Origin of the sequence: Oerskovia flava (assembly GCF_026163685.1) — a bacterium.
In the GTDB taxonomy this organism is placed as follows: domain Bacteria; phylum Actinomycetota; class Actinomycetes; order Actinomycetales; family Cellulomonadaceae; genus Oerskovia_A; species Oerskovia_A flava.
In genome coordinates this window covers 330,599-387,137 of the sequence record NZ_JAOXSR010000002.1, presented here as the reverse complement: position 1 = coordinate 387,137, position 56,539 = coordinate 330,599, and the positions used below count along the sequence as shown (strand labels likewise).

General features: G+C 69.9%; 56 protein-coding genes and 4 tRNA genes (1 of these 60 only partly in view). 35 read left to right on the top strand and 25 right to left on the bottom strand.

Going from position 1 to position 56,539, the window contains the following annotated elements; all coding sequences use genetic code 11:
* Positions 1 to 546, bottom strand: the 5' portion of a protein-coding gene (treY, locus tag OHL10_RS06480; protein WP_265521353.1) for a malto-oligosyltrehalose synthase. The gene continues 1,986 nt to the left of window position 1, outside the view; only the first 546 of its 2,532 coding nucleotides appear in the window; it begins with the start codon at positions 544 to 546; its stop codon lies beyond the left edge, outside the window.
* Entirely contained in the window at positions 543 to 2,678 is a 2,136-nt protein-coding gene (gene glgX, locus OHL10_RS06475) for a glycogen debranching protein GlgX (protein ID WP_265521352.1), read from the bottom strand. The genes treY and glgX overlap by 4 nt, the downstream gene beginning before the upstream one ends.
* A 184-nt stretch (positions 2,679 to 2,862) precedes the next feature.
* On the opposite strand from glgX, the gene OHL10_RS06470 reads away from it, so the two are divergent.
* Entirely contained in the window at positions 2,863 to 3,096 is a 234-nt protein-coding gene (locus OHL10_RS06470) for a hypothetical protein (protein ID WP_265521351.1), read from the top strand.
* A gap of 42 nt (positions 3,097 to 3,138) precedes the next feature.
* On the opposite strand, the gene OHL10_RS06465 is transcribed toward OHL10_RS06470, so the two are convergent.
* From OHL10_RS06465 to OHL10_RS06455, 3 genes are all read right to left on the bottom strand, one after another.
* Complete coding sequence (locus OHL10_RS06465; RefSeq protein WP_425498968.1) at positions 3,139 to 3,447, bottom strand: hypothetical protein; 309 nt, start codon at positions 3,445 to 3,447, stop codon at positions 3,139 to 3,141.
* A gap of 9 nt (positions 3,448 to 3,456) precedes the next feature.
* Positions 3,457 to 3,792, bottom strand: a complete 336-nt coding sequence (locus OHL10_RS06460) for a DUF2277 domain-containing protein (protein WP_265521350.1) — start codon at positions 3,790 to 3,792, stop codon at positions 3,457 to 3,459.
* Positions 3,793 to 3,854: 62 nt separating this feature from the next.
* A complete protein-coding gene (locus OHL10_RS06455; protein WP_265521349.1) occupies positions 3,855 to 4,652 on the bottom strand; it encodes a MerR family transcriptional regulator in 798 nt (265 codons plus the stop codon).
* 78 nt (positions 4,653 to 4,730) lie between these two features.
* On the opposite strand from OHL10_RS06455, the gene OHL10_RS06450 reads away from it, so the two are divergent.
* Positions 4,731 to 5,084, top strand: a complete 354-nt coding sequence (locus tag OHL10_RS06450) for a nuclear transport factor 2 family protein (protein WP_265521348.1) — start codon at positions 4,731 to 4,733, stop codon at positions 5,082 to 5,084.
* Positions 5,085 to 5,174: 90 nt separating this feature from the next.
* Entirely contained in the window at positions 5,175 to 5,921 is a 747-nt protein-coding gene (locus tag OHL10_RS06445) for an alpha/beta fold hydrolase (protein WP_265521347.1), read from the top strand.
* 74 nt (positions 5,922 to 5,995) lie between these two features.
* Here OHL10_RS06445 and OHL10_RS06440 read toward each other — a convergent pair.
* The 3 genes from OHL10_RS06440 to OHL10_RS06430 all read right to left on the bottom strand — a co-directional run bounded on the left by OHL10_RS06440 (position 5,996) and on the right by OHL10_RS06430 (position 6,272).
* Positions 5,996 to 6,070, bottom strand: a tRNA-Val gene (locus OHL10_RS06440).
* A 14-nt stretch (positions 6,071 to 6,084) separates the two neighbouring features.
* A tRNA-Cys gene (locus tag OHL10_RS06435) sits at positions 6,085 to 6,155 on the bottom strand.
* Positions 6,156 to 6,200: 45 nt separating this feature from the next.
* Positions 6,201 to 6,272 (bottom strand) — tRNA-Gly (locus OHL10_RS06430).
* Between the two features lie 225 nt (positions 6,273 to 6,497).
* Between OHL10_RS06430 and OHL10_RS06425 the strand changes: the two genes are divergently transcribed.
* On the top strand, positions 6,498 to 7,625 hold the full coding sequence (locus OHL10_RS06425) for a chorismate-binding protein (RefSeq protein ID WP_265521346.1): 1,128 nt from the start codon (positions 6,498 to 6,500) through the stop codon (positions 7,623 to 7,625).
* A 14-nt stretch (positions 7,626 to 7,639) separates the two neighbouring features.
* Positions 7,640 to 8,494 carry an aminotransferase class IV gene (locus tag OHL10_RS06420; RefSeq protein ID WP_265521345.1) on the top strand — a complete coding sequence of 285 codons (855 nt, stop codon included), beginning with the start codon at positions 7,640 to 7,642 and terminating at the stop codon, positions 8,492 to 8,494.
* A 101-nt stretch (positions 8,495 to 8,595) separates the two neighbouring features.
* Here OHL10_RS06420 and OHL10_RS06415 read toward each other — a convergent pair whose 3' ends face one another.
* The 3 genes from OHL10_RS06415 to ectA all read right to left on the bottom strand — a co-directional run bounded on the left by OHL10_RS06415 (position 8,596) and on the right by ectA (position 10,924).
* Positions 8,596 to 8,988 (bottom strand): ectoine synthase, encoded by a 393-nt coding sequence (locus tag OHL10_RS06415; protein ID WP_265521344.1) that lies wholly within the window; start codon positions 8,986 to 8,988, stop codon positions 8,596 to 8,598.
* 55 nt (positions 8,989 to 9,043) lie between these two features.
* Entirely contained in the window at positions 9,044 to 10,297 is a 1,254-nt protein-coding gene (gene ectB, locus OHL10_RS06410) for a diaminobutyrate--2-oxoglutarate transaminase (RefSeq protein ID WP_265521343.1), read from the bottom strand.
* 123 nt (positions 10,298 to 10,420) lie between these two features.
* Entirely contained in the window at positions 10,421 to 10,924 is a 504-nt protein-coding gene (ectA, locus tag OHL10_RS06405; RefSeq protein WP_265521458.1) for a diaminobutyrate acetyltransferase, read from the bottom strand.
* Positions 10,925 to 11,393: 469 nt separating this feature from the next.
* Between ectA and OHL10_RS06400 the strand changes: the two genes are divergently transcribed.
* Positions 11,394 to 11,468 (top strand) — tRNA-Val (locus OHL10_RS06400).
* A 360-nt stretch (positions 11,469 to 11,828) separates the two neighbouring features.
* Here the strand turns inward: OHL10_RS06400 and OHL10_RS06395 are convergent.
* From OHL10_RS06395 to OHL10_RS06350, 10 genes are all read right to left on the bottom strand, one after another.
* Positions 11,829 to 12,332 (bottom strand): ClbS/DfsB family four-helix bundle protein, encoded by a 504-nt coding sequence (locus OHL10_RS06395; RefSeq protein ID WP_265521342.1) that lies wholly within the window; start codon positions 12,330 to 12,332, stop codon positions 11,829 to 11,831.
* A 482-nt stretch (positions 12,333 to 12,814) separates the two neighbouring features.
* A complete protein-coding gene (locus tag OHL10_RS06390) occupies positions 12,815 to 12,949 on the bottom strand; it encodes a hypothetical protein (RefSeq protein WP_265521341.1) in 135 nt (44 codons plus the stop codon).
* Positions 12,950 to 13,013: 64 nt separating this feature from the next.
* Positions 13,014 to 14,489 carry a glycoside hydrolase family 32 protein gene (locus tag OHL10_RS06385; protein WP_265521340.1) on the bottom strand — a complete coding sequence of 492 codons (1,476 nt, stop codon included), beginning with the start codon at positions 14,487 to 14,489 and terminating at the stop codon, positions 13,014 to 13,016.
* Positions 14,486 to 15,835: a glycoside hydrolase family 172 protein gene (locus OHL10_RS06380; RefSeq protein WP_265521339.1), complete on the bottom strand. Its 1,350-nt coding sequence runs from the start codon at positions 15,833 to 15,835 to the stop codon at positions 14,486 to 14,488. Before OHL10_RS06380 ends, OHL10_RS06385 begins: the two co-directional genes overlap by 4 nt.
* A 45-nt stretch (positions 15,836 to 15,880) precedes the next feature.
* Complete coding sequence (locus tag OHL10_RS06375) at positions 15,881 to 16,726, bottom strand: carbohydrate ABC transporter permease (RefSeq protein ID WP_265521338.1); 846 nt, start codon at positions 16,724 to 16,726, stop codon at positions 15,881 to 15,883.
* 2 nt (positions 16,727 to 16,728) lie between these two features.
* A complete protein-coding gene (locus tag OHL10_RS06370) occupies positions 16,729 to 17,619 on the bottom strand; it encodes a carbohydrate ABC transporter permease (RefSeq protein WP_265521337.1) in 891 nt (296 codons plus the stop codon).
* Positions 17,620 to 17,701: 82 nt separating this feature from the next.
* Entirely contained in the window at positions 17,702 to 18,997 is a 1,296-nt protein-coding gene (locus OHL10_RS06365; protein ID WP_265521336.1) for an ABC transporter substrate-binding protein, read from the bottom strand.
* A complete protein-coding gene (locus OHL10_RS06360; protein ID WP_265521335.1) occupies positions 18,994 to 20,031 on the bottom strand; it encodes a LacI family DNA-binding transcriptional regulator in 1,038 nt (345 codons plus the stop codon). The genes OHL10_RS06365 and OHL10_RS06360 overlap by 4 nt, the downstream gene beginning before the upstream one ends.
* 41 nt (positions 20,032 to 20,072) lie before the next feature.
* A complete protein-coding gene (locus OHL10_RS06355) occupies positions 20,073 to 20,681 on the bottom strand; it encodes a DUF624 domain-containing protein (RefSeq protein WP_265521334.1) in 609 nt (202 codons plus the stop codon).
* Between the two features lie 381 nt (positions 20,682 to 21,062).
* Positions 21,063 to 21,965, bottom strand: coding sequence for an NADP-dependent oxidoreductase (locus OHL10_RS06350; RefSeq protein ID WP_265521333.1), 903 nt, complete (start codon positions 21,963 to 21,965; stop codon positions 21,063 to 21,065).
* 132 nt (positions 21,966 to 22,097) lie between these two features.
* Here OHL10_RS06350 and OHL10_RS06345 point away from each other — a divergent pair, with 132 nt between their 5' ends.
* Positions 22,098 to 22,544, top strand: a complete 447-nt coding sequence (locus OHL10_RS06345; RefSeq protein WP_265521332.1) for a winged helix-turn-helix transcriptional regulator — start codon at positions 22,098 to 22,100, stop codon at positions 22,542 to 22,544.
* Positions 22,545 to 22,659: 115 nt separating this feature from the next.
* On the opposite strand, the gene OHL10_RS06340 is transcribed toward OHL10_RS06345, so the two are convergent.
* A complete protein-coding gene (locus OHL10_RS06340) occupies positions 22,660 to 23,082 on the bottom strand; it encodes a cysteine hydrolase family protein (RefSeq protein WP_265521331.1) in 423 nt (140 codons plus the stop codon).
* A gap of 107 nt (positions 23,083 to 23,189) precedes the next feature.
* On the opposite strand from OHL10_RS06340, the gene OHL10_RS06335 reads away from it, so the two are divergent.
* The 4 genes from OHL10_RS06335 (at position 23,190) to OHL10_RS06320 (ending at position 27,637) form a co-directional block, all read left to right on the top strand.
* On the top strand, positions 23,190 to 23,561 hold the full coding sequence (locus OHL10_RS06335) for a hypothetical protein (RefSeq protein ID WP_265521330.1): 372 nt from the start codon (positions 23,190 to 23,192) through the stop codon (positions 23,559 to 23,561).
* Between the two features lie 83 nt (positions 23,562 to 23,644).
* Positions 23,645 to 24,343 (top strand): DUF6308 family protein, encoded by a 699-nt coding sequence (locus OHL10_RS06330; RefSeq protein ID WP_265521329.1) that lies wholly within the window; start codon positions 23,645 to 23,647, stop codon positions 24,341 to 24,343.
* An 815-nt stretch (positions 24,344 to 25,158) separates the two neighbouring features.
* On the top strand, positions 25,159 to 26,055 hold the full coding sequence (locus tag OHL10_RS06325; RefSeq protein WP_265521328.1) for a DUF3626 domain-containing protein: 897 nt from the start codon (positions 25,159 to 25,161) through the stop codon (positions 26,053 to 26,055).
* Positions 26,056 to 26,401: 346 nt separating this feature from the next.
* Entirely contained in the window at positions 26,402 to 27,637 is a 1,236-nt protein-coding gene (locus OHL10_RS06320) for an RtcB family protein (RefSeq protein WP_265521327.1), read from the top strand.
* Here OHL10_RS06320 and OHL10_RS06315 read toward each other — a convergent pair.
* Complete coding sequence (locus tag OHL10_RS06315) at positions 27,627 to 28,628, bottom strand: hypothetical protein (RefSeq protein WP_265521326.1); 1,002 nt, start codon at positions 28,626 to 28,628, stop codon at positions 27,627 to 27,629. The two genes, OHL10_RS06320 and OHL10_RS06315, sit on opposite strands and share 11 nt — an antisense overlap.
* 139 nt (positions 28,629 to 28,767) lie before the next feature.
* Here OHL10_RS06315 and OHL10_RS06310 point away from each other — a divergent pair, with 139 nt between their 5' ends.
* From OHL10_RS06310 to OHL10_RS06270, 9 genes are all read left to right on the top strand, one after another.
* Positions 28,768 to 31,485, top strand: a complete 2,718-nt coding sequence (locus OHL10_RS06310; protein ID WP_265521325.1) for a cation-translocating P-type ATPase — start codon at positions 28,768 to 28,770, stop codon at positions 31,483 to 31,485.
* A gap of 68 nt (positions 31,486 to 31,553) precedes the next feature.
* Entirely contained in the window at positions 31,554 to 33,590 is a 2,037-nt protein-coding gene (gene thrS, locus OHL10_RS06305) for a threonine--tRNA ligase (RefSeq protein ID WP_265521324.1), read from the top strand.
* 27 nt (positions 33,591 to 33,617) lie between these two features.
* Entirely contained in the window at positions 33,618 to 34,181 is a 564-nt protein-coding gene (locus tag OHL10_RS06300; RefSeq protein ID WP_265521457.1) for an HIT family protein, read from the top strand.
* Positions 34,181 to 34,858, top strand: coding sequence for a phosphatidylinositol phosphate synthase (gene pgsA / locus OHL10_RS06295; protein ID WP_265521323.1), 678 nt, complete (start codon positions 34,181 to 34,183; stop codon positions 34,856 to 34,858). Before OHL10_RS06300 ends, pgsA begins: the two co-directional genes overlap by 1 nt.
* 6 nt (positions 34,859 to 34,864) lie before the next feature.
* Positions 34,865 to 35,821 carry a phosphatidylinositol mannoside acyltransferase gene (locus tag OHL10_RS06290; RefSeq protein ID WP_265521322.1) on the top strand — a complete coding sequence of 319 codons (957 nt, stop codon included), beginning with the start codon at positions 34,865 to 34,867 and terminating at the stop codon, positions 35,819 to 35,821.
* A gap of 2 nt (positions 35,822 to 35,823) precedes the next feature.
* Positions 35,824 to 37,032: a glycosyltransferase family 4 protein gene (locus tag OHL10_RS06285; protein ID WP_265521456.1), complete on the top strand. Its 1,209-nt coding sequence runs from the start codon at positions 35,824 to 35,826 to the stop codon at positions 37,030 to 37,032.
* On the top strand, positions 37,029 to 37,724 hold the full coding sequence (locus tag OHL10_RS06280; RefSeq protein ID WP_265521321.1) for a hypothetical protein: 696 nt from the start codon (positions 37,029 to 37,031) through the stop codon (positions 37,722 to 37,724). The genes OHL10_RS06285 and OHL10_RS06280 overlap by 4 nt, the downstream gene beginning before the upstream one ends.
* Positions 37,725 to 37,848: 124 nt before the next feature.
* The gene (pdxS, locus tag OHL10_RS06275; protein ID WP_265521320.1) at positions 37,849 to 38,811 is read left to right on the top strand and encodes a pyridoxal 5'-phosphate synthase lyase subunit PdxS; all 963 of its coding nucleotides are present in this window, start codon (positions 37,849 to 37,851) and stop codon (positions 38,809 to 38,811) included.
* Positions 38,812 to 38,831: 20 nt separating this feature from the next.
* Positions 38,832 to 39,383, top strand: a complete 552-nt coding sequence (locus OHL10_RS06270) for an NUDIX hydrolase (RefSeq protein WP_265521319.1) — start codon at positions 38,832 to 38,834, stop codon at positions 39,381 to 39,383.
* Here the strand turns inward: OHL10_RS06270 and OHL10_RS06265 are convergent.
* Positions 39,359 to 39,952 (bottom strand): hypothetical protein, encoded by a 594-nt coding sequence (locus OHL10_RS06265; RefSeq protein ID WP_265521318.1) that lies wholly within the window; start codon positions 39,950 to 39,952, stop codon positions 39,359 to 39,361. The two genes, OHL10_RS06270 and OHL10_RS06265, sit on opposite strands and share 25 nt — an antisense overlap.
* Before the next feature lie 165 nt (positions 39,953 to 40,117).
* Here OHL10_RS06265 and pdxT point away from each other — a divergent pair, with 165 nt between their 5' ends.
* The 13 genes from pdxT (at position 40,118) to OHL10_RS06200 (ending at position 54,084) form a co-directional block, all read left to right on the top strand.
* Entirely contained in the window at positions 40,118 to 40,723 is a 606-nt protein-coding gene (gene pdxT / locus OHL10_RS06260) for a pyridoxal 5'-phosphate synthase glutaminase subunit PdxT (protein WP_265521317.1), read from the top strand.
* Between the two features lie 7 nt (positions 40,724 to 40,730).
* Complete coding sequence (locus OHL10_RS06255; RefSeq protein ID WP_265521316.1) at positions 40,731 to 41,486, top strand: YebC/PmpR family DNA-binding transcriptional regulator; 756 nt, start codon at positions 40,731 to 40,733, stop codon at positions 41,484 to 41,486.
* Between the two features lie 61 nt (positions 41,487 to 41,547).
* Positions 41,548 to 42,111 (top strand): crossover junction endodeoxyribonuclease RuvC, encoded by a 564-nt coding sequence (ruvC, locus tag OHL10_RS06250; protein WP_265521315.1) that lies wholly within the window; start codon positions 41,548 to 41,550, stop codon positions 42,109 to 42,111.
* Between the two features lie 97 nt (positions 42,112 to 42,208).
* On the top strand, positions 42,209 to 42,826 hold the full coding sequence (gene ruvA, locus OHL10_RS06245) for a Holliday junction branch migration protein RuvA (RefSeq protein ID WP_265521314.1): 618 nt from the start codon (positions 42,209 to 42,211) through the stop codon (positions 42,824 to 42,826).
* Entirely contained in the window at positions 42,819 to 43,883 is a 1,065-nt protein-coding gene (gene ruvB / locus OHL10_RS06240; protein WP_265521313.1) for a Holliday junction branch migration DNA helicase RuvB, read from the top strand. Before ruvA ends, ruvB begins: the two co-directional genes overlap by 8 nt.
* 188 nt (positions 43,884 to 44,071) lie before the next feature.
* The gene (gene yajC, locus OHL10_RS06235; RefSeq protein ID WP_265521312.1) at positions 44,072 to 44,512 is read left to right on the top strand and encodes a preprotein translocase subunit YajC; all 441 of its coding nucleotides are present in this window, start codon (positions 44,072 to 44,074) and stop codon (positions 44,510 to 44,512) included.
* Positions 44,513 to 44,593: 81 nt separating this feature from the next.
* A complete protein-coding gene (gene secD, locus OHL10_RS06230) occupies positions 44,594 to 46,597 on the top strand; it encodes a protein translocase subunit SecD (protein ID WP_265521311.1) in 2,004 nt (667 codons plus the stop codon).
* A complete protein-coding gene (secF, locus tag OHL10_RS06225) occupies positions 46,597 to 47,697 on the top strand; it encodes a protein translocase subunit SecF (protein ID WP_265521310.1) in 1,101 nt (366 codons plus the stop codon). The genes secD and secF overlap by 1 nt, the downstream gene beginning before the upstream one ends.
* Complete coding sequence (locus OHL10_RS06220) at positions 47,694 to 48,266, top strand: adenine phosphoribosyltransferase (protein ID WP_265521309.1); 573 nt, start codon at positions 47,694 to 47,696, stop codon at positions 48,264 to 48,266. The genes secF and OHL10_RS06220 overlap by 4 nt, the downstream gene beginning before the upstream one ends.
* An 87-nt stretch (positions 48,267 to 48,353) precedes the next feature.
* Positions 48,354 to 50,678: a RelA/SpoT family protein gene (locus tag OHL10_RS06215; RefSeq protein WP_265521308.1), complete on the top strand. Its 2,325-nt coding sequence runs from the start codon at positions 48,354 to 48,356 to the stop codon at positions 50,676 to 50,678.
* Between the two features lie 53 nt (positions 50,679 to 50,731).
* Positions 50,732 to 51,832: an ATP-dependent DNA ligase gene (locus OHL10_RS06210; protein WP_265521307.1), complete on the top strand. Its 1,101-nt coding sequence runs from the start codon at positions 50,732 to 50,734 to the stop codon at positions 51,830 to 51,832.
* A gap of 276 nt (positions 51,833 to 52,108) precedes the next feature.
* Positions 52,109 to 52,792: a hypothetical protein gene (locus OHL10_RS06205; protein ID WP_265521306.1), complete on the top strand. Its 684-nt coding sequence runs from the start codon at positions 52,109 to 52,111 to the stop codon at positions 52,790 to 52,792.
* A 125-nt stretch (positions 52,793 to 52,917) separates the two neighbouring features.
* The gene (locus OHL10_RS06200) at positions 52,918 to 54,084 is read left to right on the top strand and encodes a tyrosine-type recombinase/integrase (protein WP_265521305.1); all 1,167 of its coding nucleotides are present in this window, start codon (positions 52,918 to 52,920) and stop codon (positions 54,082 to 54,084) included.
* 188 nt (positions 54,085 to 54,272) lie between these two features.
* On the opposite strand, the gene OHL10_RS06195 is transcribed toward OHL10_RS06200, so the two are convergent.
* On the bottom strand, positions 54,273 to 54,551 hold the full coding sequence (locus OHL10_RS06195; RefSeq protein ID WP_265521304.1) for a hypothetical protein: 279 nt from the start codon (positions 54,549 to 54,551) through the stop codon (positions 54,273 to 54,275).
* Positions 54,552 to 55,221: 670 nt separating this feature from the next.
* On the opposite strand from OHL10_RS06195, the gene OHL10_RS06190 reads away from it, so the two are divergent.
* Together OHL10_RS06190 and OHL10_RS06185 are read left to right on the top strand one after the other, a co-directional pair.
* The gene (locus tag OHL10_RS06190; RefSeq protein ID WP_265521303.1) at positions 55,222 to 55,872 is read left to right on the top strand and encodes a DUF433 domain-containing protein; all 651 of its coding nucleotides are present in this window, start codon (positions 55,222 to 55,224) and stop codon (positions 55,870 to 55,872) included.
* Positions 55,856 to 56,260, top strand: a complete 405-nt coding sequence (locus tag OHL10_RS06185) for a PIN-like domain-containing protein (protein WP_265521302.1) — start codon at positions 55,856 to 55,858, stop codon at positions 56,258 to 56,260. The genes OHL10_RS06190 and OHL10_RS06185 overlap by 17 nt, the downstream gene beginning before the upstream one ends.
* Positions 56,261 to 56,539: the final 279 nt, after the last annotated feature.

The following is a 56,539-nucleotide window of genomic DNA, read 5'->3' as shown; positions in this document are numbered from 1 at the left end:
GACGTGCTCGAAGTACCGCAGCACCGTCCGCACACCCACCCCCGGGATCTCCTCCTGCGCCAGCGAGAGCTCCTCGCGGGCGAGGACGTCGCCGAGCCGGTCGCCCAGCACCGGCATGAGCAGCGCACCCTCGCCCGCCGACCAGTCCACGTCGAACCAGTGCGCGAACGGCGAACCGTCCCCCTCGGCCAGCACGGACCACAGGGCATGGTTGTGCCACACCGGCACCGGCACCGCCATGTGGTTGGGCACCACGTCCAGGACGATCCCGAGCCCTTCCGCGCGGGCGCTCGCGGCCAGGCGGTCCAGGCCCTCGCGCCCGCCCAGGACGTCGCTCACGCGGGAGTGGTCGACGACGTCGTACCCGTGCGTGGAACCGGGCGCCGCCTGGAGCACGGGGGAGAGGTAGAGGTGCGTCACGCCCAGCGAGGCGAGGTAGGGGACCTGCGCGGCGGCGTCGTCGAAGGTGAGCTCCGCGGACAGCTGCAGCCGGTAGGTGGAGGTCGGGACCGGGCGTCCGGGTGCGGGCCGGCGGCGCGCGTTCACGCGTCGGCCGGGGGTCGCGTGAGGAGCACGGTCGAGCGGCCCGCCGCGGCGAGGACGTCACCGGCCGCGAGCTCGTCACCGGGGCTCACCGCGTGGTCGGTGTCGAACACCACGGTCCACCCCTCGCCGTACGCCGACACGGGCAGCGTGAAGTCCAGGGACTCGTGGTGCGCGTTGAGCAGCAGCAGGAACGAGTCGTCGACGATGGGCTCGCCACGCCGGTCCTTCTCCGGGATCGTGTCGCCGTTGAGGAACACCATGACCGAGCGGGCGTAGCCCTGGTTCCAGTCGGCGTCGTCCATGCGTTCCCCGGAGATGTCGAACCACTCGATGTCGGGGACCAGGTCCGGGTCGTCGTCGGGCCGACGTCCGACGAAGAACCGCCGACGGTGCAGCAGCGGGTGGTCCCGGCGCAGGTGCACGAGCATCCGGGCGAACTCCAGCAGCCCGGCGCGGTCCTCGTCCAGGCCGTCGTCGCCGCCCCAGTCCATCCAGGTGAGCTCGTTGTCCTGGCAGTAGCCGTTGTTGTTGCCCTGCTGGGTACGTCCGATCTCGTCGCCGTGGGCGAGCATCGGCACGCCCTGGGACAGCAGCAGCGTCGCGAGGAAGTTGCGGCGCTGGCGCGCGCGGAGCTCGAGGATGTCGGGGTCCGACGTCGGGCCCTCCTCGCCGCAGTTCCAGGACCGGTTGTGGTTCTCCCCGTCGTTGTTGCCCTCGCCGTTGGCTTCGTTGTGCTTGTCGTTGTAGGACACGAGGTCGGCGAGGGTGAAGCCGTCGTGCGCCGTGACGAAGTTGATCGACGCGATCGGCTTGCGGCCCGAGTGCTCGTAGAGGTCGGACGATCCCGTGAGGCGCGACGCGAACTCGGGCAGCGTCGAGGGCTCGCCGCGCCAGAAGTCGCGGACCGTGTCGCGGTAGTCGCCGTTCCACTCCGTCCACAGCGGTGGGAAGCCGCCCACCTGATAGCCCCCGTCGCCCAGGTCCCACGGCTCGGCGATGAGCTTGACCTGGGAGATGATCGGGTCCTGCTGGACGATGTCGAAGAACGCCGAGAGGCGGTCGACCTCGTGGAACTGCCGGGCGAGCGTCGCGGCGAGGTCGAACCGGAACCCGTCGACGTGCATCTCCTCGACCCAGTACCGCAGCGAGTCCATGATGAGCTGCAGGACGTGCGGCGAGCGCATGAGCAGGGAGTTGCCCGTGCCCGTGGTGTCGAAGTAGTGAGCCTTGTCGTCGTCCACGAGCCGGTAGTAGGCGCTGTTGTCGATCCCGCGGAACGACAGCGTGGGACCGAGGTGGTTGCCCTCGGCGGTGTGGTTGTAGACGACGTCGAGGATGACCTCGATGCCGGCCTCGTGCATGGTCTTGACCATGGACTTGAACTCCATGACCTGCTGGCCGCGCGTGCCGTACCCGGCGTAGCCGTTGTGCGGGGCGAAGAAGCCGATCGTGTTGTAGCCCCAGTAGTTCGACAGTCCCTTGGCGACGAGCGTGGGGTCGTTGACGAACTGGTGCACGGGCATGAGCTCGATGGCCGTGATCCCGAGCTCGGTGAGGTGCTCGATGATCGCGGGGTGCGCCAGTCCGGCGTACGTGCCGCGCAGCTCCTCGGGGACGTCGGGGTGCTGCATCGTCAGTCCGCGCACGTGCGCCTCGTAGATGACGCTGTCGTGGTAGTCGTGGTTCGGCGGCCGGTCGTGGCCCCAGTCGAAGAACGGATTGACCACGACCGACGTCATGGTGTGACCGGCGGAGTCGTCCTCGTTGACCTCGTTCGACTCGGGGTCGTCGAACCGGTAGGAGAACAGCGCCTCGTCACCGTCGATCTGACCGTCGATCGCCTTCGCGTACGGGTCGAGGAGAAGCTTGGTCGGGTTGCACCGGTGGCCGGCCGCGGGGTCGTGGGGGCCGTGCACCCGGTACCCGTACCGCGTTCCGGGGCCCTTGCCGGGGATGTAGGCGTGCCAGACGTGGGCGTCGACCTCCTCGACCTCGATCCGGGTCTCGGTACCGTCGTCGTCCAGGAGGCAGAGCTCGACGCGCTCGGCGACCTCGGAGAAGAGGGCGAAGTTCGTGCCTGACCCGTCGTAGGTCGCGCCGAGGGGGTAGGGGTGTCCGGGCCAGATCTGCATGGGATGAGGATTCCACCCCAACCTGTGCTTGTCGTCGCAGGACACCCTAAGCGGGGCCGGCGCAGGACGGGCCGACGAGTGCCGCCACGGCGTGATCGACAGAACATGGCACGAAGCGCAACAAATAGTGTGCCAAGCGCGTGTCCTGCGTGCGGCGCACCGGCGGACCTGGTAGACCGAGAGCATGAGCACGCAGGACTCTCGACCACGCCACAAGACAGCCGACGTCAACGAGTCCGACATCGCCTCGGCGAGACTCTCGCCGCAGCGGGTGACGGAACGCGACGACGAGGAGCACGGCGACGTGCTCAGCGGGGGAGACGCCTCCCGGGCGCCGCTGTCCCTCTCCGAGTCCGAGCGCCACCCCATCGAAGGAGCGTCCTCGGGAACCTCCTGGGACGACCCCGACGAGCTCTGAGGACCGGCGAGGGTCGCAGCCCTCTGCTCGGCCGGTACCGGCTCAGTCGACCCGGGGAAGGCGCCGGGCGTCGACGTCGATGAGCCGTGGCATGCCCGCGGGTGCCACCCTGCTGAGTGCCAGGTAACGCGCCTCGGCCCGGTGCAGGCGGATGTGCTCGTCGAGCGACCACTCCGGCCCGTTGGTGAGGACCATCCCGCACGAGCAATCGATGGTGACGCGCCCCGAGGCCTGGTGCTCGACCTGGCCGATCGTCACGTGCGACGCCCGGGCGTCCGCCTTGGCGCGCCGCATCGACGCGCTGACGGCGACGGTACGAGGGTCGGTGTCGGGGGTGTCGCGTGGATCCACCCGGTGAGCCTAGACGCTCTGCGCGTGCTCGTGCGGCAGTCCCAGGGCGTGCGCCCGCTCGTGCTCCTGCTCGGCGGCCTCACGGGCCGCGATCCGGGCCCGGACCTCTGCGCGGCGCAGGGGAGGGACCGTCGACGGCGGCTGGCGACGCTCGGGCAGCTCGGTGAGCAGCCGCGCCACGATCGCCGAGATGTCCCCGACGGCGGCCTCGATCGGGTCGCGCGTCGCCGCGCTCACGGTCTGGACCCCCATGACCTTGCGGACGAACTGGCGCGCAGCCGCCTCGATCTCCTCGTCCGTCGCCGGAGGCTCGAGGCCGCGCAGGGCGGTGATGTTGCGGCACATGCCCTCGACGCTACGGCGAGGTGCGACGCCCCACAAGGGGTGGGTCGGGCTGGTCGGGACCGTCAGCGCGAGGTCACGCGGAAGACGGGCCAGCCGATCTCGGTCCGCCAGGCCGACGGGTGGGGCGTGTCGCGAGGGCCGACGAGGTACGTCTCCCGCACCGGTCCCGCCACCGCGAGCGTGTTGGCCACCACCCAGGCCCCCAGCCGGCCGTAGGTGACGTCGATGTCGTGGTGCTCGCCGACGTGGGTCACGACGGCCAGCTCGACGGCCGGGAGCGTCACGGGGTGCACACGGCCGACACGCCGTGGCAGATCCGTCGGCCGGTACAGGAGCACGTGCCCGTGCCCTTCTTCGAACAAGGAGTTGTCGTAGAGCCCGCCCGGAGCACCGGTCCGTTCGCCGACGACGGCGTCCAGCTCGGCCATGGCGCCCGCGTACCAGTCGAGGACGTTGTCGTGGGCCACGTCGTCCTCGACGGCGGCCACCGTGGTCGCCGGCACCTCTCGCAGCTCGACGTCGAGCGGCGTCCGTTCCGGTTGCAGCAGCCGGCGCAACGACACCACCGCCGCTCGTGTGCGATCGAGCTCGGACTCGAGGCGCTGCAGATGATCGGAGACCAGGCCGGCGCGCGTGCTCGGATCGGGGGAGCGCAGGATCCGCTGCACGTCGGGGAGAGGGACGTCGAGCTCGCGCAGGCGGTGGACGACCTGCGCAGCCGGGATCTGGTCAGGGCTGTAGTAGCGGTAGCCGGTCGTGTCGTCCACGGTGGCCGGCTCGAGCAGTCCTGCGTCGTGATAGCGGCGGAGCGTGCGCACGCTGAGATGGGTCAGCCGTGAGAACTCGCCGATGGTCAGCACGGAACCATGATGCTCCCTCTCCCAGGGGGAGAGTCCAGCGCTTGACCCTCCCGTGCGGGGAGCGCCCACGGTCGACGCATGAACACATCGACCAGCATCCAGCCCAGCGACCTCCCGGCGACGATCCGCAGGTATCTCGCCGCACACACGGCTCGGGACGCCGACGCGGCGCTCGGTGCCTTCTCCTCGACCGCGGTGGTCGTGGACGACGGCACGACCTACCGCGGCACCGAGGAGATCCGACGCTTCCTCTCCCGGGCCGGGGCGGAGTTCCGCTACACGACCGAGCTCGTCGGTGCCCAGCGCATCGACGACAGGCGCTGGGTCGCGACCCAGCGCCTGGTGGGCGACTTCCCCGGCGGGGTTGCCGAGCTCGGCTACCGCTTCACGATGACCGGCGACCTCGTCTCGGAGCTGGTCATCGCCGCATGACGCCGCCCACAGGGGCCGGTGAAGAACTCGCACGACGAGTGCGACCGGACGGGCGGCAGCAGGTCGCCCGCAGACCGAGAGGAACGACCGATGACCAGCAGCACCCTTGACAGCCGCGCCGACGCCAAGCCCACCGTCGTGCTCGTGCACGGCGCCTTCGCTGACTCGTCGAGCTGGAACGACGTGATCGCCCGGCTACTGCGCGAGGGCTATCCGACGATCGGGGTGGCCAACCCGCTGCGTAGCCTGCACGGTGACGCCGCGCTCCTGCGCGACGTCCTGGACGGCATCGACGGGCCGATCGTCGTCGCCGGCCACTCCTACGGCGGCAGCGTGATGAGCGAGGCTGCCCACGGGCACCCGCAGGTGAGAGCCCTCGTCTACGTCGCCAGCTTCCTCCTCGAGGAAGGGGAGAGCACCGCGGAGCTGGCCGGGAAGTATCCGGGCAACGAGCTCGGATCGGCGCTGCGCCAGGTCTCCGTCCACGGACCCGACGGTCGGGCCGTCGACGATCTCTCCATCGAGCAGGAGAAGTTCCGGCCGGTCTTCGCCGCGGACGTGACACCGGACGTCGCTGGTCTGATGGCCGTCACGCAGCGGCCGATCATCGCCGACGCGCTCGCGGGCACGGCGACCACGGCGGCCTGGAAGACCATCCCGTCCTGGTCTCTCATCACCCTCCAGGACCTGGCCGTCCCGGCGCAGGCCCAGCGGTTCATGGCGGAGCGGGCGTCGTCGCGCATCGTCGAGGTCGACGCCTCCCATGCCGTCACCGTCTCCCGGCCCGACGTCGTCGCAGGGCTGATCGACGAGGCTGCCCGTTCGACAGCGGTCTGACCTCGAGGTCCGCGTCGTGCCCGCACGACGAAGAGGCCGCACCGGATCTTTCCGGTGCGGCCTCTTCGTCATGCTGGTGGGCGATACTGGGATCGAACCAGTGACCTCTTCCGTGTCAGGGAAGCGCGCTACCGCTGCGCCAATCGCCCAAGATCGTGCTGAGAGGTGGAGATGGGATTCGAACCCACGTATACGGCTTTGCAGGCCGCTGCCTCGCCTCTCGGCCACTCCACCCTGAGACCCCAACCCTCTGGGGTGGAGGGTCGATCAAGGTATCCGAGCGGACGACGGGATTCGAACCCGCGACCCTCACCTTGGCAAGGTGATGCTCTACCACTGAGCCACGTCCGCGCGACCGGGACCTGCCGGATTTCCTCCGGCGCTCTCGGCGCGTCCCAAACATTAGTAGACCGGAGCGCCGGACGTCCAACTGGCTCCGGCCCCACGCGCCGGTCGGTAGCGTGGGGCCGTGCTCCGATCCCAGCCCACACCACCCACGAACCGCGAGATCTCGCGGTTTCCGCACGCGGGCGAGATGTCCCGAGACGTCCCGAGGTTGCCTGAGTCGGTGGTGAGGTGAGGCGCGGGTCACGTTCCGCCGCGCGTCCTGCGCCCCTCAACACGGGATTCGCCGCCTTCGCGGGGCGTGCCGGGCACGGCGTCGTCGAGTGCGTCGACCTCTGGGAGCAGCCCGAGCGCCTCACGCAGGGCGGGCCGTGGTTCGTGGTCGTGGACTTCGAGGGCCGTTCGCAGGGCGGACGTGCCCGCGCGTGGAGGTTCGCGGAAGAATCAGGCGACCTGCCCGACGACGCGGACGCGCCCGCCGCTCCGTGGCGCGGCCCCGCGGTCGGGAGCTGGGCGAGCTCGCTCGACCGCGCGCAGTACGAGGCCGCGGTGGCGCGGGTCCGGCGAGAGGTGCGCGACGGCGAGGTCTACCAAGCGAACATCTGCCGCGTGCTCTCGGCGCCGCTGCCGGCCCACGACGGCACGGAACCCGACGCCCGCGCCCTGGCCGAGATCCTCGCGCGGGGCAACCCCGCACCGTACGCCGGTGCGATCCACGTCCCCGCGAGCACCGGCGTCGACCCCGTGTGGGTCGTGACCGCCTCGCCGGAGCTCTACCTGCGCCTGGACGCGGGGCGGCTGTCGTCCGGGCCGATCAAGGGCACGGCGCGCAGCGCGGCCGGGCTGACGGACAAGGACCGGGCCGAGAACGTCATGATCACCGACCTGGTGCGCAACGACCTGCAGCGGGTGTGCCTGCCGGGCACGGTCGAGGTCACCGACCTCCTCGCGGTCGAGGAGCACCCCGGGCTCGTGCACCTGGTCTCCCGGGTGACCGGTGCGGTCGAGCCGGCCCTCATGGCCTCCGGACGGCTGTGGGAGGCGGTCCTGGCCGCGACGCACCCGCCCGCCTCGGTGTCGGGCGCACCGAAGTCGTCGGCGCTGCGCATCATCGGCGAGCTCGAGAGCGCTCCGCGCGGCCCGTACTGCGGTGCCGTGGGCTGGGTCGACCCCGGGGCCGGCACGGCCGAGTTGGCGGTGGGCATCCGGACGTTCTGGTGGGACGACGGCGTCCTGCGGTTCGGCACGGGCGCCGGCATCACGTGGGGGAGCGACCCCGCGGGCGAGTGGGCGGAGACCGAGCTCAAGGCGCACCGCCTCGTCGGGCTGGCGTCCGGCGGGTCTCGGCACGACGGCTGAGGCAGACTGGACGCATGTCGATGGTGGTGTGGGTGGACGGGGCCCTCGTAGGCCCGCGGGAGAAGGCGCTCAGCGCCGTCGATCACGGCGTGACCGTCGGGGACGGGGTCTTCGAGACGTGCGCCGTCTACGACGGGACCGCGTTCGCCCTGACCCGGCACCTGCGCCGCCTCGCGCGCTCGGCGGCCGGCCTCGGGCTCGACGCGCCGGACGAGGCGCTGGTGCGGGACGGCGTCGCGCAGGTCCTGCAGGCCGCCGGTACGGACGCCGGCCGCCTGCGGATCACCGTGACCGCCGGCTACGGGCCCCTCGGCTCCGGCCGGGAACCGGGCGCGCAGACCGTCGTGGTCGCCGCGAGCCCCGCCGCACCCGGCGCCACGGCGAAGGTCGCGAGGTCCCCCTGGGTACGCAACGAGCGCTCGGCGGTCGCAGGGCTCAAGACCACGTCGTACGCCGAGAACGTCGTCGCGCTCGCAGACGCGGCCTCACGGGGCGCCGACGAGGCGATCCTCGCCAACACGCTCGGGGACCTGTGCGAGGGCACGGGGTCGAACGTCTTCGTGGAGCGCGCCGGCGAGCTCGTCACGCCGCGGCTGGACGTGGGGTGCCTGGCCGGCATCACGCGCGAGCTCCTGCTCGAGTGGGCCCTCGACGAGGGACTGCCCGTCCGTGAGGCGCGCGAGGGTGAGCTGCCCTTCTCCGTGCTCGACGACGTGGCCGCGGGCCGCGCCCACCTCGCCCTGGCGGGCAGCGTGCGCAACATCCAGCCGGTCGTGCGTCTCGACGACACGGACGTGGAGGCCGGTGAGCTGTCGCTGCGCGCTCGCGAGCTGTTCGACCGACGTCGAGCGGCCGACGTCGACCCCTGATCCAGGGACGGCTGCGGTGAGACGGCCGGAACCGACGACGACCCGCCGCGAGCGCCCTGAGGCGCCTGCGGCGGGTCGTGCGGGTGGTGAGCCCGGGGTGGTCAGGCCACCTCGGTGATCAGCGGGTAGACGCCGTTCTCGTCGTGCACCTCGCGGCCGGTGACCGGCGGGTTGAACACGCACACGGTGCGGATGCGGGTGCGGGGACGCACCACGTGCTTGTCGTGCTTGTCCAGCAGGTACAGCGAGCCGGGGGCGAGCTGGTGGACCTCGCCGGTCCCGAGGTCGGTGATCTCGCCCTCGCCCTCGACGATGAAGACCGCCTCGATGTGGTTGGCGTACCAGAACTCGTTGACGGTGCCAGGTTCGAGGGTCGTCTCGTGGACCGAGAAACCCACGCCGTCCTTGGCCAGGACGATGCGGCGCGAGCGCCAGTTCTCCTGGCGGACGTCGGCGTCGGTGTCGGTGATCTCGTCGAGCGTGCGCACGATCATGCGGGGTCCCTCCTGAGGGGTCGGCGGGTTGAGCGGTGGGGGAGAGCGGCGGGGCTCACGGTGCGAGGACGGCGGCCACGGACTCGTCGATGATCTCGAGCCCGCGAGCGAGCTCGGCGTCGGTGATGGTCAGCGGCGGCAGGATCTTCATGACCTCGTCGTCGGGGCCGGACGTCTCCATGAGCAGCCCACGCTGGTAGGCCTGCTGGCAGACCTCGGACGCCGCACCCGAGGCGGTGAACTGCAGCCCGCGCGCGAGCCCGCGGCCCTTGGCCGTCAGGCCGGCCTCGGGGTACCGCGCCACGAGGGTCTCGAAGCGGCTCTCGACCGCGAAGCCCTTGTCGATCGTCGACCGCTGCAGGACGTCGTCGCTCCAGTAGGTCCGCATGGCCTGCGCGGCCGTGACGAACGCCGGGGCGAAGCCGCGGAAGGTGCCGTTGTGCTCGCCGGGCTCCCAGACGTCGAGCTCGGGACGCACGAGCGTGATCGCCATGGGCAGCCCGTAGCCGCTGATCGACTTCGACAGGCACACGATGTCGGGGACGATGCCGGCCTCCTCGAAGCTGAAGAAGCCACCCGTGCGGCCGCAGCCCATCTGGATGTCGTCGAGGATGAGCAGGATGCCGTGCTCCCGGCACAGGGCGGCCAGGCCGCGGAGCCACTCGGCGCGGGCGGCGTTGATGCCGCCCTCGCCCTGGACGCTCTCGACGATGACGGCGGCCGGCTCGTTGAGACCGCTGCCGAGGTCGGTGAGGAGCCGCTCGAAGTAGAAGAAGTCCGGGTACTCGCCGGCGAAGTAGTCGTCGTACGGCATGGGGGTGGCGTGCACCAGCGGGACGCCGGCGCCGCCGCGCTTCATGGAGTTGCCCGTGACGGACAGCGCACCGAGCGTCATGCCGTGGAAGGCGTTGGTGAAGTTGACGACCGACTCACGGCCGGTGACCTTGCGGGCCAGCTTGAGGGCGGACTCGACGGCGTTCGCGCCCCCCGGGCCGGGGAAGATCACCTTGTAGTCGAGGTCGCGCGGCTCGAGGATCGTCTCCGAGAGCGTCTCGAGGAACTCGCGCCGTGCCGTGGTGAACATGTCGAGCGAGTGCACGATGTGGTCGTCGGTCAGGTAGTCCAGCAGCGCGGCCTTGAGCACGGGGTTGTTGTGCCCGTAGTTGAGCGAACCGGCGCCGGCGAAGAAGTCGAGGTACTCCGTGCCGTCCTCGGCGTACATGATGCTGCCGCGCGCACGGTCGAAGACCGTGGGCCACGACCGCGAGTAGCTGCGGACCTGGGAATCGAGCTCATGAGCGATGGTCATGTGAACACTCCTGGTGCGTGTGATGACGGGACTGAGGTGAAGGATGAGCGCCGGTCGGCGGTCGGGGGCGCGGTCGAAGGCGCACGGAAGCGCACGGTCGCGCCGTGGTGCACGGGGCGGCGGTCAGGCCGGGTCGGTGCGTGGAGCGGTGAGCGGCCCGATCTCGATCAGCGGCTCGCCGTCGTGGTCGTCGGGGAAGTCCGCGGCGACGAACAGGTCGCTGGTGTACAGCGGCGCGTCCCACCGTTCGGCGAACCGGCGGAACAGCGTCCGGGACGCGAGGTTGTCCTCGGTGATGGTCGTCTCGACCGTGAGCACGGGTTCGGACGGGTCGCGCAGCTCGGACTCGACGAGGTCGTCGAGCAGGCGGGCGGCGATCCCGTGCCCGCGGTGCGCCGCGTCGACCGCGACCTGCCACACGAAGAGGCAGTCGGGTCTGGCAGGGCGCCGGTAGGCGATGACGAAGCCGGCGGGGCGGCCGTCCACCCACGCGAGGCGGGAGGTGCGGGCGAAGTCGCGGCACATCATCAGATAGGCGTAGGACGAGTTGAGGTCCAAGGTTCCGCTGTCGCGGGCGATCTGCCACATGTGTGCTCCGTCACTGATGACGGGCGGCAGGATCGTCACGAGCCGGCGTGACGGGTCCGTGGTGGCTTCGGTGGTCCGGGGGGCACGAGCGTCGTCGATCGGGTCATCGTGCGGTGTAGCAACGGCAGTATGGTCGGGTGACGTATGGTCGTTTTGAGGTGACATGTCACCGTCCACCGTAGTAAACCTTTGCCGAAGAGTGAATTCGAGATGGTCGATCAGGCCACTTCCGGCTGCGGACGGCTCGTGCTCGGCCATGTATCGGTGCAGGTCAGCGCGCCGCCGGGGCGTCGTCTCGTGTCCTGCCTCACACGGCACGCTCCGTCTCGTATCGCGGAGAGCTCGGGCGAGGCTCGGGTGGTGTCATGACCGTCCCGCGCCCGGTGCGCGCCACGTGCACGCGCCGGACGGCCGCTCCGCCGAGGGTGCGAGAGAACCAGTTCGCAGTTCGGGCGGGTTTGGGGCTAACATCGTCCACGAACGTTCCCGGGCCACGGCTCGGAGCAACGGGCGATTGGCGCAGTGGTAGCGCGCTTCGTTCACACCGAAGAGGTCACTGGTTCGAACCCAGTATCGCCCACCAGCATCACAGGAGGTCAGAGGCCGTTTCTACAACAGTAGACACGGCCTCTTTCGCGTCCGGAGGGGTGCCGTACACCCATTCGTACCCCCATTGCCTCCCGTACGCGGGCGTGCGCGGGTGTCCGTGAAGCCAGATCGGCTCGCTGCGGTTCGACGGTGACAGGCGAGATGCGGACAACCTTGACCGGTCTTCGTCTCGTCGAACCGCGAGATGCTCGCGGTTCACTGCTCGTGATGCGTACTGTGCTCTCCCGACCCCAGCGGAGCGCAGGCGCGGGTCGATCCGACGTACTGGGGGGCACAGCCTGCTACCCGTAGGACTCCGCGAACCGGTCGTGTGCTGAGCGGCACCCCGGCTCGCTCAGAGTGTGCGAAGCCACGCCCGGATGCGGCCGCGGGCGTTGGTGTAGGGAGACGAGGTGTTGAGCGAGATCATGCGGCCCATGGTCCATCTGCCGTACCAGGCAGCGCCGTAGAGATCCTCGTCGGACTGTTCTCGGATCATTGCAACGATCTGGTCCTTCGCAGCGGTGAGCTGTCCGAGCAGGATGGGCCACGTGTCGTGCTGGTGGGCGGCGTAGTATCGCTGGGCTAGCGCGCCGAGCTGGTTCCACGCGATCCCTGGCGCGGGGAACTCGTCGCTCAGCCCCTCTGTACGGCGTCGGTGCCAGGTGAGAACCTGCTGGTTCCAGCCGACCAGGTAGGCGACCAGGTCCGCGGGACTCATCAGCGTCCCCTTGACGTGGCCCTCCAGGACTGGTTCTCGAGCGCGACCGGGCGGGACGCGTTCCAGGTCACGGTACAGCCGGGCGAAGGTCGTCTCGATCGCGGTGAGGAGGTCGTCCTTGGAGGCGGGGACGGGCACGCGGTGCTCGGTTCTGCGCGGGCTGAGATGTTGTACCGCACGTGGGGTCTCGCTCTCGATCCTAGCCGCGAAGCTAGAGCTGACCGGCGTGTCCGGTCGGTCGGTGCAGCTGATGCCCTCCGCCAGCAGTGAACGGGGGACGACGGCGCGACGGTCGAAAGCAGCTCGGTGCGCGCCGGGAGGCGACGCGGTGTCGTTCGTCGGGCCGCGGTCCTCGGTGTTTGCCCGCGATCATGCCGGCGGGTGGTCGCGGCGAGCAGCACGCCATCCTGGCAGGGCTGAGACCGTTCGAAAGTCGACGACCTCATCGATCACGCGACCGACTCGCCGTGAAGCCAGGACGACCCGGTTCAGTCGGTTCGGGTGATGCACCGGGCGGAGTCGAAGCGGTGTGCGTCGATGTCGGACTGGTGCATCCAGATCTCCAGGGACGACCTCATCGATCACGCGACCGACTCGCCGTGAAGCCAGGACGACCCGGTTCAGTCGGTTCGGGTGATGCACCGGGCGGAGTCGAAGCGGTGTGCGTCGATGTCGGACTGGTGCATCCAGATCTCCAGGAGCGCGGCGCCGCCGAACCATCTGGCGAGGTGCGTCCCGCTCTCGATGTCGAGCACGAGCCGATGAGGGACGGACGCTGCCACGGGCGGACCGCGTCTGCTGGCCCGCCCGTGGCAGTCGTCACTGTGAGGGCTCTTGGCGGGTGCTGAGGGGCCACACGGTGAAGTCTTCGACGTTCAGCGTGCCCACTCCTACCGCAGTGATCGTCAGGCCGGTCGAGTCGGGGTTCGGGTAGATGCGGTTGGTCATGACTGCGGCGCCGTCGTCGACGAAGAGCTCGACGGAGCAGGTGTCGATGAAGAACCGTAGCTCGAGGGACTCGCGCGCGGGGTCGAACGTGACGTGGCTGGATGTCACGTCGCCGGCTCCTGACAGGGAGCGGTCGCACACGATGCGGCCGGCCCGCCGGTCGACGGTATAGACGGTCTGCTCGGACTCGTCGCTGGACGCCCGCACGGCGATGCGCGCGACCGGGGCGGTGCTCGGTCCGAGGACGATGCGCACCTCCGCCGACGCGCCCGTGTCGGACATCAGTGGCTGGGTGCCGACTTCGTGGGCGCCTAGGTGTCGTGCCGGTCCGCGTAGCGACTCGATCTCGGTGACCGGCCGTTGCCTGAGGACTCCTGCGTCGAGCGTGAGCTCTCGGGGGATGCTCATAGCGCCGGACCAGCCATCCGCGGCGGTGACGTTGCGCTGGAACCACTGCTGCATCCAGCCGATGAGGATGCGCCGTCCGGTGTCGTCGACCAGGGTCTGCGGGGCGTAGAAGTCGATGCCACCGTCGAGCTGATAATGCCTATCCGAGGTGAAGCGCCCCGAGTCAGGTTGGAAGTCCCCGATCTGGATGAAGGGGAACGTGTTCAGGGTGCCTTGCATGGGCGAGACGACCAGTGCGAATCGGTCTGCGAGGGGGAACAGGTCGGGGCACTCCCACATCGTTCCCTCCTGACCGGTGCTCTCGGCCGCGACGCCCACGTACTCCCAGGTCTCCAGATCACCGTCCGTTGCGAAGAGCAGGGCCTTGCCGCGCCCGGCCGCGCTGGACCCGATGACTGCGTAGGTGCGATCACCGATCTGCGCCATCGTGGGGTCGCGGAAGTCAGGCCCGCCGTCGACCGGCGGTGCAGGGATAACGGGGTTGGCTGCGGACTTGTGGAAGTGCACACCGTCGGTTGAGATGGCGATGTTCTGGGTCTGCGGAGGCTGGCGCCCGTCAACGTGCCCGGTGTACATGAGAACGAGACGCCCGTCGCGGTCCACGAGCGCGCTGCCAGAGAAGCAGCCGTACCCGGGAACACCGTCGCCGCTGTCGTACTCCTCGGACGGTGCCAGTGCGGTGGGCAGATGCTCCCACCGGACCAGGTCGTCGCTGACGGCGTGGCCCCAGTGCATCGGGCCCCACTCGGGGCCGTAGGGCCAGAATTGGTAGAACAGGTGGTAGCGGCCCTCGTACTGGACGAACCCGTTGGGGTCGTTCATCCACCCCGTGGGCGGCGTCAGGTGGTAGGCGGGGCGCCACCGCGAGGGCGCGATGGCGGTGTTGGCGATGTGGTCGTCCGCGGCCTGCAGGGCCTGGTCGAACGTCTGGGTGCTCATGCGTCCGCCGCTGCGCGGATGCGTCGGGCCTGCTCGATGTTCGCGATCTCCGCGGCCCGGGTGAGGTCGATCTTGCGCGCCATCTCGGTGTCCTTCCCAGACCGGTAGGTCTCGTCACGCGCGCTGGCGGCGTCGCGGGCCGCAGCCATCTCGGTGTTCAGCGGCTTGCTGTAGGGAGCGGTGCGGGGTTCGAGGTGCGCGACGTAGGGAAGGCGCTCCTCGGCGGGGAGGATCTGCAGCTGGGGAGAGGGCAGGGTCTGGTACCAGTAGGCGGTGGATGACCAGTCGTCGGACAGGTGGTTGGCGTGCCCGTGCTCGATCGTGACCTTGATGCGCTCTTGGAACCGGACGGGGTCCAGCACGTGGAACCGGTAGGAGACCTGGTACCCGGGGAGGTCGCTCTCGTGGACGATGGAGCCGTTGTACAGGAAGGCGTTCTTCTGCATGCCCCACGCGTGACCGAAGTAGTCCTCGGTGCCGGTGCCGTTGACGCTCGGGGTGGATTCCCCGTCAATGTAGATCATGTCGTCGCCCTCGCCCCACCAGCTGCCCTGGAAATGCGTGACGGACAGGTTGCAGCCGACGTAGTGACCACGTCCCTCGGTCTCCAGGACGACATAGTTGCCGTCGCCGGTCAGGTTGGTCACCTGCTGGATCTCCGGGCTGTTGACCTGCAGGTCGGGGCCCCACCCGTCGCAGGGGTTGCTGCGGGTCCATTGGGCGTGGAAGTACAGAGTGTCCTCGGGCAGAGGCTTACGGTAGAGCTCGTAGTCGATGTAGAAGTACACGCCGAACGGCACGTCGTTGTCGTTGACGAGCTCGATGCGCGCCTTACGCCCGAACGGCATGGGGAAGTAGCAGTTGCGCGCGCAAGGAGCGCCGAACTTCCCTGCCTCTTCGGGCTTGAGCGAGACGTTGAACGGCGCGGACTCGTAGTTGCCCGGGAAGGAGTGACCGATGCCGAAGAAGTCGCCCAGAGGGGCCAGGACACTGGGGGTGTCCTGGTCGTCCCAGGTGATCTTGATCAGGGCCTTGCGGTAGTAGAAGGGGTCCTGCTCCTCCCAGGTCACGCCGAGGGCGTTGTGGATCTCGTTGACCGGCGCGACGCGGCTGCCGAGTACCGGGTCGACGACACCGGGGCCGAGTGTGCGCCGGCAGAAGGACGTCATCCAGATGTGGGTAATGCAGCCGGGGCCGTCGATCTCGGCCAGGACCACGCTTTCGCCGGCGGGGACCATCCAGTAGTCCTGGTTCGCCCCGGTTGGGTCACTGCTGGAGGCGCGACCGGTGCGTGCGTCGCTGGCGCGAGTCAGGGAGCGCAGGCCGTCGGGAAATGCAGAGGTCATGTTCGTCGGTTCTCCTTGTCGATGGGGTGGGAAGCGGGCGCTGTTCTAGCCCTTGACGGCGCCGGCGGTCATGCCGCCGATGATGAACCGCTGGAAAACGGCGTAGAACGCGAGCTGAGGGATGATGAAGAGCAGGCTGGCGGCGACGATCCCGCCGTAGTCGATGGTGAACTGGCCCTTGAACTGTGAGATCGCCAGCGGGATGGTCATCATTTCCGGGTCGCTGATGAGCGTGACGGCGAATGGGAACTCGTTCCAGATGTACAGCATGTTGAAGATGAAAACGGTGACGACGATGGGCATGACGATCGGCAGCACGACGCGGAACGCCATGGTCCACAGGTTGGCCCCATCGAGGACCGCGGCCTCTTCGATCTCAGTAGGGAAGCCGCGTAGGAAGCCTACGAACAGCAGGGTGTTGAACCCAACCGACATGGCGACGTAGGGCAAGACGAGAGAGAGGTAGGTGTTCTGGATGCCGAGCTCGATCGTGATCCGGTACACCGGGAAGAGCAGGATGAACGGCGGGATCGCCTGGCCGGCGATGAAGAAGACGTAGATCGCGTTCGCTAGCCACTTGCGGCGGTAGACCAGGCGCGTGAGCGCGAAGGAGCTGAGGAATGTGATGAACAGCTGGACCGTCAGCGCGAGTGCGGCGATGACGAAAGTGTTCTTGTAGAGCAGGCCTAGGTCGAGGGTGTCCAGCGCCCGGGAGAGATTGTCGAGGTTCAGCGAAGTGGGCAGGGCGAGCGGGTCGTTGAGGATGGAGGCGTTGTCTTTGAAGACCAGCAGAACCATCCACACGAACGGGATGACGACGAGCACGGTGATGCCGGCGGTGATTAGTGTTTGGACCGGGTGGCGGCGCCGGTCTCGGGTCTGGGCAGGCATGGTCAGCTCTCCGTCCGTGCGAGTCGCCGGCGCAGCGCGGGCAGGCCAAGGATGACGGCCGCCGCGAGGAAAGTGATGGCGAGTGTCGTGACGGCGATCGACATGCCGTAGCCGTATTCACCGGCGGTGAACGTCGTGTTGTACATGTAGGTGACCAGAAGCTCGGACAGGTGGTTGGGGCCGCCGTTGGTCAGCTGTAGTACCGTCTCGAAGATCTTGAACACTAGGGTGATCACCAGGATGGTGCTCATCTTGAACGTCTCGTTCAACAGCGGGATCGTGATGTGGAACAGCTTCTGGGAGCCGCTGGCGCCGTCGAGCGCTGCTGCCTCGTACAGTTCGTCCGGGATGAGGGTGAGGCCGGCGATGAAGATCGTCGCGATGTAGCCCAAGCTCTGCCAGCTCTGCACGATCGCCAACGAGAACGGGGTGAGGTCTGGCCCGCCGATCCACTGCAGCGCCAGCGCTTCGAGCCCCACCGCACGCAGTACGTTATTCACGAGTCCGATCTGCGGGTCGAGAATGAACACCCAGATCAGCCCCACCAGGATCGGGGCGATGATGGCGGGGGAGAAGTTGATGGCTCGCACCGCCGACATGCCGCGCACGGACCGGCGCATCAGCAGGGCCAGCCCGAATGCTCCAGGGATCAACAGCGCGAGGGTGACGACCAGGACGATGACGGTGTTCTTCAGGGCGATGGCGAACAACGGGTCGTCGAGGAGCCGGTGGTAATTGTCGAGGCCGATGAACTGGGGCTGGCCGATGCCGCTGAATCTCGTGAGGCTGTAGTACGCCGCGATGAAGATGGGCGCGACGATATAGGCGAGGTAGACCGCCAGCGTGGGCGCTATGAGCGCCACCTTGTTGGTGCGTGAGCTGAACCACTTCATCGTGAGCGTGCTTCCTTTGTTCCAGGCCGACTACGGTCGTGGGGGGGGGGGGGGGCGCCCCCCCCCCCCCCCCCCACGGCTCTCAGCGCTCGTTGTCGATGGCCTTCTGCACGACGACGGCGGCCTGCTGTGGGTCGTACGTCCCGTTGATGACGCCGTAGATGCTGTCGTACATGGCGTTGGCTACGGCCTCGGAGACAACCAGGTCGGGCTGGGCAGGCTGGCTGGTGTAGGCGGGGGAGGAGACCTGCTCCATAACGCTGGCGAACACTGGGTGCTCGGTCTCGTCGACGCTGACGTCAACGTCCGTCATTGCGGGCACCTGGTTGTCCACCATGAGCTGGATACCGTCCGGGCCGTAGTAGAAGGCGAGGAACTTCTCGATCGCGGCGAGCTTGGCCTCGCTCTCAGCCACCTGGGCGTTGACGACGATCGGTGCGCTGGGCACCACCGAACTGATGTTCTGCTCGCCGACGCCGTCAGAGAACGTCGGACCCCACCAGAAGCCCACGTCCTGGCCCACCGGGCTGTCCTCGATCTTCTTCACGTCCCAAGTTCCGGAGTCCAGCATCGCGGCCTGGCCTCCGGTGAAGGACTCCACCGCTTGGAAGTAGGACTGAGTGGTCACGTTCTGCGGGAAACTCCCCGTCTCTCGCAGCAAATCGATTTTCTCGTAGAACCGGACGAAGTCGCTGTTGTCGAAGGCCTCGTCGCCCGCGAGGATGGCTTCGATCTTCTCGAAGTACCCGAAACGCGAGAGCATGGTCAGGAAGGCCCACACGCTATAGGGGTCCTTCGCACCTTGAGCGATCGTGGTGATGCCCTTGGCGCTGAACACCTCGCTGGCCGCGACGAGGTCGTCGAAGGTCTCGGGGACCTCCAGGCCGTTCTCCTCGAACAGCGCCAGGTTGTAGAACAGACCCGTGACCAACGGCTGGTAGGGCAGGCCGTACTGCACGCTGTCGTCCTCGAACGCCTCGACCATGTTGGGCCGCAGAGAACTTGCGATGTCCGGGTTGGCGTTCAGGAAGTCCGACAGGTCGAGAAGTGCTCCGGCGTCGTTGAGCTCGCTTGCTGACGCCTGCAGCATCCAGAACATGTCGGGCAGGTTCCCGGACTGGGACTGCATCTTGATGCTCCTGATGTGCTCGGACTGTTCCTTGCCGATCAGGTTGACGTCGATGTCGGGGTTCTGTGCTTCGAACGCGTCGACGACAGCTGCGAACGCGGGCTCCTGGTCCTGCGGGTTGGCCACGTGGATCGCGAAGTCGATCCTCGTACGTCCGTCGTCCGACTGGTCGGACGACCCGCCGCCGCAGCCGGCGAGTAGCAGAGCGGTCGATACTGCGACGGCAACTGTGCCGTGTGTTCGTCTCATCGGTGACTCCTTTGTGTTGACGATGATCGGAGAATCAGCTGGGAAGGGACCACTTCGTGCCGGGTTGGGCCCGAAGGATCGTTCAGGCGCTCGAGCAGCAGTCCGGCGGCGGCCTGCCCCATTGCGAACGCGGGTTGTGCGATCGAGTCGATCGCGGGCTGCACGAGGTTCATCCACTCGTAGTCGTCGTATACGAGCAGCCCTGTGGAGCTCGCGGCTTCGCCCCGCACATCCATCAGCGCACGGATGACGCCCATCGCGACGGTGTTGTTCGCGATGAACAAAGCGTCCAGCTGCGGAAAGCGCTCGAGCACCTCCCGACCGGTGCGGTACCCGCTGTCGTAGGAGGATTCGGTGACGAAGACGCGATCGCTGACGGATCCGACCCGGGTGGTGACCGACTCGGTGAACGCCTCGTGCCGCTCGACCATGCTTGAGACGTCGATCGGGCTGGAGATGCAAGCGATGTCGCGAAACCCGCGGCCGAAGAGGGCGTGCATCCCGTCAAGCGTCGACTCGTAGTTGTTCGTGCCGACGAAGTCGACGTCGTGGTCCAGCTGCATCGGCAGGCGGTCGACATAGACCACGGGGAAGGACGCGGCGAAGGCGGCCTGGGCGTGGTGCCCGTTGTCCACGGTGGGTGCAAGGATGAGGCCGTCGACGAAGTCGGTGAACTGGCCTGAGAGCATGCCGATCTGCTCTCGTTCCCGGTCGTAGTTCTCGACACTGTTGCTGATGATCGTGCGATACCCGTGTCGGGACAGAACGTTCTCGATGCCTGCCGCCAGTCGAGTGAAGAAGGCGGCTGAGGTGTCTTGGTCCTGCATGGGCAGGACCAGCCCGACGACGCGCGAGGACTGGCGGCGCAGTGAGCTGGCCACCCCGCTGGGTCGATACCCGAGGGCGTCCACGGCGTCCAGAACGCGCTGACGCGGGGTTTGACTGACGAACTTTGTCCCGTTCACGACGTGGGAGACGGTTGCGGTCGACACGCCGGCAGCGTGGGCGACGTCCTTGATCGTGGCCTTCTTCACCTCAACCTCCCCCAGTAGTTAAACGATTTTCCGTGTCGCGATCAACGTAGCTCTCCGCCGGCCGCCGCGTCAAGTCTCCTTCCGACGACGCTGATCAGCCACGCCCACAGGCCTGGTAGCAGGAGCAGAGCAAAGCCCGTGACCAGAGCCGCAACGCGCAGTAGTAGGAACGTGACCGTCGCGAAGGCGAGGTTGTGCCACGGGCGTCGCACCGTGAACGCCAAGCTGTTGATGAAGCTCGGCTCTTCCTCGCGCGGGCCTGCCCGCAAGCCGTGGACGACAGCCAGCCCCGCTACGGCGCTCGCGACTCCAGTCAGCACGAGCAGCGGCGTTCGGGCGGGGTCGACGACAACAGCCGAGACCAGGGCAAAGTCCGCGAGAAGGAACGCCACGATGATCAGCGGGACGAGGTGGGCACGCAACGCCGGTCGGAAGTGGGTGAAGTACCGCCGCCAGAACAGACGCCAGACAGTTTGGGCCGACCCGTCCACGAAGCGCCGGTCGGCAGTCCAGACGAGGGCCGCCAGGGATGGCGCCACACCGAGGGCCACCAGGCCAAGCGCCACGCCACACCAGAACGCGATCGTGAGCACAACGACGTCACTCACCAGGACGAAGAAACCAGCCAGTCGGGTCAGAACTGAAGACACGTCAACAACACCTCCAAGAGTGCGAGCGCGTGTGCCGTGCGGTGCGCGCCCCAAGACTAGGGCGTGTCCCCCAACTCCGAGTACGGGAGTCCGGCAGATCGCGGCCGCGAGTCGGTTCCAGGTCCTGGCGGACGAGCAGTGGGAACGCATTGCGCCCTTGCTGCCGTCGAACGCGGGAATGTTGCGCCCGGGGCACGCCAGAGCCTCCATCAGACCCGGGGCGCAACACGGCTAGCCCCAGTCGGTGAGCAGGATCCGTCGAGATCCACGAGGGTTCACGCCTCACATCCTCACCCGAGACTGTTGGGAGACATGCCCTAGCGGAAGACGAAACCGAGTCGGAACTCATCGAAGCCAGCTTCGCTACCATTCTGCTCCCGTTTACGGAACGATGACGATCTTTCCCCGGAGTCCTCGGCTGGCCAGGTCGTGGTGTGCGCGGAAGGCTTCGGCGAGGGGAATGACGCTGTGCACGCGCGCCTGGTAGGTGCCAGCGCTTGCCCCGGCCAGAAGCGCAGCAAGCAGGCCGCTATCGGCATGAGCGCCCACCGCGGAGGTGGAGATTGCTCGCTCGGCCTCAGGCACCGCAGATGGGGCAACGCCGACATAAGCTCCTGCGTCTTCGATCGAATCGAGCACGGACTGCCCGATCACGGCAGAATCCACGACCGCGGCGTAGATCGGCGAGCCGGGCAGGGAGGTGATCAAGGTCGCGCCGGTGGATTCCACGAAGGCACGATCCGTCTCCCGGGCCAGACCCGTCACCTCGAAACCGCGCTGAGCGCCCAGGGCTAGTGCGAATCCTCCGACAGCGCCGGCCGCTCCCGTAATCAGCAGCGATCGACCATCCGCCGCTCCTACGAGGTCGAGCGCTTGACTCGCCGTCAAGGCACTCAGCGGCACGGTCGCCGCGTCGACCGCGCTGAGCCCCTGGGGCCGTTCAGCCACAGCATCCTCCGCCAGGACGACGGCATCGGCATAGGTCCCCAGATCCCGATCCACCACGCCCGTCATGCCCGCGACCGGCATCCCCACGGACAAACGCGTCACTCCCGGGCCGATCGCTTCGATCACGCCGGCCACATCCCAGCCGAGCCCGACCGGTGACTTCGTCGCCCAGCCCAACGCGTGATAGAAGCCGTCGCGGGTCTGCGCGTCGACCGGGTTCACTCCCGCCGCCTCGACACGCACGAGGACCTCACCCGGCCCGGGTGCGGGGGTTGCGACCTCGACGATCCTGATCGCATCCGGATCGCCGGGAACCGTGACAACTGCTGCACGCATGGTGATGAAGCCTTCCTTCGCTTGGGCATCTAGTCGGCCTGTGTGCCGACTACTCCCCCAGCGTGGTTCATGCGCTACCCTTTGGGAAGTACGTACTTGAGAGTGCGTAACTCTCCGGAGAGGACCACCACCGTGACCACACGCATCACCGCCGTCGAGAAGAGCGCGGCCAAGGAGGCGTATGACGCGTTCCTGGCGAGCTGCCCCAGCAGGCAACTGTTCTCCACACTGACGGACAAGTGGCTGCTCCTTGTCTTGAACGCTCTGGCCGGTGGAGCGAGGCGATACTCCGAACTCAACAGACTGATGGCCGGAGTAAGCCCGAAGATGCTCACACAGACCCTCCGGAGCATGGAACGAAACGGCATCGTCACCCGCACCGTCGAACCCACGGTCCCGGTAACGGTCACGTATGAAGCGACCGATCTCGGCCGTTCACTTTTCTCGGTGGCAGAACAATTCAAGGCCTGGGCAGAGACGAACTTCGACGCCGTGAGTGCGGCACGCGAGCACTACGACTCAGCCAAGCTCAGACACTCCGCCCGACCAACTCGATCCCCAAGTCCTGGGCGGCCGTAGGACCCGCGCTCCCCACAGCTAGGACACGTCTCCTTAGTGCTCCGACCTAGGCTGGCCACACGGGCACCGAGAACGCAGCCGCTGATCTTAGGGAGACGGCGCCCCCATCGGTGGCCTAGGCAGTCAGCGCGCCGGTCACAGTCGTGGTGTCGTGGATCGTGGCGATATCTGCGAATCTATAGCGGAGGTCTCCGGTGTGGGCTTCGGCCGTGGTGGAGGCGGTGGCGTCGCTGACGAGGATGGGTGTGTAACCGAGGTCCGCAGCGACGCGCGCGGTGGTGTTGACCGAACGGTTGGTGTGGACCCAGGTGAGGATCAGGTGGGTGATGTCGAGGTTCCGCAGAATCGTGTCCAGTGGGCTGCCATGGAAGGCGCTCATGCGGGGCCGGTCGATGACGATGTCGCCGGGCTCGGGCTCGGGCTCCGCGCCGGGGCGTCCCTGAAGCTCTACGACCGGGCGGATGTGACGCGCCTGGCCGTACCGACGGAGTTCGCGGTTGATCTGACCGGGGGTGGAGCGCGGCTCAGCGCGACTCACGGACGCTCGGTGAGCTCGGCGCGCCTGTTGCGACCTGAAGGAGCGTCCGCAGTCGTGTGCCGGTTGCGGTACTCGGGGTCGGAGTACTTCGACGCGTCTGCCGTCACGTGATCGACGAGCTGAACCCGGGCGGCGCGGCGAGACGGAACGTTCGGATCGTGGCGCTTGTCCTCGTATGCCTCTTCGCCTACGTCGGGTGCACCGCGCTGCAGGACTCGCGGCACCGTGCGTTCCAGGAGAACGACACGTACGGGTACCGGGCCTGCGACCACTTCGAGCGCAGCGACGGCGCTGGCGGGAACGTGCACCGCGAGCTGACGCGCGCTGCCGCGAAGCTCGCCCTTGACTCGAACGACCGGCGCATCCAGGAAGCGGTCGATGACCGCAACGGCGGCCAAGACGGCGCACCGTTGCTGCTCCGGGCCGGGAAAGAGCTGCGCGACGCCTGCAAGTCGGCGGGCTACGACTTCGGCCGCTAGACGAGCGTGCGTCGCCCGGCCCAACCGGTCGACCGCTCGTCGAGCCTCCCTGGGACGGCGTCGACCACGGCTACGGTGCGGGCATGACCACCAGCGTCCCCTCCGGATGGCCCCTCGTCTCCGCGGCGATCGTCGACGCCGCTCGCCGCACCGCGCTCGATGCGTTGGCGAGCGAACGCCTCGTCGACTACTACGACACGGCCGGTGACTATGCGGGAGCGACGTTCGCCTCGATCCACCCGAACGACCCGTTCGACGTCACGGGTGCGGACCTGCACGCGATCAGCATGCTGTCGGTGCAGGTGGGTCCGGCCGCAACCCGCCGCGTGCTGGACGATGGGCCGCTGCGGCAAGGGCTACTTGCGGCGCTGGCTCAGACCCCGGCCGACGTGTCGCTCGCCGACGCCTCTGCGGCGGACCTTGCCGCGGCGTGGGACCTGCACTGCATGTGCCGGCGCGCACTGGCCGACCCGACGACGAAGGGGCCGTCGGACCCGTGGGTGACCGCGGCGAAGCTGGCTGCGCGCAAGCGGCCCCGCCTGCTGCCGGTACGCGACAGCAAGGTCCGCCGCCTCCTCGGGCTGGAGCCTGAGCGCGACGGCCGCCTCGAGCTGCAGGTTCTTCGCGCGTTGGTCTCTGACCCGGTCGTGCGTGGCGCGATCGACACGGCGGTCGCCCGGGCTCGCGGGCTGGCCCATGAGGCCGGGCGGGCGTGTGTGTTCGACACGGAGCCGCTGCGCGTCCTCGACGCTGCGCTGTGGTTAAGGGCGATCCGCGGATAGCGGGTGGCCGGCTGCGGCGGGCAGCGACGTCGGGTTCGTCGAACTCGGTCGCATGCTGGCCGCAGGGGTCGCGCGCTGACCGCTACGTCGTGCCGCGAGGTCGCGTGCGTGTGTCGCGAGCGCGGCGGCTCGACGGGCGGGAGGGCCTCTAGCAGACGGGCTTCGTGGCCGCCCTCCCAGGTCCACCGGTACCCCGCCATCATCGTCGAGAACGTCTTCGATCTCCTTAGCTGGGCTTTCGTAACGGTGGTGGCTCGACGGGCTCTGCGAGTTTGGCTGGTATGCGCGCGAGGTAGGCCCCGACGACGCCGACTACGGACATGCACAGCACCGCCGGAAGCTCCGGACGGGCGCGAACGCCTTCCAAGGCGCCTCTAAACGACGACACCGAACTGGTTCGTCCCGGTATCGCCCGCTGGCATCACCGCAGGTCAGAGGCCGTCGTCGCAGCGCCGGGGCTATCGCGTCGCAGGGGTCGGTCGGAGTAGGACTCCGCCGACTGTGATGGGACGGATCCTTCCATGAACGAGCGTGCGGCACGGGTGTACTCGTGGTGGCTGGTGCCAGCGGGCGAGTGGAGTACTGACGTGCTCGAATCTGGAGCACCCGGGGCGCTGGCTCTGCCCGAGGAGGCAGTGCGACGACGAACGCAGTGCTGGTGGAGCGGACGTGGCCCCACATGCGCGAGATGCTCCGTCTGTCGTGACGACAGCGCTCGACTCCTCCGGAGGGGCCGTGCATCCAGCTCACCGGGCCACGGCAGCGTGTGCACGTGAATGCCCGCGCTCAGCACCTGGTGCCGCGATGATGGCGTGATGAGCCTTACCAGAACCAGCCCCTGGGCGGAGGCGGCGGTCGCTCACGTCGAGGCGCGGTGCCAGGGCCAGCCGATCGATCGGTCCTTGCGCGTCACCTTGAACTTCCATCCTGACCGGACCACCGCAGCGGGGTCGACGGTCGTGGCGGCACTGGGACACGACGGTGTGTACCGGTCGCAGTTCGAGACCGGCACGAGCAACGGCGGGCTCACGGCGCAGCCCGGCGGTGACCGCTGGCGATGGGAGCAGCGTCTGTTCGGCGGCGCCTATGACGATGCACCGGCCGCCGAGAGACCGAAGTACGGCGCACTGAACCACCGTGGACAGGGCGTCGGCGCCGCCCTGCGGTTCGGTTCCGCTCACCTGCGTCTGGCGGAGCACGTCCTGGACCGAGCGACGTTCTGCTTCCCCGACTCGGTCTTCGATCCCTCCCGCTTTGGTACTTCTCGACGGTTCGACCTGATCAGGTATGCGGAGGCGTTCGCTGCCGCGGAACGCGACGACGCCCGCGAGAGGTCCGGGGGAGGGCGGCTCGACAGCTATGTCGAGGCCCACGTCCACGGGGAGCTGTCGATCCGCGAGGACGCAGAAGCCATCGTTCTCGACCCGTGCTTTCGTGGCGGAGAGATCGAGCACCAGGCCACCCTCCTCGGTATCCCGGTCGAGTGGCACGAGGGCCGCGTGCTCACCGTCGGCGAGCTCGGGCAGCACCCGGACTTCCGAGGACCCGAGATCGTGGCGCTCGGCCGTGGCATCAGCCGCGGCGGCCTGCTCGATGCCCGGATCGTCGGCGACGCGCTGCGCTCGGGCGCAGGAACCCCCGACGCGCTCAAGAAGGTGTGGCACCTCGTCGCCCGCTTCGGGCACCCCGCCTCGCCGGAGGAAAAGCCTTGAGCCCGGGTCCGGATGGTCCGTAGTGTGCCGTCCACCGGGTACGCAGGACGACCGTCCTGACGGGAACCGGTGAGGGTGCGTCGTCCAAGGCGCGCCACGGACGAGTGAGGTGAGGACCATGGTGCAACCCCGGCAGTGCACTCGTGGCACCCGCTCGTCTCGCGCACGGCGATCCTGACCTCCTGCAGGTCCGACCCGACCTCCGACGGGTGCACCGCACCCGCTCCGGCGCTCCGCGAAGCGGGCTTCTCCCACCGTTGACCGGTGAGCTCGGCATGCCTGCACCCTGTGCCCCGCGATGACCTCCAGCTCCCTACGACCCCTTGAGCACGAACGGAAGACGACCATGACGACCACGACCGACCACACCTTCCCTGTCCACCTCTCGGGGGCGAAGACGCCGACGCTGATGTGGGCGCACGAGCACGACGTCGAGCCCGCTGCGCTGGCGCAGCTGCGCAACATCGCCGCGCTGCCGTGGGTCGAGGGCGTGCGGGTGATGCCGGACGTCCACCTCGGCAAGGGCGCGACCGTCGGTTCTGTCATCGCGATGCGAGACGCGGTGTCGCCCAACGCGGTGGGTGTCGACATCGGGTGCGGCATGATCGGCGTCCGCACGTCCCTGACCGCCGACGACCTGCCGGACGACCTCTCCTCGATCCGTGCACGGATTGAAGCCGCGATCCCGGTCGGGTTCCACGCGCACGGCGAGGCGCTCGACCCGGGTCGGCTGCGCTCGATCTCGGGCACAGGTCCGGCCGAGGTCGCGCGCGGTGCCGACGCGTTCTGGGCGCGGTTCGCGGGCCTGTCCGCGCGGGTGTCGGACATCGAGGGTCGTGCGCGCCGCCAGCTCGGCACGCTCGGTGGTGGCAACCACTTCATCGAGCTGTGCACGGACACGACGGGTCAGGTGTGGCTCCAGCTGCACTCCGGGTCGCGCAACATCGGCAAGACGCTCGCCGAGCAGCACGTCGCCGTGGCCAAGGGCCTCGCGCACAACGCGGGGCTCGTCGACCGAGAGCTCGCCGTGTTCCTTGGCGGCACGCCCGAGATGGACGCGTACCTCGCGGACCTGTGGTGGGCGCAGGAGTACGCGGCGCGGTCACGTGCGGTCATGATGACGCTCGTCGTGGACGCCGTCCGCGCCTCGTTCCCGGGCCTCGAGCTGCGGTTCGACGAGGCCGTCAACGTGCACCACAACTACGTCGCGATGGAGCAGGTCGACGGGCGCGAGCTCGTCGTCACCCGCAAGGGCGCCATCCGTGCGGGCGCCGGCGACCTCGGGCTCATCCCGGGGTCGATGGGCACGGGCTCGTACATCGTGCGCGGGCTGGGCAACCCGGCGTCGTACTGGTCCGCGTCCCACGGCGCGGGCCGGCGCATGTCCCGGACGAAGGCGAAGAAGACCTTCACGCTCGACGACCTCGCCGCGCAGACGGCGGGCGTCGAGTGCCGCAAGGACGCCGGGGTGCTCGACGAGATCCCGGCCGCCTACAAGGACCTCGACCAGGTCGTCGCGGCGCAGTCCGACCTGGTCGAGGTGGTCGCCCGCCTCACGACGCTGCTCTGCGTCAAGGGGTAGGACGCCCGTCCCGTTCACCGCGCGCCAGCTCGTCCAGCGCGGACGCCTGGAGCGCGGTGAACGGGAGCTCGAAGGTCCGCAGGGCCTGCGCCGCCCGGCGCACGAGCAGGTCGATCCGCTCGGCCGTGTCCCGGGTGGCGCACTCGGCGTCCGACAGGGCGACGTAGAGCTCGACGAGGCCCTCGTTGATGCCCGCCTGCGCCACCCCGTCGCGCGTCGTCAGACCGGACCCGACCTCACCCTCCCAGTCCTCGCGCGGCAGCAGCACGACGGCGACGAGCCCGAGCGTGGCGGGTCGCTCCACGACGCTGCCCAGCGCCACGAACACCCGCCTGCCCGTCTCCCGCCCGGCGTCGGCCCACCCCTGGGTCGGGTCGAGCGGCTCTCCCTGGGACACCCCGACGGCCGACGCGTCGACGTCCACCCACCCCAGCTCGGGGTCGAGGTAGAACTGCCGGGCGATCGTGTCGCTGCCGAGGGCGGGCCAGCCCGCCTCCCGGCGACGAGGAAGGTAGGTGGCCGTGCCGAGCATCAGGTGAGCGTGCGGGCTGGAGGAGGTCGCGAGGTCGAGCCGCTCCAGGAGCGAGCCCTGCGGGTCCGGGACCTCGTACGGCGCGACGGCCGGCGCGGTGTCGTACGCGCGCAACGTCGACGGGTCCGCCGCGACCTGCGCCACCGCGTCTGGCCCCGCGACCACCACCGCGTCCAGCGCGCGCAGGAACCGGCGTCGGGCGAACGGACGGTCGGGCGTCGTGAAGGGGGCACCGCCGACGAACGCCGCCGCGTGCTGCGTGTCGAGGAGCTCGTACGCGCGCTCCAGCTGCTCGCGCGCCGTGGCGAGCAGCCGCGGGTCCATCGACGCCGCGGCGTCGGACCACGCCCGTGCGCTCGCGGGCGTCAGCGCCCCACCGTACGGGGCGAGCACCTCCCACAGCTCGCGCCACGACGACGGGTCGGACCTCTTGCGGAAGAGCGAGCTGAAGAACGACACGAAAGAACCTCACGAAGGTCGGGGTGCGACACGGTAGCGGGCTCCCCCCCGCGCACGGCCCGGGGTGACGGCCCGTGAGATCACCCACACGTCACGGCCTCGTGCTGTGCTCCGCGAGCGTTGGCCGTTCAATAGGACCATGGCAGACGCCGCGGAACTCACCCAGGACCTCGAGTCGCCGTGGGCGACCTCCCCGCAGGACGTCGCGGCAGCGCTGGACAGCTCCGCGGACGGGCTCGGCTCGACCGACGCGTCCGCACGGCTCGACCGGTTCGGCCGCAACGAGCTGCCGCCCCCGCAGCGCGACCCGCTCTGGCGTCGCATCCTCGTGCACTTCAACGACACCCTCATCTACATCCTGCTCGCCTCGGCGCTGCTCAAGGCGATCCTCGGCGACTGGATCGACTTCACCGTGATCCTCGCCGTCGCGGTCATCAACGCAGGCATCGGGTTCGTGCAGGAGGGCCGCGCCGAGAAGGCGCTCGACGGCATCCGCAAGATGCTCTCCTCCCACGCCGACGTCCGCCGCGACGGCCAGTGGACGCAGGTCGACGCCGCGGACCTCGTCCCCGGCGACGTCGTGCGCATCCGCTCGGGCGACCGGGTCCCGGCCGACCTGCGCGTCCTCGAGTCCACGAACCTCCGCGTCGACGAGTCGGCGCTCACCGGAGAGTCCGTGCCCGCGGCCAAGAAGGCCGACGCCGTCGGGGCCGGCGCCGGCCTCGGCGACCGCACGAGCATGCTCTTCTCGGGCACGCTCGTCGCCGCGGGAACGGGGACCGGCGTCGTGACGACGACCGGGACCAGCACCGAGGTCGGGAAGATCCAGTCGATGATCTCCGGCGTCCAGAGCCTGCAGACGCCGCTGACCCGCCAGCTCGACGCGTTCGGCAAGGGGCTCGCCGGCCTCATCCTCGTCATGGCCGTCGTCATGGTCATCATCGGCCGGGTCGTGCACGACTTCACCGTCCCCGAGCTCGTCTCCGCCGCGATCGGCTTCGCGGTGGCCGCCGTCCCCGAGGGCCTGCCCGCGCTCGTGACGATCACCCTCGCGCTCGGCGTCCAGCAGATGGCCCGGCGGCGGGCGATCACCCGCAAGCTCCCCTCCGTCGAGACGCTCGGCTCGGTGACCACCATCTGCTCGGACAAGACCGGCACCCTGACGAAGAACGAGATGACGGCCCGCACCGTCGTCACGAGCGCGCACACCTTCGACGTCTCGGGCGGCGGCTACGCACCCGACGGCGAGATCACCCTCGGCGACGCCCACGCCGACCTCGTCGAGCACGCCGACCTGCGCGGCGTCGTCACCACGATGGCCCTGTGCAACGACGCCCGCGTCGTCCCCGACGACGACGGCAGGTGGCGCCTCGTCGGCGAGCCGACCGAGGGAGCGCTGCGCACGCTCGGCCACAAGGCGGGCCTGCGCACCGACGGCTGGTCACGCGTGGCCGTCCTGCCCTTCGAGTCCGAGACCAAGTACATGGCGACCCTCGACCGCGACGGGTACGACGGCGTCCGCCTCCACGTCAAGGGCGCACCCGACCGCGTGCTCGACCGGTGCGACACCCAGACCACCGCCCGCGGCGGCACGGAACCGCTCGACCGCGCGTTCTGGTCCGAGCAGATCGACGCGCTCGGCGCTCGCGGCCTGCGGGTCCTCGCCGCTGCCCGGGCCACGGCCTCGCCGCAGGACCGGGAGGTGCAGGAGTCACACGTCGCGGGCGGGCTGGAGCTCGTCGGCCTCGTGGGGATCGTGGACCCGCCCCGCCCGGAGGCGATCGACGCGATCGCCGAGTGCCGCTCCGCGGGCATCCGCGTGAAGATGATCACGGGCGACCACGCCGGGACCGCGCTCGCGATCGGCCGGGAGATGGGGATCGCCGACCCGTCGGGCTCCCGGGTCCTCACGGGTGACGAGCTCCAGGCCATGAGCACCGAGGAGCTGCGCGGTGCGGTCCAGGACGTCGACGTCTACGCCCGCACGAGCCCGGAGCACAAGCTCCGGATCGTCTCCGCGCTCCAGGCCCGCGGGGAGGTCGTCGCCATGACGGGCGACGGCGTCAACGACGCACCGGCCCTGACGCAGGCGGACATCGGTGTGGCGATGGGCATCAAGGGGACCGAGGCGACGAAGGACGCCGCGGACGTCGTGCTGGCCGACGACAACTTCGCGACCATCGAGCGGGCGGTCCTGGAAGGCCGCCGCATCTACGACAACATCAGCAAGTCCGTGCTCTTCCTGCTGCCGACCAACGGCGCGCAGTCGCTCGTGATCCTCGTGGCGGTGCTGTTCGGCCTGACGCTGCCGCTGCAGCCCGTCCAGGTGCTGTGGATCAACATGATCACTGCCGTGACGCTCTCGTTCGCGCTCGCCTACGAGGGTGCGGAGCACGACGTCATGCGGCGGCCACCGCGCGACCCCCAAGCCTCGATCCTCGACATGGCGCACGCGGCCCGGATCCTGCTCGTCTCCCTCTACATCGGCGGGGCGGCGCTCCTGGTGTTCTACGTGGAGCGGGCGCAGGGCGTGCCGCTCGCGCAGGCGCAGACCACGACCGTGACGATGCTCGCGCTCGGCCAGCTCGCGTACCTGTTCAGCTGCCGGTTCCTGGACCGCTCGAGCATCACGCTCGACGTGCTGCGGGGCAACCGGGTGGTGTGGATCGCGTCGGCGGCGCTCGTCGTGCTGCAGGCCGTCTTCGTCTACACCCCGTTCATGCACACGTGGTTCGGGTCGGCGCCGATCGGCATCGGTGAGTGGGGGACGACGTTCGGCCTCGCCGTCGTCGTCTTCCTCCTCGTCGAGCTGACGAAGGGTGTCGGGCGTGCACGGTCCGCGCGCGCGGGTCGGTAACATCGAGGGGCGCCGCCGTCTGGCGACGCTCTTTCGAATGCCCTGCTGACGCTCAAGGAGCACGCACCGTGTCCAACGCCGTATCGTCACCGCTGTCCATCACCCTCGACGGAGACCGGGCGACGGTGGACGCGGGCACGAGCGGTACCGAGCTCTTCGCCGGACGCCGCGACGTGGTCGTGGTCCGCGTGAACGGTGTCCTCAAGGACCTCGACACGCCCCTGGCCGACGGCGACGTCGTCGAGGGCGTGACGATCGGCTCTCCCGACGGGCTCGCCGTGCTGCGCCACTCCGCCGCGCACGTGCTCGCCCAGGCCGTCCAGCAGGTCAACCCGGACGCGAAGCTGGGCATCGGGCCGCCCATCACCGACGGCTTCTACTACGACTTCGACGTCGCCACGCCGTTCACCCCCGAGGACCTCAAGGCCCTCGACAAGGCCATGGTCCGCATCGTCAAGGAGGGCCAGACCTTCCGGCGGCGCGTCGTCACCGAGGAGGAGGCCCGCGCCGAGCTCGCCCACGAGCCGTACAAGCTCGAGCTCATCGGGCTCAAGGGCTCCGGCTCGGCCGACGACGAGGCCGGCGAGGGCGTCAGCGTCGAGGTCGGCGCCGGCGAGCTGACGATCTACGACAACGTCCGCGGGGCCGGTCGCGAGACCGAGACCGTGGTGTGGAAGGACCTGTGCCGCGGGCCGCACCTGCCCAGCACCCGGCTCCTCGGCAACGGCTTCCAGCTCATGCGCAGCGCCGCGGCCTACTGGCGCGGCAGCGAGAAGAACCCGCAGCTGCAGCGCATCTACGGCACCGCCTGGCCCACCAAGGACGAGCTCAAGGCGTACACCGAGCGCCTGGCGGAGGCCGAGCGCCGCGACCACCGCCGCCTCGGCACCGAGCTCGACCTCTTCTCGTTCCCGGACGAGATCGGCTCTGGCCTCGCCGTGTTCCACCCCAAGGGCGGTGTGATCCGCCACGAGATGGAGGAGTACTCCCGCAAGCGGCACATCGAGGCCGGCTACTCGTTCGTCAACAGCCCGCACATCACCAAGTCGCGGCTCTACGAGCTCTCGGGCCACCTCGACTGGTACGCCGACGGCATGTACCCCCCCATGCACCTCGACGCCGAGCTCGACGACGACGGCACGGTGCGCAAGCCGGGGCAGGACTACTACCTCAAGCCGATGAACTGCCCGATGCACATCCTCATCTACCGCTCGCGCGGACGCTCCTACCGCGAGCTCCCGCTGCGGCTGTTCGAGTTCGGCACCGTGTACAGGTACGAGAAGTCCGGCGTCGTGCACGGGCTGACGCGCGCACGCGGGTTCACCCAGGACGACGCCCACATCTTCGCCTCGCGCGAGCAGATGAAGGCGGAGATCGCGAACGCCCTCGGCTTCGTCCTCGACCTCCTCAAGGACTACGGGCTCAACGACTTCTACCTCGAGCTCTCGACGAAGAACCCCGAGAAGTTCGTCGGCAGCGACGAGCTGTGGGAGGAGTCCACCGAGACGCTGCGGCAGGTCGCCGTCGAGTCCGGCCTCGAGCTCGTCGCCGACCCCGGCGGCGCGGCCTTCTACGGTCCGAAGATCTCCGTCCAGGCGAAGGACGCGATCGGGCGCACCTGGCAGATGTCGACCGTCCAGCTCGACCTCAACCTGCCCGAGCTCTTCGACCTCGAGTACCAGGCCTCCGACGGCACCCGCAAGCGCCCGGTGATGATCCACCGCGCCCTGTTCGGGTCCATCGAGCGGTTCTTCGCCGTGCTCCTCGAGCACTACGCCGGCGCCTTCCCCGCCTGGCTCGCCCCGGTGCAGGTCCTCGCGATCCCCGTCGCGGAGCCCTTCAACGACTACCTGGCGGACGTCGTCTCGCAGCTCGCGGCCCAGGGGATCCGCGCCGAGGTCGACTACTCCGACGACCGCTTCGGCAAGAAGATCCGCACCGCGAGCACGCAGAAGATCCCGTTCGTGCTCATCGCCGGCGGGGAGGACGTCGAGGCCGGTGCCGTGTCGTTCCGCTACCGCGACGGCCGCCAGGAGAACGGTGTGCCGGTCGCCGAGGCGATCGATCGGATCGTCGCGGCCGTGCGCGACCGCGTCCAGGTCTGACGCGTGGACCCCAGCGCACCCGGCCGGGTGCCGATCGAGCCCGTCGACGACCACCCCCGGTTCGACGACGGCCTGGACCGCCTGTGGACACCTCACCGGATGGTGTACATCGGCGGGCAGGACAAGCCCTCCGACGACTCCGCGGGCCAGTGCCCGTTCTGCCGCGCCCCGGCGCGCGAGGACGCCGAGTCCCTCGTCGTCGCGCGGGGGAACGCCTGCTACGTCGTGCTCAACCTCTACCCGTACAACCCGGGCCACCTCATGGTCGTGCCGTACCGGCACGTGTCCGACTACACGGACCTCACCGAGGACGAGACGGTCGAGCTCGCGCACCTCACCCAGACCGCCATGCGGGTCGTGCGGCACGTCTCGGGCCCGGACGGCTTCAACCTCGGGATGAACCAGGGCGCCGTCGCCGGCGCCGGTATCGCCGCGCACCTGCACCAGCACGTCGTGCCCCGCTGGTCCGGCGACGCCAACTTCCTGCCCATCATCGCCCAGACCAAGGCCGTGCCCGAGCTCCTCGCGGACACCCGCGCCAAGCTCGCCGCAGCCTGGCCCCACGGCGATGCCCCTGCCGAGGAGGCCTAGTGTTCGGACGACTCCGCGCCGTCGTGACCCGACTCCTCACGCCCCTTGCCCGGTTCCTGCTGGCCCGGGGCATCTCGCCCGACGCCGTCACGGTCGCCGGGACCCTCGGCGTCGTCGGCTCCGCGCTCTGGCTCTTCCCGACCGGCCACCTCTTCGCCGGCACGATGGCGATCATGGTCTTCGCGTTCTCCGACGCGCTCGACGGCGTCATGGCGCGCCAGAGCGGACGCAGCGGGCCCTGGGGCGCCTTCCTCGACTCCACGCTCGACCGGTTCGCCGACGCCGCGATCTTCGTCGGGCTCACCGTGTACTTCCTGCGGGCCGACGACCCGTGGGGCATCGCGCTCGCCCTCGCCTGCCTGGTCCTCGGCTCCGTGGTGCCCTACGCGCGCGCCCGCGCCGAGGGGCTCGGTCTGAGCGCGAGCGTCGGCATCGCCGAACGCGCCGACCGCCTCGTCGTGACGCTCGTCGCCACCGGGCTCGTCGGCCTCGGCCTGCCCGACACGCTCCTCGTCGTCGTCCTCGGTGCGCTCGCGGTCGCGAGCGCCGTCACGGTCGGGCAGCGCATGGCGGTGGTCCACCGCCAGGTGCGGGAGGCCCCACCGACCGACACCTCGACCGACACCTCGACCGGTGGCCCGACAGACCCAGACACCGACCCGGAGAGGAAGGCCTGAGCCGTCGTGGACTCCGGTGCCCTGTTCACCTTCGCCTGGCGCAACGCGCGCCACGTCCCCGAGCCGATCCTGCGCGGTCTCTTCGCGGCGGGCGCCGACCTCACGTGGTGGCGCCGCACGGGAGGGGTCCGCCAGCTCGAGCGCAACCTGGCTCGGGTCCGGCCCGGCCTCGACCAGCGCGCCCTGCGCCGCCTCAGCCGCGCGGGCATGCGCTCGTACATGCGCTACTACCGCGAGGCGTTCACCCTCTCGGCCTCGACACCCGCGCAGATCGAGGCACGCGTACGGCTCGAGGGCTACGAGAACTGCCGCCGGCACACGCGCGTCGGGACCACGCCCGTCCTCGCGCTCGCCCACCAGGGCAACTGGGACCTCGCCGGCGCCTACGCCACACCGCACATCGCGCCCGTGCTCACCGTCGCCGAGAAGCTCGAGCCGCCGCAGGTGCTCGAGGAGTTCCTCGGCTTCCGCCGGTCGCTCGGTCTGGAGATCCTCGTGCTCGGCGACGGCGACGTGTTCCGCGAGCTCATGCGCGGCGCCCGCGGGCCGGGCAAGATCATCCCGCTGCTGGCCGACCGTGACCTGACCTCCCGCGGGATCGAGGTCGACCTGTTCGGGCTCCGTGCCCGTGTGGCGGCAGGACCCGCGGCGCTCGCCGTGTCGACAGGTGCGCCGCTCATCCCGACGTCCATCTTCTACGAGCGGCTCACCGGTGCCCGGCGCAAGGCCGCGGGCACGCCGTGGGGCATCGTCATCCGGTTCTTCCCGCCCGTCGACGCCCCGGCGGGCCTCACCCGCACCGCGTCCGTGCAGGCGATGACGCAGGGCTGGGTGGACGCGCTGGCCGAGGGCATCGCCGCGCACCCCGAGGACTGGCACATGCTGCAGAAGGTCTTCGTGGACGACCTGGACCCCGACCGGCTCGCCCGGTCCCGGGCAGCAGCGGCAGGGGAGGACGGATGAGCCTGAAGATCGGCATCGTCTGCCCGTACTCGTTCGACGTGCCCGGCGGCGTGCAGTTCCACGTCCGCGACCTGGCCGAGGCGCTCATGGCGCAGGGGCACGAGGTCTCGGTGCTGGCGCCCGCGGACGAGGACACCCCGATCCCGGAGTACATCACCTCCGCCGGCCGCGCGGTGCCGGTGCGCTACAACGGCGCCGTGGCCCGGATGACCTTCGGGCCCATGACCGCCGCCCGCGTGCGCCGCTGGCTCGCCGCCGGCGAGTTCGACGTGCTCCACCTGCACGAGCCGGTCACGCCGTCGCTGAGCATGCTCGCGCTGTGGATCGCGCAGGGCCCGATCGTCGCCACGTTCCACACCGCGCTCATCCGGTCCCGCGCGCTGCAGGTCGTCTACCCGCTCGTCCGGCAGAGCCTGGAGAAGATCTCCGCACGGATCGCGGTGTCCGAGGACGCCCGGCGCACGCTCGTCGAGCACATGGGGGGCGACGCCGTCGTCATCCCGAACGGGGTGTACGTCGACACGTTCATCGACGCGCAGCCGGACGACCGCTGGCGCGGCACGCCCGAGGCGCCGACCATCGCTTTCCTCGGACGCCTCGACGAGTCCCGCAAGGGCCTGCCGGTGCTCACGGCCGCGATCCCGAAGATCCTCGCCGAGATCCCCGGAGCGCGGTTCTTCGTCGCCGGCCGCGGGGACACCGGGCGGGACGAGGCCGTCGAGGCCCTCGGCGAGCACGCCGCGTCGGTCGAGTTCCTCGGTGGCATCAGCGACGAGGACAAGGCGGCGATGCTGGCCTCCGTCGACCTGTACGTCGCGCCGCAGACCGGGGGAGAGAGCTTCGGCATCGTGCTCGTCGAAGCCATGAGCGCCGGCGCCTGCGTCGTAGCCAGCAACCTCGGCGCGTTCCGCCGGGTCCTCGAGGACGGCGCGGCGGGGGCGTTGTTCGCGGTCGGCGACAGCGACGACCTCGCCCGTCAGGTCCTGCGCGTCCTGCGCGATCCCCTGGCGCGGGACGTCTACCGGGAACGCGCCGCCACCTTCGTCCGGCACTTCGACTGGTCGACCGTGACGGCACAGGTCCTCGCGGTCTACGAGATGGTCCTGGCAGGTGCCGGCACGCCGCTGCCCGTCCACGAGGACCCCTCGTCGCGCCGGACCGGTCGGCTGCTCGGGCTCCTGTCCCGCGACGAGGAGGGGAGCGCACGATGACCTGGTCCGAGATCGCGATCGTGGTCGTGGCGGTCCTGCTCCTCGCGGGGTGGTTGCTGTGGGTCTCCGCCTCCCGGCTGGACCGGCTGCACCGCAAGGTCGTCGCCTCCCGCGTCGCGCTCGACGCGCAGCTCGTGCGGCGCTCGACGGCGGCCCTCGACCTCGCGACGTCGGGCGAGCTCGATCCGGCGAGCTCGATCCTCGTCGCCGAGGCTGCCTACGCGGCACTGGGGGACGAGGCGGGCACCCGCGAGCTGGCCGTCGCCGTGCCGGACCTCGCGCCCGACCTGGGCACCGCGCCGTTGGAGGGTTCGCCGGTGGACACGGCCGCCGTCCGTTCCGACCGGCGGCCCGACGGGCTCGTCTCGGGGCTCGGTGACGAACGGGCGCGCGCGGAGAGCGACCTGTCCGCGCTGCTGCGCGCCGCGTTCGCCGACCCGGTGGCCGTGGCCGAGCTGCGTGCCGCCGAGCCGGGCGACGAGCTGCTCTCCGCGCTGTCCGGTGCCTGGTACCGCGCACAGCTCGCGCGCCGGTTCCACAACGAGGCGGTGGCGCAGACCCAGCGCGTGCGGCGCAAGTGGTACGTGCGGGTGTTCCGGATCGCCGGCCGTGCCTCGATGCCCGCGACCGTCGAGCTCGACGACGCCTGGCCCGCGGCGCTCGGACGGCCGCTCGCCTCCACGCCGCGCTGACCTGGACGACGACCGCGGCGTGCACCACCCGGCGTAGAATGGCTGCGCCGTGCAAGCATGTGCGCGACCGACCCGCACGGCGCGACGGTCCGCACGTTTCCCTGACATGAAGGATGAGGTTTCGGTGTCCCACGAGGTCCCCAGCGACAGCAGCACCCCCACGGCGACGACCGCGCCCACCACTGCGGGCGCTCCTGCGCACGCGGACACGGTCGGGTCGGCGAAGGTCAAGCGCGGCATGGCCGAGATGCTCAAGGGCGGCGTCATCATGGACGTCGTCACCGCCGAGCAGGCCAAGATCGCCGAGGACGCCGGTGCCGTCGCGGTCATGGCGCTCGAGCGCGTCCCGGCCGACATCCGCGCGCAGGGCGGCGTGTCGCGGATGAGCGACCCCGACATGATCGACAGCATCATCGAGGCCGTCTCGATCCCCGTCATGGCGAAGGCCCGCATCGGCCACTTCGTCGAGGCGCAGGTCCTGCAGTCGCTCGGTGTGGACTACGTCGACGAGTCCGAGGTTCTCACGCCCGCCGACTATGCCCACCACATCGACAAGTGGGCCTTCACGGTCCCGTTCGTCTGCGGTGCGACGAACCTCGGTGAGGCGCTGCGCCGGATCACCGAGGGCGCGGCGATGATCCGCTCCAAGGGCGAGGCGGGCACGGGCGACGTCTCGAACGCGACGACGCACATGCGCACCCTGCGTGACGAGATCCGCCGCCTGACGTCCCTGCCCGCCGACGAGCTCTACCTCGCGGCCAAGGACCTGCAGGCGCCGTACGACCTCGTGGTCGAGGTGGCGCGCACGGGCAAGCTGCCCGTGGTCCTGTTCACCGCGGGTGGTATCGCGACCCCGGCCGACGCCGCGATGATGATGCAGCTCGGCGCCGAGGGCGTGTTCGTCGGTTCCGGGATCTTCAAGTCCGGCAACCCGGCCGAGCGCGCCTCCGCGATCGTCAAGGCGACGACCTTCTACGACGACCCGGACGTCCTCGCGAAGGTCTCCCGGGGCCTGGGCGAGGCCATGGTCGGCATCAACGTCGACGACATCCCCGTGCCGCACCGCCTGGCCGAGCGCGGCTGGTAGCGCGCGCAGGACCGCGAGCCGTGGACGACCGGACGAGCGCGCCGTCGTCCCTGGGCACCGACTGGGTGCTCGGGGACGACGGCCTGCACTTCCGGCGCGGCGCGCGCGTCATCCTGCTCGACCGGGCCGATCGTGTCCTCCTGGCCCGGGGGCACGACGTCGACCAGCCCGAACGGTCGTGGTGGTTCACGATCGGCGGGGGCATCGACCCCGGGGAGTCGGAGGCCGACGCCGCGGTGCGGGAGGTCCACGAGGAGACCGGGATCCGGTTGGCGGCCGAGGCCCTCGTCGGGCCGGTGTACACCCGCAGCGCCGTCTTCGACTTCTACCGCCGGCACTGCCGGCAGGACGAGGTGCTCTACCTCGCCCGGCTCGACGACGACCACGAGCTGAGCCGCGCGGGCTGGACCGACGTCGAGCTCGACGTGGTCGACGAGATGCGCTGGTGGCACCTGCCCGAGCTGCGGGCGGTCGAGATCGAGGTGTTCCCGGAGGGTCTCGCCGACCTGGTCGAACCCCTCCTCGGAGGGTGGGACGGGGTGACGCGTCACCTGGGCACGGGGCGCGGTTGAGCGTCGCCGCGCGCCACCACCCACCAGATGATCCCGCCGATCAGCAGGCCCGCGCCGACGATCCCGCCACCGATCCCGGCGAACCACAGCAGGACGGTCCCGCCGACCGTGGCGAAGAAGGCGCCGAACTCCCAACCCTCGGTGACCAGGAAGCCGTTCCCGCTCGCCCGGTCGTCCAGCGTGATCGTCACGGTCCCGTCCTCGGTCGCGACGAGGTCGGCGGTCGCGACCGCGGTGCGACCGCCACGGCTCGCGTTGCCCGACACCGTGGGGTACCGCACGGTGACCTCCTCCCCGGAACCGTCGACGACGGTGATGTCGTCGACGCCCACGACACCGCCGAGGGAGGTCGCCCCGGCGTCCCGCACGGTCCAGACGGTGTACGTGGTGCCGGCGACCACCGTCAGGTCGACGCTGCCCGGCTCAGGAGCGGAGGCGAGCGTGCGCGGACCCGGGGAGCCGTCGGCCTCCAGGACGTCCAGCGGGACGGCCCGCAGGAAGAACGTCACCCCCAGCGCGAGGGCTGCGAGCGCGAGGACGCACACCACGGCTCCGACGGCGGTGAGCACCTTCGCCCCGCGGGTGCTGCGCCTCGGCCTGGGCCCCTGAGATCCGGGAGCGTACGGCGGGGGATAGGGCGGTGGGTACGGCGGCGGGTAGGGCTGGTGGTGCTGGCCCGGGGGGTACGTCACGCGAGCGAGGCTAGCAAGACCACCGACGTATCATGGCGACCCGTGTCCCCCACCATCGGAGTCCTCGCCCTGCAGGGCGACGTCCGCGAGCACCGGCGAGCCCTCGAGAGCGCGGGAGCGCGAACGGTGCTCGTCCGACGCCCGCAGGAGCTCGCCGCCGTCGACGGCCTCGTGCTGCCGGGTGGCGAGTCGACCACCATCGACAAGCTGCTGCGCATCTTCGAGCTGTTCGAGCCGCTGCGCACCGCCATCGGGGACGGGCTGCCGGTGTACGGGTCGTGCGCCGGCATGATCCTCCTGGCCGACCGGGTGCTCGGCGGGACGGCGGACCAGCGGACCGTCGGGGGGATGGACGTGACCGTCCGGCGCAACGCGTTCGGGCGCCAGGTCGACTCCTTCGAGACGCAGCTCGACGTCGCGGGCGTGGAGGGTCCTGCCGTGCAGGCGGCGTTCATCCGCGCACCCTGGGTCGAGGAGGCGGGGGAGGGCGTCGAGGTGCTCGCCCGCATCCCGTCCACGGTCCCGGGCCCTGCCGCCGGTAGGATCGTCGCCATACGGCAGGGAACGCTGCTCGCCACCTCTTTCCACCCTGAGATCACGGGGGACACGCGTGTGCACGAGCTATTCGTCAGAATCGTGAAGGAGTAACAGCGGTATGTCAGGTCACTCCAAGTGGGCAACGACCAAGCACAAGAAGGCCGCGATCGACGCCAAGCGCGGCAAGCTGTTCGCGAAGCTCATCAAGAACATCGAGGTCGCCGCACGCACGGGAGGCGGTGACCTGGCGGGGAACCCGACGCTCTTCGACGCCGTGCAGAAGGCGAAGAAGTCCTCGGTCCCGAACGACAACATCGACCGCGCGGTCAAGCGCGGGTCCGGCCAGGAGGCCGGCGGCGCCGACTACCAGACCATCATGTACGAGGGCTACGGCTCGGGTGGCATCGCGGTCCTGGTGGAGTGTCTCACCGACAACCGCAACCGTGCGGCCGCCGAGGTCCGCACGGCGTTCTCCCGCAACGGCGGGCAGCTCGCCGACCCGGGATCGGTCTCCTACCTGTTCTCCCGCAAGGGTGTGGTGATCGTCCCGAAGGAGGGTACGACGGAGGACGCGGTCATGGAGGCCGTCCTCGAGGCCGGGGGCGAGGAGGTCACCGACCTCGGGGAGTCCTTCGAGGTCCTCAGCGAGGCCACGGACCTCGTGCCCGTGCGCACCGCGCTGCAGGACGCCGGGATCGACTACGACTCGGCCGACGTCGTGTTCCACCCGTCGATGCAGATCGAGGTCGACGTCGAGGGTGTGCGCAAGATCATGCGGCTCATCGACGCGCTCGAGGACAGCGACGACGTCCAGAACGTCTACGCGAACTTCGACGCTCCCGACGACGTCATGGCGCAGCTCGACGAGGACTGAGCCGGTCGGGGCCACCCGCGTGGCTCGTCGGATCAGCAGCGCGCGCGTGGGAGGCTGAGGCGTGCGCGTGCTCGGAGTGGACCCAGGACTGACCCGTTGCGGCATCGGGGTCGTCGACTCCCTGCCGGGGCGCCGTGCTGAGCTCGTCGCGGTCGGTGTGCTGACGAGCTCGCCGGACCTGTCCGTCGACCTGCGGCTCAAGCACATCGCGGACCGGCTCGACGTCTGGTTCGACGAGCACGTGCCCGACGTCGTCGCGGTCGAGCGGGTCTTCGCCCAGCACAACGTGAGCACCGTCATGGGCACCGCGCAGGTCGCCGGGCTGGCGATGGTCGCGGCGGCGCGTCGTGGCGCACCGGTCGCGATGCACACGCCGAGCGAGGTGAAGGCGGCGGTGACCGGTTCGGGGCGGGCGGGCAAGGAGCAGGTGCAGCGGATGGTCGCGAGCATCCTCGGCCTCGCCGAGCCGCCCCGCCCGGCGGATGCCGCGGACGCGCTCGCCCTCGCGATCTGCCACCTGTGGCGACCGGCGGGTGCGCTGCAGGGCGGCGACCGCCACGAGCTCACCCCGGCGCAGCGCGCCTGGGCCGCCGCCGAGCAGGCGGCGCGCCGCACTCGCCGCTAGCGCGAGGACGGCGCGCTCCGGGTTGCTACAGTGACCAACGTTCGTACAGGTGTTCGCCCGTGACCGGGCGTGCAGGAGCAGTCCGGGAGGACGTCAGGTGATCGCTTCGCTGGCCGGAGACGTGGTGAGCGTGCACCTCGACCGTGCGGTGCTCGAGGTCGGGGGTGTGGGATACCTCGTCCACGGCACGCCCGCGACGCTCTCGACGCTGCGCGTCGGCGCCCGGGCACGGCTCGCCACGTCTCTCGTCGTGCGCGAGGACTCGTTCACCCTCTACGGCTTCGTGGACGATGACGAGCGGGCTGTCTTCGAGGCCGTGCAGACCGTCAGCGGGGTGGGACCGCGCCTCGCGCTCGCGATGCTCGCGGCACACACCCCTGACGCCCTGCGTCGTGCCGTCGCGGGTGAGGACATCGCCGCGCTCGTGCGGGTGCCGGGCATCGGCCGCAAGGGTGCGCAGCGGATCGCCCTCGAGCTCGGCGACAAGCTCGGGCAGCCCACCACTGGCGCACCTGCTCAGATGTCCGTGGTCCGCAGCGACGACCGCCGCGAGCAGGTCGTCGCCGCGCTCGTCGGCCTCGGGTGGAACGCCAAGGCCGCCGAGGACGCGGTCGCCACCGTGCTCGCCGAGGCCGGGTCGGACGCCGTGGCGGAGGACGAGGTGGCGAGCGCCCTGCGGGCGGCGCTGCGCGTCCTGGGCGGCCCGCGTGGCTGAGTTCGACGACGTGGGCTACGGCGAGGAGGGCCCGGTGAGCTCCGAGCGGCTCGTCGCTGCCGGCTCCGACGACCTCGAGCGCGCCGCCGAGGCGGCGCTGCGGCCACGGCGGCTCGACGAGTTCGTCGGTCAGCTCGTGGTCCGTGACCAGCTCTCGCTCGTGCTGCAGGCCGCGCTCGCGCGCGGCGCGGTGCCCGACCACGTCCTGCTGTCCGGGCCGCCGGGGCTCGGGAAGACGACGCTGGCGATGATCATCGCCGCCGAGCTCGGCACGTCGATGCGGGTGACCTCCGGCCCTGCGATCCAGCATGCCGGTGATCTGGCCGCCGTGCTGTCCTCGCTCGAGGAGGGCGAGGTCCTCTTCATCGACGAGATCCACCGCCTCGCCCGGCCGGCCGAAGAGCTCCTGTACGTCGCGATGGAGGACTTCCGGGTCGACGTCGTCGTCGGCAAGGGCGCCGGGGCGAGCGCAATCCCGCTGAGTCTGCCGCCCTTCACCGTGGTCGGCGCCACGACACGGGCGGGCTTGCTCCCCGCGCCGCTGCGCGACCGGTTCGGGTTTACCGGGCACCTTGACTTCTACTCGAGCGACGAGCTCGAGCAGGTGCTGCGACGCTCGGCGAGACTGCTCGGAGTTCCGCTCGCCGACGACGCCGCCGTGGAGATCGCCGGTCGGTCTCGTGGCACTCCACGCATCGCGAACCGGTTGCTGCGGCGAGTCCGGGACTGGGCGCAGGTGCGCGGCGACGGGTCGCTCGACCTCGGTGCGGCGCGCTCGGCGCTCGAGGTGTACGAGGTCGACGTCATCGGCCTCGATCGCCTCGATCGTGCGGTCCTCACCGCCCTGTGCACCCGGTTCGGCGGCGGGCCGGTGGGCCTGACGACCCTCGCGGTAACAGTGGGCGAGGAGGCCGAGACGGTCGAGACCGTCGCCGAGCCCTACCTGGTGCGCGAGGGGCTGATCGGTCGGACGCCGCGGGGGCGCGTCGCCACGCCGGCCGCCTGGCAGCACCTCGGGCTCGTCCCGCCGTCGGCCGGTGGCTCGCTCTTCGACTGAGCAGCGTCCCGCGCCGGCGACGGGCCGGCCAAGTCGTGGGGACCGGATGTGACGGCAGGAGTGGGCTTAGACTGGCGAGACTCGGGCGTGGAGGGAACTCCAGGGCGTGACGGTTCGTTGGTGAACCGTGCGTGCGCCTAGACTGCCGCGCAGATCCCCGTACAGAACAGGACGTGTGAGACCCCCTCATGGAAATGATCATCATCCTTGCCCTCGCGGTCGGCGCGATGTTCCTCCTCACCAACCGCTCGCGCAAGCAGCAGCGTGAGGCCGCGAACTTCCGTGCCACGCTCGCGCCTGGCCAGGAGGTCATGACCGGTTCCGGCCTGTTCGGCACCGTCGTCGACGTCGACGAGGAGCGGGACATCATCACCATCGAGTCCACGCCGGGGAACCAGACCCGGTGGCTGCGGGCTGCGATCGCCAAGCTCGTCGAGCCGCCAGTGGTCGAGGAGGAGGACTCCGAGAGCGTGCTCGAGGACGACGCGGTGGCGGACCTCGAGCCGGACCCGTCGGTGACCACCACGGCGAAGGACGACGTGGACGTGCCCGACGACCTCTCGTCGCTCACCGGGACGACCGACACGACCGACGACAAGCGTCGGGAAGACGGCACGCAGAGCAAGTGACCCTCGCCGTGCCCTCTGCGGCACGGCGGCACCCCGCGCCATCGCACGCACGATGCCGCGCGCACGAGAAGAGACGGACAGTTGGCCACCTCCAGCACACGACGCGCGAGGCCCGCGCGGACCCTCGTCACGTTCGGCATCATCCTGCTCGCGCTCTTCGGCACCCTCTTCGCGGGTGTGTCGCTCGACGGGAAGTCCGAGGACAACCCGGGCGGCGCGAGCTGGGCACCCGGGCTGGCCCTCGACCTCGAGGGCGGCACCCAGCTCATCCTGGAGGCCGTCACGACCGACGGCTCTGATGTGACCGAGGAGACCATCACCCAGGCGATCGCGGTCATCCGGCAGCGTGTCGACTCCTCGGGCGTCGCCGAGGCCGAGATCACGAGCCAGGGCTCGCGCAACATCGTCGTCGGCATCCCCGGCGAGGTGAGCCAGGAGACCGTCGACCTGGTCGTGACGGCGGCGCAGATGCGTTTCCGCCCGGTGCTGGAGGTCGGGTTCCCGATGCCGGTCGACGCCCCCGAGGAGGAGGGTGACGAGTCGCAGGAGCCCGAGAGCGAGGAGAGCGCCACCGACGGTGACGCCACCGAGGACGCCACGACGGAGGACGACGCCGCCGCGGAGGACTCCGCGTCCGACGAGACGACCGAGGGCGCTGACGAGACGGTCGAGGACACCGAGGGCGCGGGCGATGGGACGCCGACCCCCACGGACCCGAGCGACCTCGCCCAGATCACGCCCGAGATCAGGGAGCAGTTCGACGCGCTCGACTGCACGCTCCCCGAGAACCAGGTCGGTGGCGGTGCCGACGTCACGGACGCACCCCTCGTGACCTGTGCCGAGGACGGCACGCTGAAGTACATCCTCGGACCGGTCGAGATCGAGGGTACGGAGATCACCAACGCCAGCTCCGGTCTGCGGGTCAACGAGGCGGGCGTCACCACCAACGAGTGGGTCGTCAACCTCGAGTTCAACTCGACCGGCGCCGTCGCGTTCCGCGACTCGACGTCGCGGTTGTCGTCGCTGCCCCCGCCGCAGAACGCGTTCGCGGTCGTTCTCGACGGACTGGTGGTCTCTGCGCCTTCACTGAGCGGGGTGATCCCCAACGGCCAGGCAGAGATCTCGGGGAGCTTCACGCGCGAGTCCGCGGCGACGCTGGCCAACCAGCTCAACTTCGGTGCGTTGCCGCTCAGCTTCGAGGTCCAGAGCCAGGAGCAGATCTCCGCGACGCTGGGTGGCGAGCAGCTGCGGAGCGGCCTCATCGCCGGTCTGATCGGCCTCGGCCTCATCGTGGTCTTCTTCATCGTGCAGTACCGGGCGCTCGGGCTCGTGACGGTCGCCTCGCTCGTGCTGGCCGGTGTGCTCACGTACGGTCTGATCGCGGTGCTGTCCTGGACCCAGGGCTACCGGTTGTCACTTCCTGGCGTCGCGGGGCTGATCGTCTCGGTCGGCATCATCTCCGACTCGTTCATCCTGTACTACGAGCGCATCCGGGACGAGATGCGCGACGGCCGTTCGCTCCAGTCCGCCGTGGAGAAGGGTTGGGAGCGCGCTCGCCGGACGATCCTCGCGTCGGACGCGGTGAACCTGCTGGCCGCGACCGTGCTCTACATGCTGTCCGTCGGTGGGGTGCGAGGCTTCGCCTTCACCCTGGGGCTCATGACGATCATCGACATCATCGTCGTCTTCCTCTTCACCTACCCGACGACCCGCCTGCTCGCGCGGACGCGCTTCTTCGCCAGCGGGCACCGGTGGTCCGGGCTCGACCCCCAGCAGCTCGGCGCGCGTGCACGCTACGTCGGCCGTGGGCGGTTCTCCGGGCCTGCGGAGCAGGATGAGCCGGCATACGGCTCGGCCCCGGCGGCGTCGCGCGCCGACGAGCAGGAGGTCCAGGACGCGCCGACCGGCACCGCTCCTGCTCGACCCCGGCGTGAGCCCGTGCCCGCCGGCGCGCGCTCGACCTCGACGCCCCGGCCGGACGGTCCCCGGTTGACCATCGCCGAACGCCGTGCGGCGGAGCGCCGCGCGGCAGCCGAACGTGACGCCGCCGGCGCGGCCGACGCCGAGACCGAGGAGAAGCGCTGATGGCCGCAGGATTCACGCAGTGGAGCAACGACCTCTACACGGGGCGCAAGTCCTACCAGATCGTCCCCAGGCGTCGGCGGTACTACGTCATCGCCGCGGTGACCATCGTGCTCGCCGCGATCATCATGCTCGTGCGGCCCTTCAACCTCGGCATCGAGTTCCGGGGCGGCTCGGAGTTCGTGGTCTCCGGGGTCACGGAGACCACCGAGCAGATCGCCCTCGACGCCGTCGCGACGGTCTCCCCCGAGATCCCGCGTGTCTCGACGCTCGGCGCGGACGGCGTCCGCGTCCAGACGGAGGAGCTCTCGACCGCGGAGGTGTCCGAGGTCGCCCAGGCGCTCGCTTCCGGGTACGGCGTCGCGGTGGGCGAGGTGACGACGTCGTTCATCGGCCCGTCGTGGGGTGAGGACGTGTCGCAGAAGGCCCTCGTGGCACTGCTGGTCTTCATCGTGTTCGTGTCGATCGTCATGACGTTGTACTTCCGGAACTGGCGCATGGCGGTCGCCGCCCTGCTGGCGCTCTTCAGCGACCTCATGTTCACCGCCGGGATCTATGCACTCATCGGGTGGGAGGTCACCCCGGCGACGGTGATCGGCTTCCTGACGATCCTCGGGTACTCGATCTACGACACGGTCGTGGTGTTCGACAAGGTCCGGGAGAACACGGCGGGAATCCTCAACCAGACGCGGTCGACGTACGCCGAGCGGGCGAACCTCGCTGTCAACCAGACGATGGTGCGCTCGATCAACACGACGGTCACCGCGCTCCTGCCCGTCGCAGCGATCCTCTTCATCGGTGCGTTCATCCTGGGCGCAGGCACGCTCCGCGACATCTCGCTCGCGCTCTTCGTGGGACTCGCGGTCGGTGCGTACTCGTCGATCTTCCTGGCGACGCCGCTGGAGGTCTCGCTGCGCGAGCGCGAGCCGGCGATCGCCGAGCACACGCGTGAGGTGCTGCGCCTGCGCGCGGAGCAGCTCGAGGCAGGAGAGGGCGCGGACCCCGACGCTGTGCTCGCTGCGGCCGGGGTGGAGGGATCGCGTCAGGTGCAGCCCGGGGTGCGTCGGGCGAACGCGGCGCAGCCGCGCAAGCGCCGGCGGTGAGCGCTCCCGGTCTCCGGGGCACCGGCCTGGCCGGGCTCTCCCCGGAGCGTGAGCGCGAGGTGCTCGACCTCGTCCGCCCCGTGCAGGACTACCCGAGTCCCGGTGTCACGTTCCGCGACATCACGCCGCTGCTGGCCGACCCGGTGGCGTTCCGCGACGTCATCACGGCCCTCGCGGAGCGTGTCGGGGACGAGATCGACCTCGTCGCCGGCATGGAGGCCCGCGGGTTCCTCGTGGGCTCGCCGTTGGCGAGCCACCTCGGCGTCGGGTTCGTCCCGGTGCGGAAGGCAGGCAAGCTCCCGCCACCGACGCAGGCCATCACCTACGACCTCGAGTACGGCACGGCGACGATCGAGCTGCGCGCGGGAACACTCACCCCCGGTGCGCGTGTTCTCCTGGTGGACGACGTCCTGGCCACCGGCGGCACGGCGGCCGCTGGCGCGCAGCTGGTCGAGCGGTGCGGCGGCGAGGTCGTGGCGCTGGCGTTCCTCCTCGAGATCGACGGTCTCGGGGGACGCGAACGACTCGGCGGCCGGTCGGTGGACGCGCTCCTGCGGACGGGGTCGTAGGATTGCCACTCCGGACGGCGTCCGTCGTCGGGTTCGGCGAGCCCGGGCCGTAGGAGCAGGTGAGCGACCGCACGGAAGGAGGCGCGGATGAGCGAGGACACGCGCACGTCGCGCCCCGCGAACGACGCCGTGCCGTCGTCGGGTGCTCGCGTGCGTTCGCGCCTGGTGCGGTTCGGCGTGCGGGGGGCGAGCGGTACGCCCGCTCTGGAACCGTTGCTGCAGGCCGTGCGAACCAACCACCCGAAGTCCGACCTGTCGGTGATCGAGCGCGCCTACGAGACCGCGGAGCGCGCCCACCGGGGCCAGACGCGCAAGAGCGGTGACCCGTACATCACGCATCCCGTCGCCGTCTCGACCATCCTCGCGGAGCTCGGGTTCGACGGGTCCACCCTCGCGGCCTCCCTGCTCCACGACACCGTGGAGGACACCGAGTACTCGCTGGACCAGCTGCGGAGAGACTTCGGCGACGAGATCGCGATGCTCGTCGACGGTGTCACCAAGCTCGACAAGGTCACCTATGGCGACGCGGCGCAGGCCGAGACGGTGCGCAAGATGGTCGTGGCGATGGCGCGCGACATCCGTGTGCTCGTGATCAAGCTCGCCGACCGCCTGCACAACGCCCGCACCTGGAAGTACGTGTCGTCGGCGTCCGCCGAGCGCAAGGCGCGCGAGACCCTGGAGATCTACGCTCCGCTCGCGCACCGGCTCGGGATGAACACGATCAAGTGGGAGCTGGAGGACCTGTCCTTCCAGGCCTTGTACCCCAAGGTCTACGACGAGATCGTGCACCTCGTCGCGGAGCGGGCGCCAGCGCGCGAGGAGTACCTCGCCGTCGTCCGCGAGCAGGTCACGGCAGACCTGCGCTCCGCGAAGATCAAAGCGACCGTCTCGGGTCGCCCCAAGCACTATTACTCGATCTACCAGAAGATGATCGTCCGCGGCCACGACTTCGCGGAGATCTACGACCTGGTCGGTACCCGGGTCCTCGTCGACTCGGTGCGGGACTGCTACGCGGCGCTCGGCGCGCTGCACGCGCGGTGGAACCCCGTCCCGGGTCGGTTCAAGGACTACATCGCGATGCCGAAGTTCAACATGTACCAGTCGTTGCACACGACGGTGATCGGGCCGGGTGGCAAGCCCGTCGAGATCCAGATCCGTACGCACGAGATGCACCGGCGCGCCGAGTACGGTGTCGCGGCGCACTGGAAGTACAAGGAGATCGCCAAGACGGGCCCCAAGACGGACGAGAAGTCCGGGGCCGGGAACAGCGACATGCAGTGGCTCCGCCAGCTCGTCGACTGGCAGCGTGAGACCGCGGACCCGGCGGAGTTCCTCGACTCCCTGCGCTTCGAGATCGGCGGCGCAGAGGTCTACGTCTTCACGCCCAAGGGCGACGTCATCGCGCTGCCCGCGGGCTCGACGCCCGTCGACTTCGCCTACGCCGTGCACACCGAGGTCGGCCACCGCACGATGGGCGCCCGCGTCAACGGTCGGCTCGTGCCGCTCGACTCGACGCTGGACAACGGTGACGTGGTCGACGTCCTGACGTCGAAGTCCGAGACGGCGGGGCCGAGCCGTGACTGGTTGGCGTTCGTCAAGAGCCCTCGTGCCCGGAACAAGATCCGCCAGTGGTTCTCCAAGGAGCGCCGCGAGGAGGCGGTCGAGCACGGCAAGGACGCGATCGCCAAGGCGATGCGCAAGCAGAACCTGCCGATCCAGCGCCTGCTGTCCCACGAGTCGCTCGTCGCCCTCGCCAACGAGATGCGGTTCGCGGACGTGTCCTCCCTGTACGCCGCCATCGGCGAGGGGCAGGTCTCGGCGGCGAACGTCGTCTCGAAGCTGGTCCACTCGATGGGCGGTGACGACGGCACGATCGAGGACGTCGCGGAGACCGCACGGCCCGGCCAGACGGCGCGTCGCGTGCGCACGGGCGACCCGGGCGTGGTCGTCAAGGGTGTCGACGACATCTGGGTGAAGCTCGCCAAGTGCTGCACGCCGGTCCCTGGCGACGAGATCATCGGCTTCATCACGCGCGGGCAGGGTGTGAGCATCCACCGCGCCGACTGCGGCAACGTGGTGGGTCTGCGCCACCAGCCCGAGCGGATCGTCGACGTGGCGTGGACGACGGGCAGCAACACCTGGTTCCTCGTCCAGATCCAGGTCGAGGCGCTCGACCGCTCGCGCCTGCTGTCGGACGTCACGCGGGTGCTGTCAGACCACCACGTGAACATCCTCTCGGCGACGGTCTCGACGTCCAACGACCGGGTCGCGCTGTCGAAGTTCGTCTTCGAGATGGCGGAGCCCGGACACCTCGCGACCGTGTTGTCGGCGGTGCGCAAGGTCGACGGCGTGTTCGACGTCTACCGGCTCACGGGCACCAAGGCGAACCAGGCCCCCGAGCTGCCCGTCTGAGCACGTCGGCGGTTCGGACGGTGGTCCGCGCCGAGCGGTGGCAGCATCGGTGCATGGACCTGCCTGTGATGCCCCCGGTGCTGCCGATGCTCGCGAAGTCCGTGCCCCGCATCCCTGACGGTGCGGCCGGTGAGTACGTCTACGAACCCAAGTGGGACGGCTTCCGCTGTCTCGTCTACCGCGACGGCGACGCCGTGCGCCTCGACTCGCGCAGCGCGAAGCCGATGGAGCGCTACTTCCCCGACGTGGTCGCGGCGGTGCTGGCCGAGCTCCCCGAGCGGTGCGTGGTCGACGCCGAGATCGTGCTCGCGCAGGCGGGGCGCCTCGAGTTCGAGGCGCTGTCCCAGCGGATCCACCCGGCCGATTCCCGGGTCCGGCTGCTCGCCGAGCAGACGCCGGCGGCCCTCGTCGTGTTCGACGTGCTCGCGCTCGGGGACGACGACGTCAGCGGGGAGCCGCTCGCCCGCCGTCAGGAGCTGCTGGACGACCTGGGCCTCGTCGGTCCCCGGGTGCACGCCACGCCCCGCACCCGTGACGCCCGGATCGCGCAGGAGTGGTTCGAGACCTTCGAGGGCGCGGGCCTCGACGGTGTGATGGCGAAGCCGCTCGCCGACGCCTACCAGCCGAACAAGCGGTCGATGCTGAAGATCAAGCACGCGCGGACCGCCGACGTCGTCCTCGCCGGGTACCGGCTGCACAAGACCTCGACCGATGCGAACCCGCTGGTGGGGTCGCTGCTGCTCGGTCTCCACGACGAGCAGGGGCAGCTGCAGTTCGTCGGTGTCGCGGCCGCGTTCAGCGCGGCCCGTCGCGCCGAGCTGGCCGCCGAGCTGGCGCCGCTCGTGGTCGATCCGGGCACCGCCGCGGCGGACGCGCACCCGTGGTCCGGCTGGCAGAACCCGGCGGGGGAGCGGATGCCCGGTGCGGTCTCGCGGTGGAGCTCGGGCAAGGACCTGTCGTTCACGCCGCTGGCGCCCGAGCGGGTCCTCGAGGTCGCGTACGACCACATGGAGGGCTCCAGGTTCCGGCACACCGCGCAGTTCCGCCGTTGGCGCGAGGACCGCACTCCCGAGTCGTGCACGTACGACCAGCTCGAGGAACCGGTGCGCTACGACCTCACCGGTCTGCTGCCCGGGGCGCCCGGCGTGCGCTGAGGCCGCGGCTCGTGGGCGGGGCGGTGCGGCGCGTGTCAGTGCGGCCGCTCGCGGTCCCTGCTCGGCTGGACCCGCTTCGGCTCGCCCGGCATCTTCGGGGTGCTGAACCGCTCAGCGCTGTGCGGACCAGCGGAAACGTTGCGTTCGGTGGCTAGCCGATCTAGCGCTGTGGTCGAGGTTATCGGGAGTGCCTACCCGGCCTCGTAACAGAGCGGCCCGCCAGGTGCTTCAACACCTGACGGGCCTAGGCGAGAGACCTTGCAGGAGGTCGCTGCCATGTCCCACGAGCCTACCGCGCGCGATAGCTTCGACGACGACGTCACCGCGCTTCTCGACTACGAGCACGCCGTGACGGACGTCCTCGCACTCGTCGGGCGAGACTCCCGCCGTACCGGCCCGACGTACCCGCGCGGCGACGCCGGACGCGGTGTCCTCGCCGCTCACCTCGTGTCCGACTGCGGACGGCTGGCTGTCCGGATCGTCGACGAGCACCCGACCGCCACCGTGGTCGCCGCGTTGCTCCCCCTCGATGGATATCTCACCACTGGGCAGCCGGACGTGGTGCTCTGCGACGCGGACCACGTGTTGTGCGCGGCCGGCTACCACCGAACGACGGCTTGGGACGCGGGGGACACGGGGGGACTGCCGCTCGCGCTCGTCGAGCCGCTGCCCGACCTCGCGGCGCCACCGTGGGCACGAGCCACCGACGTGCTTCCGCTGGACGACGACGGCCGCGTGCTGGTCACGTTCGAGCGGTCGTTCGGAACCGCGGCCGGCGTCGATCTGTGGGTCGGCGTCGAGACCGTCGTGGACGCGGACACGTGCGCATCGTCCGGGCCGTTCGTCGGTGTCCAGATCGACCGGGACACGCTGTCCGCGATGGACGCCCGCGACCTCGCGGCCCGGCTCACTCGTGCAGCCGACGTCGTCGACCCGCGTACGGCCGGCGGTGCAGCGTGAGTGCCCAGTGGGACGGTGGCGTCGAGCACTCGGAGGCAGCGCGACCACGAGGCGGGAGAGCGGCGACCGCCGCACCCCGACTGTCTGTCGCGTGGACAGAGGCCCTGGACAACTGGACGGAGGCGATGCGTGGCGAGGGCCGGGCCGCTTCGACCATCGCCGCTCGTGTGAAGTACATGCGCGGGTTCGCCCGCGACACCGGCGCGGCGGACCCGTGGTCGATCGTGCTCGACGACATGACGCAGTGGGTCGCGTCCCGTGCCGGAACCGACAAGAGCGCCTACAGCTACCGGCAGGCACTACGCACGTTCTACGGCTGGGCGACGCATGCCGGGTACCTGAAGATCAACCCGGCGGAATTCCTAGACGCGGCGAACGGCGGACGCCCTCGGGCGCGGCGGCAGGCCCGTCCGCTCGGGTCCTCAGGTCCGCTACCAGCCTGGACACCGGCCGGATGGGAAGCCGCGATCGTCGAGTGGAACGCGGAGCAGCGTGCACGTGGAATCTCGCGCGAGACCATCTGCACGCAGTCGTCCTACGTGCGACGCCTTGCTCGCGCTCACGCACACCGCGACCCGTTCGACGTCACATTCCTTGACCTCGTGGGGTGGCTCGCGGAGCACCACGGTTGGGCAGCTGAGACCCGCCGCTCCGCCCGGTCTGCCCTGCGCAGCTTCTACCGCTGGGCGCACGAACGAGGACACATCGTCGACGACCCCGCTCGCCCCCTTCCCCCCGTGGCGTCGAGGGCACCGATGCCAAGGCCAGCCTCCGAGACAGCCGTGCACTTCGCGGTGCTCACAGCCGATCCGCGTGCACGCGTCATGGTCCGTCTCGCCGCCGAGCTCGGCATGCGGCGTCGCGAGGTCGCCCAGGTCCATTCGCGGGATCTGCTTCGGCTCGACGAAGGCTGGTCCATCGTCGTGCACGGCAAGGGCGCCCGGCCGCGCGTGCTTCCGCTGCACGACGAACTCGCCGCCGAGCTGAAGGCTCTGCCCGATGGGTACGCGTTCCCAAGCCGTGGCGGTGGGCATCTTTCGCCCCGGTGGGTGGGCAAGATCATCGCCGCGCTCCTGCCGGACGGCGTCACGATGCACGCGCTGAGACACCGATTCGCGACACGCGCCTACGAGCAGACACGTGACGTGTTCGTCGTCCAGCAGCTCCTGGGGCACTCCAAGCCGGAGACGACACGCCGGTACGTCGAGGTCGCCGACGATCGCCTGCGGGCGGCCGTCGTCGGGCTCGCTCACGCCACCACGCGCAGCGCCCAACCAGTCGGCGCGAGGTAGTGCGGCAGGACCACACCGGGACGGCTACGGCCGTCCCGGTAGCCCCTCGCACCCGCGCGCGCACCACGCGCGGTCTCTGGTGGTCGGTCGAGGTCGCACCCGGCTCTTACGCGCGGGTCGTCGCGTGGACCTCACGGGATGCGCAGCGCGCGGCCGTCGAGCGCGCAGCAACGGCCATGCCGTGGCGATCACCACGCCGCGCGTCGTTCCTCGCCGTCGTGCTCGAGCTCGTCGCCGTAGCCGACCCGCACACCGGCCGTGACGTCACGATCAGCGCCAGCACCCTCGCGACCCGCACCGGCGTCAGCGTGCGCACCGTGTTCCGCCGCCTCGCGGACGCCCGATCCGCCGGCCTCCTCGTCGACGTCGCCCGCGGCCGACACACGACCCGCAACGAGCGCGAGCGCGCCCAGACTGCCACCGGCCGCACCGTGCGTAGGTTCGCCACCGTCCGGGTACTCACGCACCCCGCGGGCGTTGTTGTCACCCCTACCCGCTCACGAAGTGAGCCGGGTACGTCCAGTGAACTCACATCACCAAGCGCGCGACGCGCGAGGACGAACAGCCCTCGACGACCACGGCCAGCGGCGCGAGCGCCGCGACCGATCCACGTGCAGCGCGAGGCCGCCCGCCTTGCCGCTGCCTGGCCCTGGCTCGCACCGGCTGGCAGCGCCCACATCGGCGCCGTCGCCGCCGTCCTCGAAGACCACGCCCTAGCCGCACGTGAGGTCGTTGAACTCGTCGACAACTGGCATGCCGTCAATCGGCGGCCTGCCCTCGGACGCGCTGCGTCTCAGCCGTTGGCTTGGCTCATCTGGGCGCTCGACCAGGCACGTGCTGCCGGGCACACCACCTCGGCCGAACGTCATGCCCGTGACGCTACTGAGCGCGCGAATCGAGCTTCGCGCCGGGCGGTCGAGCGCGCAGCGGATTCTCGGCGACGAGTCACCGCCGACAGTGCGGCTGCGCGAGAGGCCCGGCGGGCGATACGTGCGGTCCTCGCCACGTCGACACGACCTGAGACGCGAAAGTGATCAACACGGCCTAGGTTCGACGTACGGCATGTACAGCTGGGCCCGGATGCACCCCTACGATGGGCCGTACGGCGCTTGAGACCACGACCAGGGAGGGCGAGCGATGGCGCAGGACCCCCGATATGACGTCCCGATCTACACCATCGCGGAGGCGTCCACGCACCTACGGCTCCCACCCGAAACTCTCCGTCGCTGGGTGCAGCGTGGTGACCTCATTACAACGCTGGCACCTGAGACGCCGAACGCTCCGCGCCTCCCCTTCGTCGCACTCGCTGAAGCCCAGTTCTACAATCAGCTTCGACGAGACGGGCTCACCTTCAACGCGATCACAACCGGGATGGCCGCGGTTCGCCGCCAACTCGGTGACAAGATGCTGCGTCAGGGAGTGCTTGCCCACAACGGTGTCGACATCCTCATGAGGCTCGCCGACGACGCTGCGGCCGCCGAGTGGCGACGGGCTCGTGACGGCCAAGGTGGCCTTGAAGGCGTGATCGAGCGCGGCCTCAAGCCGATCAGCTGGGACGCGGATGGCCTCCCAGCTCGTGTGCGCCTCACCGCATACGAGGGCGCTGACGTCGTCGTCGATCCCCGTTTCGCATTCGGGAAGCCTATCCTCGCTGAGCGCGGCGTCCGCGCGGCTGACATCGTCGATCTCTTCCTAGCAGGAGACTCGGTGTTCGACGTGGCTGCGGAGTTCGGCGTCGACCTTGCAACGGTCGAGTCGCTAGTCCGTACACATGGTCGAGCCGCCTAGCATTCTCGTCGACCGCAGCCTCGGGACCAATGCGGTACCGGCCGTCTTCCGGAACGCAGGGTTCCACACGCTGACGATCGACGACGTCTTCGGACCGCGGCCCGTCCCTGACACCGAGTGGATCGAGCTTGCAGACGACAATGGGATGGTCGTCGTCTGCAAGGACAACAAGATCCGCACGAACCCGCTCGAACGCCAGGCACTCTTCAACTCATCGATCCGCGTCTTCTGCCTAACCAACGGGCACCTCGGGGTAGCCGAGCAAGCGGAGCGCTTTGAGCAGAACATGACGCGCATCAGGCGGCGCCTACGCACGCAAGGCGGCCGTCCGTGGGTGTACGCCGTTCACGCGACCGAGCTCCGTCGTCTGCACCTCTACCAGCCGTAAGCAACGGCCGTGCATTTTGTCCTGAGCAAAGCCTGGAGATCAGCGGCGCTCGTACGGAGACGGCGGCTACCCGACCTCCGACGTGATCCCGAGGACGATTGGCGCCCTTCCAGGTCAGACAGGTTTTTTCTGGCCGGCTCAGGGGAGGGACGGACAGAGGGCGCGGGGTGTCCAGGGTCGCTCTGCCTTAAAGAAGCGGCCAGGTGAACAGACAGGCGGTGTCGGGGGGCCCCGCCGCCCGGCGGGCCGGGCCCCCCCCCCCCCGCCGCCCCCCCCCCG

Excerpts from the sequence above, each read along its gene's own strand:
- OHL10_RS06200 (WP_265521305.1), top strand. The coding sequence starts at position 52,918 with ATGCGTGGCGAGGGCCGGGCCGCTTCGACCATCGCCGCTCGTGTGAAG.
- OHL10_RS06215 (WP_265521308.1), top strand. The coding sequence starts at position 48,354 with ATGAGCGAGGACACGCGCACGTCGCGCCCCGCGAACGACGCCGTGCCG.
- OHL10_RS06210 (WP_265521307.1), top strand. The coding sequence starts at position 50,732 with ATGGACCTGCCTGTGATGCCCCCGGTGCTGCCGATGCTCGCGAAGTCC.
- OHL10_RS06470 (WP_265521351.1), top strand. The coding sequence starts at position 2,863 with ATGAGCACGCAGGACTCTCGACCACGCCACAAGACAGCCGACGTCAAC.
- OHL10_RS06380 (WP_265521339.1), bottom strand. The coding sequence starts at position 15,835 with ATGACCTCTGCATTTCCCGACGGCCTGCGCTCCCTGACTCGCGCCAGC.
- OHL10_RS06365 (WP_265521336.1), bottom strand. The coding sequence starts at position 18,997 with ATGAGACGAACACACGGCACAGTTGCCGTCGCAGTATCGACCGCTCTG.
- OHL10_RS06445 (WP_265521347.1), top strand. The coding sequence starts at position 5,175 with ATGACCAGCAGCACCCTTGACAGCCGCGCCGACGCCAAGCCCACCGTC.
- OHL10_RS06320 (WP_265521327.1), top strand. The coding sequence starts at position 26,402 with ATGACGACCACGACCGACCACACCTTCCCTGTCCACCTCTCGGGGGCG.
- OHL10_RS06375 (WP_265521338.1), bottom strand. The coding sequence starts at position 16,726 with ATGCCTGCCCAGACCCGAGACCGGCGCCGCCACCCGGTCCAAACACTA.
- glgX (WP_265521352.1), bottom strand. The coding sequence starts at position 2,678 with ATGCAGATCTGGCCCGGACACCCCTACCCCCTCGGCGCGACCTACGAC.
- OHL10_RS06450 (WP_265521348.1), top strand. The coding sequence starts at position 4,731 with ATGAACACATCGACCAGCATCCAGCCCAGCGACCTCCCGGCGACGATC.
- OHL10_RS06205 (WP_265521306.1), top strand. The coding sequence starts at position 52,109 with ATGTCCCACGAGCCTACCGCGCGCGATAGCTTCGACGACGACGTCACC.
- OHL10_RS06460 (WP_265521350.1), bottom strand. The coding sequence starts at position 3,792 with ATGTGCCGCAACATCACCGCCCTGCGCGGCCTCGAGCCTCCGGCGACG.
- OHL10_RS06190 (WP_265521303.1), top strand. The coding sequence starts at position 55,222 with ATGGCGCAGGACCCCCGATATGACGTCCCGATCTACACCATCGCGGAG.
- yajC (WP_265521312.1), top strand. The coding sequence starts at position 44,072 with ATGGAAATGATCATCATCCTTGCCCTCGCGGTCGGCGCGATGTTCCTC.
- OHL10_RS06280 (WP_265521321.1), top strand. The coding sequence starts at position 37,029 with ATGACCTGGTCCGAGATCGCGATCGTGGTCGTGGCGGTCCTGCTCCTC.
- OHL10_RS06385 (WP_265521340.1), bottom strand. The coding sequence starts at position 14,489 with ATGAGCACCCAGACGTTCGACCAGGCCCTGCAGGCCGCGGACGACCAC.
- OHL10_RS06310 (WP_265521325.1), top strand. The coding sequence starts at position 28,768 with ATGGCAGACGCCGCGGAACTCACCCAGGACCTCGAGTCGCCGTGGGCG.
- ectB (WP_265521343.1), bottom strand. The coding sequence starts at position 10,297 with ATGACCATCGCTCATGAGCTCGATTCCCAGGTCCGCAGCTACTCGCGG.
- OHL10_RS06325 (WP_265521328.1), top strand. The coding sequence starts at position 25,159 with ATGAGCCTTACCAGAACCAGCCCCTGGGCGGAGGCGGCGGTCGCTCAC.
- OHL10_RS06350 (WP_265521333.1), bottom strand. The coding sequence starts at position 21,965 with ATGCGTGCAGCAGTTGTCACGGTTCCCGGCGATCCGGATGCGATCAGG.
- OHL10_RS06330 (WP_265521329.1), top strand. The coding sequence starts at position 23,645 with ATGACCACCAGCGTCCCCTCCGGATGGCCCCTCGTCTCCGCGGCGATC.
- OHL10_RS06370 (WP_265521337.1), bottom strand. The coding sequence starts at position 17,619 with ATGAAGTGGTTCAGCTCACGCACCAACAAGGTGGCGCTCATAGCGCCC.
- OHL10_RS06415 (WP_265521344.1), bottom strand. The coding sequence starts at position 8,988 with ATGATCGTGCGCACGCTCGACGAGATCACCGACACCGACGCCGACGTC.
- OHL10_RS06420 (WP_265521345.1), top strand. The coding sequence starts at position 7,640 with ATGTCGATGGTGGTGTGGGTGGACGGGGCCCTCGTAGGCCCGCGGGAG.
- OHL10_RS06255 (WP_265521316.1), top strand. The coding sequence starts at position 40,731 with ATGTCAGGTCACTCCAAGTGGGCAACGACCAAGCACAAGAAGGCCGCG.
- OHL10_RS06185 (WP_265521302.1), top strand. The coding sequence starts at position 55,856 with ATGGTCGAGCCGCCTAGCATTCTCGTCGACCGCAGCCTCGGGACCAAT.
- secF (WP_265521310.1), top strand. The coding sequence starts at position 46,597 with ATGGCCGCAGGATTCACGCAGTGGAGCAACGACCTCTACACGGGGCGC.